The sequence below is a fragment of the Pantoea anthophila genome (assembly GCF_006494375.1).
Classification (GTDB): Bacteria; Pseudomonadota; Gammaproteobacteria; order Enterobacterales; family Enterobacteriaceae; genus Pantoea; species Pantoea anthophila.
The window spans coordinates 461,374-518,122 of record NZ_VHIZ01000056.1 but is presented as its reverse complement, the minus strand read 5'-3'; the positions used below and the strand labels follow the sequence as shown (position 1 = coordinate 518,122).

The 56,749-nt window shown below is 56.6% G+C and carries 54 protein-coding genes, 1 pseudogene and 1 other annotated feature (2 of these 56 running past the window's edge); of the genes and pseudogenes, 28 read left to right on the top strand and 27 right to left on the bottom strand.

Annotation, left to right across the window (positions count from 1 at the left end; translation table 11 throughout):
- The 5 genes from oppA to oppF form a co-directional block, all read left to right on the top strand.
- Positions 1-1,599, top strand: partial view of an oligopeptide ABC transporter substrate-binding protein OppA gene (oppA, locus tag FJW00_RS19735; protein ID WP_058958172.1) — the 3' portion only. 42 nt of this gene lie to the left of the window's left edge; the window shows 1,599 of its 1,641 coding nt (coding positions 43-1,641); its start codon lies off the left edge, out of view; its stop codon occupies positions 1,597-1,599.
- Positions 1,600-1,692: 93 nt separating this feature from the next.
- Complete coding sequence (gene oppB, locus FJW00_RS19730; RefSeq protein ID WP_009089910.1) at positions 1,693-2,613, top strand: oligopeptide ABC transporter permease OppB; 921 nt, start codon at positions 1,693-1,695, stop codon at positions 2,611-2,613.
- Between the two features lie 14 nt (positions 2,614-2,627).
- Positions 2,628-3,536, top strand: coding sequence for an oligopeptide ABC transporter permease OppC (gene oppC / locus FJW00_RS19725; protein ID WP_140925471.1), 909 nt, complete (start codon positions 2,628-2,630; stop codon positions 3,534-3,536).
- Between the two features lie 11 nt (positions 3,537-3,547).
- A complete protein-coding gene (locus FJW00_RS19720) occupies positions 3,548-4,561 on the top strand; it encodes an ABC transporter ATP-binding protein (protein ID WP_009089912.1) in 1,014 nt (337 codons plus the stop codon).
- On the top strand, positions 4,558-5,559 hold the full coding sequence (gene oppF, locus FJW00_RS19715) for a murein tripeptide/oligopeptide ABC transporter ATP binding protein OppF (RefSeq protein ID WP_009089913.1): 1,002 nt from the start codon (positions 4,558-4,560) through the stop codon (positions 5,557-5,559). The genes FJW00_RS19720 and oppF overlap by 4 nt, the downstream gene beginning before the upstream one ends.
- Positions 5,560-5,643: 84 nt before the next feature.
- Here oppF and FJW00_RS19710 read toward each other — a convergent pair whose 3' ends face one another.
- Together FJW00_RS19710 and cls are read right to left on the bottom strand one after the other, a co-directional pair.
- Positions 5,644-5,967, bottom strand: coding sequence for an HI1450 family dsDNA-mimic protein (locus FJW00_RS19710; RefSeq protein ID WP_009089915.1), 324 nt, complete (start codon positions 5,965-5,967; stop codon positions 5,644-5,646).
- A 45-nt stretch (positions 5,968-6,012) separates the two neighbouring features.
- Positions 6,013-7,473, bottom strand: coding sequence for a cardiolipin synthase (cls, locus tag FJW00_RS19705; RefSeq protein WP_009089916.1), 1,461 nt, complete (start codon positions 7,471-7,473; stop codon positions 6,013-6,015).
- A 158-nt stretch (positions 7,474-7,631) separates the two neighbouring features.
- Here cls and FJW00_RS19700 point away from each other — a divergent pair, with 158 nt between their 5' ends.
- Positions 7,632-7,805, top strand: coding sequence for a YciY family protein (locus tag FJW00_RS19700; protein ID WP_140925470.1), 174 nt, complete (start codon positions 7,632-7,634; stop codon positions 7,803-7,805).
- 78 nt (positions 7,806-7,883) lie between these two features.
- On the opposite strand, the gene FJW00_RS19695 is transcribed toward FJW00_RS19700, so the two are convergent.
- On the bottom strand, positions 7,884-8,201 hold the full coding sequence (locus FJW00_RS19695) for a hypothetical protein (RefSeq protein ID WP_009089920.1): 318 nt from the start codon (positions 8,199-8,201) through the stop codon (positions 7,884-7,886).
- A gap of 344 nt (positions 8,202-8,545) precedes the next feature.
- Between FJW00_RS19695 and ycgZ the strand changes: the two genes are divergently transcribed.
- Entirely contained in the window at positions 8,546-8,788 is a 243-nt protein-coding gene (ycgZ, locus tag FJW00_RS19690) for a regulatory protein YcgZ (protein ID WP_009089921.1), read from the top strand.
- A gap of 85 nt (positions 8,789-8,873) precedes the next feature.
- Here ycgZ and FJW00_RS19685 read toward each other — a convergent pair whose 3' ends face one another.
- Positions 8,874-9,059: a hypothetical protein gene (locus FJW00_RS19685; protein WP_058958173.1), complete on the bottom strand. Its 186-nt coding sequence runs from the start codon at positions 9,057-9,059 to the stop codon at positions 8,874-8,876.
- Between the two features lie 72 nt (positions 9,060-9,131).
- On the bottom strand, positions 9,132-9,428 hold the full coding sequence (locus tag FJW00_RS19680; RefSeq protein ID WP_009089924.1) for a YciI family protein: 297 nt from the start codon (positions 9,426-9,428) through the stop codon (positions 9,132-9,134).
- A gap of 195 nt (positions 9,429-9,623) precedes the next feature.
- On the opposite strand from FJW00_RS19680, the gene tonB reads away from it, so the two are divergent.
- Positions 9,624-10,385, top strand: coding sequence for a TonB system transport protein TonB (gene tonB / locus FJW00_RS19675; RefSeq protein ID WP_046102054.1), 762 nt, complete (start codon positions 9,624-9,626; stop codon positions 10,383-10,385).
- A gap of 35 nt (positions 10,386-10,420) precedes the next feature.
- On the opposite strand, the gene yciA is transcribed toward tonB, so the two are convergent.
- The 4 genes from yciA to FJW00_RS19655 are packed head-to-tail and all read right to left on the bottom strand — an operon-like array spanning position 10,421 to position 12,672.
- Positions 10,421-10,843: an acyl-CoA thioester hydrolase YciA gene (yciA, locus tag FJW00_RS19670; RefSeq protein WP_009089928.1), complete on the bottom strand. Its 423-nt coding sequence runs from the start codon at positions 10,841-10,843 to the stop codon at positions 10,421-10,423.
- A 59-nt stretch (positions 10,844-10,902) separates the two neighbouring features.
- A complete protein-coding gene (locus FJW00_RS19665) occupies positions 10,903-11,442 on the bottom strand; it encodes a septation protein A (protein WP_046101919.1) in 540 nt (179 codons plus the stop codon).
- Between the two features lie 51 nt (positions 11,443-11,493).
- Positions 11,494-12,228, bottom strand: coding sequence for a YciC family protein (locus tag FJW00_RS19660; RefSeq protein WP_140925469.1), 735 nt, complete (start codon positions 12,226-12,228; stop codon positions 11,494-11,496).
- A gap of 27 nt (positions 12,229-12,255) precedes the next feature.
- On the bottom strand, positions 12,256-12,672 hold the full coding sequence (locus tag FJW00_RS19655) for a YkgJ family cysteine cluster protein (protein WP_140925468.1): 417 nt from the start codon (positions 12,670-12,672) through the stop codon (positions 12,256-12,258).
- Between the two features lie 254 nt (positions 12,673-12,926).
- Here FJW00_RS19655 and ompW point away from each other — a divergent pair, with 254 nt between their 5' ends.
- Positions 12,927-13,559, top strand: coding sequence for an outer membrane protein OmpW (ompW, locus tag FJW00_RS19650; RefSeq protein WP_009089935.1), 633 nt, complete (start codon positions 12,927-12,929; stop codon positions 13,557-13,559).
- A 48-nt stretch (positions 13,560-13,607) separates the two neighbouring features.
- Here the strand turns inward: ompW and FJW00_RS19645 are convergent, their stop codons facing one another.
- The 6 genes and pseudogenes from FJW00_RS19645 to FJW00_RS19615 form a co-directional block, all read right to left on the bottom strand.
- Positions 13,608-13,922, bottom strand: a complete 315-nt coding sequence (locus FJW00_RS19645) for a BON domain-containing protein (protein ID WP_140925467.1) — start codon at positions 13,920-13,922, stop codon at positions 13,608-13,610.
- 149 nt (positions 13,923-14,071) lie between these two features.
- Complete coding sequence (gene trpA, locus FJW00_RS19640) at positions 14,072-14,875, bottom strand: tryptophan synthase subunit alpha (protein ID WP_058958176.1); 804 nt, start codon at positions 14,873-14,875, stop codon at positions 14,072-14,074.
- A complete protein-coding gene (trpB, locus tag FJW00_RS19635; protein WP_140925466.1) occupies positions 14,875-16,065 on the bottom strand; it encodes a tryptophan synthase subunit beta in 1,191 nt (396 codons plus the stop codon). Before trpB ends, trpA begins: the two co-directional genes overlap by 1 nt.
- 46 nt (positions 16,066-16,111) lie before the next feature.
- Positions 16,112-17,473 (bottom strand): bifunctional indole-3-glycerol-phosphate synthase TrpC/phosphoribosylanthranilate isomerase TrpF, encoded by a 1,362-nt coding sequence (gene trpCF, locus FJW00_RS19630; protein ID WP_140925465.1) that lies wholly within the window; start codon positions 17,471-17,473, stop codon positions 16,112-16,114.
- A 2-nt stretch (positions 17,474-17,475) separates the two neighbouring features.
- Positions 17,476-19,070, bottom strand: a pseudogene (gene trpD / locus FJW00_RS22635) (bifunctional anthranilate synthase glutamate amidotransferase component TrpG/anthranilate phosphoribosyltransferase TrpD).
- A complete protein-coding gene (locus FJW00_RS19615; RefSeq protein ID WP_140925464.1) occupies positions 19,070-20,635 on the bottom strand; it encodes an anthranilate synthase component 1 in 1,566 nt (521 codons plus the stop codon). The pseudogene trpD and the gene FJW00_RS19615 overlap by 1 nt, the downstream one beginning before the upstream one ends.
- A 23-nt stretch (positions 20,636-20,658) precedes the next feature.
- Positions 20,659-20,760, bottom strand: a sequence feature (Trp leader region).
- Between the two features lie 153 nt (positions 20,761-20,913).
- On the opposite strand from FJW00_RS19615, the gene rnm reads away from it, so the two are divergent.
- The gene (gene rnm, locus FJW00_RS19610; protein WP_009089950.1) at positions 20,914-21,798 is read left to right on the top strand and encodes an RNase RNM; all 885 of its coding nucleotides are present in this window, start codon (positions 20,914-20,916) and stop codon (positions 21,796-21,798) included.
- Between the two features lie 12 nt (positions 21,799-21,810).
- Positions 21,811-22,431 carry an L-threonylcarbamoyladenylate synthase gene (locus FJW00_RS19605; protein ID WP_009089952.1) on the top strand — a complete coding sequence of 207 codons (621 nt, stop codon included), beginning with the start codon at positions 21,811-21,813 and terminating at the stop codon, positions 22,429-22,431.
- A gap of 10 nt (positions 22,432-22,441) precedes the next feature.
- On the opposite strand, the gene FJW00_RS19600 is transcribed toward FJW00_RS19605, so the two are convergent.
- The gene (locus FJW00_RS19600; RefSeq protein WP_009089953.1) at positions 22,442-23,089 is read right to left on the bottom strand and encodes a hypothetical protein; all 648 of its coding nucleotides are present in this window, start codon (positions 23,087-23,089) and stop codon (positions 22,442-22,444) included.
- Positions 23,090-23,869: 780 nt separating this feature from the next.
- Here FJW00_RS19600 and rluB point away from each other — a divergent pair.
- Positions 23,870-24,760 carry a 23S rRNA pseudouridine(2605) synthase RluB gene (rluB, locus tag FJW00_RS19595; RefSeq protein WP_058958472.1) on the top strand — a complete coding sequence of 297 codons (891 nt, stop codon included), beginning with the start codon at positions 23,870-23,872 and terminating at the stop codon, positions 24,758-24,760.
- A gap of 53 nt (positions 24,761-24,813) precedes the next feature.
- Here rluB and cobO read toward each other — a convergent pair whose 3' ends face one another.
- On the bottom strand, positions 24,814-25,404 hold the full coding sequence (cobO, locus tag FJW00_RS19590; protein ID WP_140925463.1) for a cob(I)yrinic acid a,c-diamide adenosyltransferase: 591 nt from the start codon (positions 25,402-25,404) through the stop codon (positions 24,814-24,816).
- Positions 25,404-26,165: a YciK family oxidoreductase gene (locus FJW00_RS19585; RefSeq protein ID WP_140925462.1), complete on the bottom strand. Its 762-nt coding sequence runs from the start codon at positions 26,163-26,165 to the stop codon at positions 25,404-25,406. The genes cobO and FJW00_RS19585 overlap by 1 nt, the downstream gene beginning before the upstream one ends.
- 173 nt (positions 26,166-26,338) lie before the next feature.
- Here FJW00_RS19585 and sohB point away from each other — a divergent pair, with 173 nt between their 5' ends.
- Entirely contained in the window at positions 26,339-27,385 is a 1,047-nt protein-coding gene (sohB, locus tag FJW00_RS19580) for a protease SohB (RefSeq protein ID WP_140925461.1), read from the top strand.
- A gap of 28 nt (positions 27,386-27,413) precedes the next feature.
- Here the strand turns inward: sohB and FJW00_RS19575 are convergent, their stop codons facing one another.
- Positions 27,414-27,662 carry a YciN family protein gene (locus FJW00_RS19575; protein ID WP_009089962.1) on the bottom strand — a complete coding sequence of 83 codons (249 nt, stop codon included), beginning with the start codon at positions 27,660-27,662 and terminating at the stop codon, positions 27,414-27,416.
- 372 nt (positions 27,663-28,034) lie between these two features.
- Here FJW00_RS19575 and topA point away from each other — a divergent pair, with 372 nt between their 5' ends.
- The 5 genes from topA to acnA all read left to right on the top strand — a co-directional run bounded on the left by topA (position 28,035) and on the right by acnA (position 35,727).
- Positions 28,035-30,632: a type I DNA topoisomerase gene (gene topA, locus FJW00_RS19570; RefSeq protein WP_140925460.1), complete on the top strand. Its 2,598-nt coding sequence runs from the start codon at positions 28,035-28,037 to the stop codon at positions 30,630-30,632.
- 184 nt (positions 30,633-30,816) lie between these two features.
- Positions 30,817-31,791 carry an HTH-type transcriptional regulator CysB gene (gene cysB, locus FJW00_RS19565; protein WP_009089966.1) on the top strand — a complete coding sequence of 325 codons (975 nt, stop codon included), beginning with the start codon at positions 30,817-30,819 and terminating at the stop codon, positions 31,789-31,791.
- A gap of 495 nt (positions 31,792-32,286) precedes the next feature.
- Complete coding sequence (locus FJW00_RS19560) at positions 32,287-32,445, top strand: YmiA family putative membrane protein (protein ID WP_009089968.1); 159 nt, start codon at positions 32,287-32,289, stop codon at positions 32,443-32,445.
- Positions 32,446-32,449: 4 nt separating this feature from the next.
- Positions 32,450-32,629 (top strand): YciX family protein, encoded by a 180-nt coding sequence (locus FJW00_RS22860; protein ID WP_009089970.1) that lies wholly within the window; start codon positions 32,450-32,452, stop codon positions 32,627-32,629.
- Between the two features lie 416 nt (positions 32,630-33,045).
- The gene (acnA, locus tag FJW00_RS19550; RefSeq protein WP_140925459.1) at positions 33,046-35,727 is read left to right on the top strand and encodes an aconitate hydratase AcnA; all 2,682 of its coding nucleotides are present in this window, start codon (positions 33,046-33,048) and stop codon (positions 35,725-35,727) included.
- Positions 35,728-35,970: 243 nt separating this feature from the next.
- On the opposite strand, the gene ribA is transcribed toward acnA, so the two are convergent.
- Complete coding sequence (gene ribA, locus FJW00_RS19545; protein WP_033783243.1) at positions 35,971-36,564, bottom strand: GTP cyclohydrolase II; 594 nt, start codon at positions 36,562-36,564, stop codon at positions 35,971-35,973.
- A gap of 226 nt (positions 36,565-36,790) precedes the next feature.
- On the opposite strand from ribA, the gene pgpB reads away from it, so the two are divergent.
- The 5 genes from pgpB to yciH all read left to right on the top strand — a co-directional run bounded on the left by pgpB (position 36,791) and on the right by yciH (position 40,408).
- On the top strand, positions 36,791-37,549 hold the full coding sequence (gene pgpB, locus FJW00_RS19540; RefSeq protein WP_009089974.1) for a phosphatidylglycerophosphatase B: 759 nt from the start codon (positions 36,791-36,793) through the stop codon (positions 37,547-37,549).
- 134 nt (positions 37,550-37,683) lie between these two features.
- Positions 37,684-37,992, top strand: a complete 309-nt coding sequence (locus FJW00_RS19535; RefSeq protein ID WP_140925458.1) for a LapA family protein — start codon at positions 37,684-37,686, stop codon at positions 37,990-37,992.
- A gap of 6 nt (positions 37,993-37,998) precedes the next feature.
- Positions 37,999-39,168 carry a lipopolysaccharide assembly protein LapB gene (gene lapB / locus FJW00_RS19530; RefSeq protein ID WP_046101908.1) on the top strand — a complete coding sequence of 390 codons (1,170 nt, stop codon included), beginning with the start codon at positions 37,999-38,001 and terminating at the stop codon, positions 39,166-39,168.
- A gap of 197 nt (positions 39,169-39,365) precedes the next feature.
- The gene (gene pyrF, locus FJW00_RS19525; RefSeq protein WP_181405394.1) at positions 39,366-40,085 is read left to right on the top strand and encodes an orotidine-5'-phosphate decarboxylase; all 720 of its coding nucleotides are present in this window, start codon (positions 39,366-39,368) and stop codon (positions 40,083-40,085) included.
- Positions 40,085-40,408 (top strand): stress response translation initiation inhibitor YciH, encoded by a 324-nt coding sequence (yciH, locus tag FJW00_RS19520; protein ID WP_140925457.1) that lies wholly within the window; start codon positions 40,085-40,087, stop codon positions 40,406-40,408. The genes pyrF and yciH overlap by 1 nt, the downstream gene beginning before the upstream one ends.
- A gap of 77 nt (positions 40,409-40,485) precedes the next feature.
- On the opposite strand, the gene osmB is transcribed toward yciH, so the two are convergent.
- Positions 40,486-40,701, bottom strand: a complete 216-nt coding sequence (gene osmB / locus FJW00_RS19515) for an osmotically-inducible lipoprotein OsmB (protein ID WP_003853848.1) — start codon at positions 40,699-40,701, stop codon at positions 40,486-40,488.
- Between the two features lie 347 nt (positions 40,702-41,048).
- Between osmB and araD the strand changes: the two genes are divergently transcribed.
- Positions 41,049-41,747, top strand: coding sequence for an L-ribulose-5-phosphate 4-epimerase (araD, locus tag FJW00_RS19510; RefSeq protein WP_140925456.1), 699 nt, complete (start codon positions 41,049-41,051; stop codon positions 41,745-41,747).
- A gap of 356 nt (positions 41,748-42,103) precedes the next feature.
- Positions 42,104-42,970, top strand: a complete 867-nt coding sequence (locus FJW00_RS19505) for a crotonase/enoyl-CoA hydratase family protein (protein ID WP_009089985.1) — start codon at positions 42,104-42,106, stop codon at positions 42,968-42,970.
- Positions 42,971-42,982: 12 nt separating this feature from the next.
- Here FJW00_RS19505 and pdeR read toward each other — a convergent pair whose 3' ends face one another.
- The 5 genes from pdeR to FJW00_RS19480 form a co-directional block, all read right to left on the bottom strand.
- Positions 42,983-44,968 carry a cyclic di-GMP phosphodiesterase gene (gene pdeR, locus FJW00_RS19500; RefSeq protein WP_009089987.1) on the bottom strand — a complete coding sequence of 662 codons (1,986 nt, stop codon included), beginning with the start codon at positions 44,966-44,968 and terminating at the stop codon, positions 42,983-42,985.
- A gap of 159 nt (positions 44,969-45,127) precedes the next feature.
- Positions 45,128-45,418 carry a YbdD/YjiX family protein gene (locus FJW00_RS19495; protein ID WP_140925455.1) on the bottom strand — a complete coding sequence of 97 codons (291 nt, stop codon included), beginning with the start codon at positions 45,416-45,418 and terminating at the stop codon, positions 45,128-45,130.
- Positions 45,411-47,480, bottom strand: a complete 2,070-nt coding sequence (locus FJW00_RS19490; RefSeq protein ID WP_111207592.1) for a carbon starvation CstA family protein — start codon at positions 47,478-47,480, stop codon at positions 45,411-45,413. The genes FJW00_RS19495 and FJW00_RS19490 overlap by 8 nt, the downstream gene beginning before the upstream one ends.
- A gap of 199 nt (positions 47,481-47,679) precedes the next feature.
- On the bottom strand, positions 47,680-49,614 hold the full coding sequence (locus tag FJW00_RS19485; RefSeq protein WP_140925454.1) for an exoribonuclease II: 1,935 nt from the start codon (positions 49,612-49,614) through the stop codon (positions 47,680-47,682).
- Between the two features lie 110 nt (positions 49,615-49,724).
- Positions 49,725-52,028: an FdhF/YdeP family oxidoreductase gene (locus tag FJW00_RS19480; RefSeq protein ID WP_140925453.1), complete on the bottom strand. Its 2,304-nt coding sequence runs from the start codon at positions 52,026-52,028 to the stop codon at positions 49,725-49,727.
- Positions 52,029-52,289: 261 nt separating this feature from the next.
- On the opposite strand from FJW00_RS19480, the gene FJW00_RS19475 reads away from it, so the two are divergent.
- The 3 genes from FJW00_RS19475 (at position 52,290) to FJW00_RS19465 (ending at position 56,472) form a co-directional block, all read left to right on the top strand.
- Entirely contained in the window at positions 52,290-53,876 is a 1,587-nt protein-coding gene (locus FJW00_RS19475) for a PTS transporter subunit EIIC (protein ID WP_058957880.1), read from the top strand.
- A gap of 161 nt (positions 53,877-54,037) precedes the next feature.
- A complete protein-coding gene (locus tag FJW00_RS19470) occupies positions 54,038-55,582 on the top strand; it encodes a methyl-accepting chemotaxis protein (RefSeq protein ID WP_140925452.1) in 1,545 nt (514 codons plus the stop codon).
- A 167-nt stretch (positions 55,583-55,749) separates the two neighbouring features.
- Positions 55,750-56,472 (top strand): YoaK family protein, encoded by a 723-nt coding sequence (locus FJW00_RS19465; RefSeq protein WP_111207622.1) that lies wholly within the window; start codon positions 55,750-55,752, stop codon positions 56,470-56,472.
- 80 nt (positions 56,473-56,552) lie between these two features.
- Here FJW00_RS19465 and FJW00_RS19460 read toward each other — a convergent pair whose 3' ends face one another.
- Positions 56,553-56,749 carry the 3' portion of a hypothetical protein gene (locus FJW00_RS19460; RefSeq protein ID WP_140925451.1) on the bottom strand. Its footprint extends 28 nt past the window's final position, so 197 of the gene's 225 nt are visible here — the last part of the coding sequence; its start codon lies off the right edge, out of view; its stop codon occupies positions 56,553-56,555.

The window sequence follows — 56,749 nt, the reverse complement described above, 5'->3', positions numbered from 1 at the left end:
TTCGCCGCAATAAGTGCCCTGGCAGGGAATGCGGCTTTCGCGGCGACCGTGCCTGCAGGCGTTGAGCTGGCAGCCAAACAGGAACTCGTTCGCGGCAATGGCGATGAAGTGCAGTCGCTCGACCCGCACAAAATCGAGGGCGTGCCGGAAGATAACGTGGCGCGCGATCTCTATGAAGGTCTGCTGGTCAATGACAGCAACGGCAAACCGATCCCGGGCGTGGCGGAAAGCTATGAAAATAAAGATTTCAAAGTGTGGACTTTCCACCTGCGTAAAAATGCCAAATGGTCTAACGGCGAGCCGGTAACCGCGCAGGACTTCGTCTACAGTTGGGAGCGTCTGGTTGACCCGAAAACGGCTTCACCCTACGCCAGCTATCCTCAGTATGGTCATATCCTGAACGTTGATGACATCATCGCAGGTAAAAAGCCCATTACCGATCTGGGCGTGAAAGCGATTGATGACCACACGCTGGAAGTGACCCTGAGTGAGCCGGTTCCCTATTTTGATAAGCTGCTGATCAACTCCGTGATGTCACCGGTTTATAAACCGGCGATTGAGAAGTTCGGCGAACAGTGGACTCAGCCGCAAAACTGGGTCGGCAACGGTGCCTTTAAGCTCGACGCACACGTCATCAACGAACGTATCACGCTGGTGCGTAACCCGAACTACTGGGACAACGAGCACACCGTGCTGAACAAGGTTACCTACCTGCCAATCAGTTCTGAAGTCAGTGACGTCAACCGTTACTTCTCCGAGAACGGCAGCGACATGACCTATAACAACCTGCCGATCGAGCTGTTCAAAAAGCTGCAGCGTGAAAACGGCAAAGAGCTGCATGTCGATCCTTATCTCTGCACCTACTACTACGAAATCAATAACCAGAAAGCGCCATTTACCGATCCGCGCGTTCGTGCCGCCCTGAAGCTGGGTCTGGACCGTGACATCATGGTGAATAAAGTGCTGGCCCAGGGTCAGAAGCCGGCCTACAGCTTCACACCGCCAGCCACCGACGGTATGGAAATCCTGCCGCCAGACTGGTTCAAGTGGTCACAGGATAAACGTAACGCCGAAGCGAAAAAACTGCTGGCTGAAGCGGGCTACACCGCGGATAAACCGCTGACCTTCAACCTGCTCTACAACACCTCCGATCTGCACAAGAAGCTGGCGATTGCCGCCTCGTCGATCTGGAAGAAAAACATCGGTGTGAATATCAAGCTGGAAAACCAGGAGTGGAAAACCTTCCTGGACACCCGTCATCAGGGTAACTTCGATGTGGCGCGTGCGGCCTGGTGTGCGGACTACAACGAACCGACGTCCTTCCTGAACATCATGCTCTCTAACAGCAGCAGTAACACCTCGCACTATAAGAGCGATGCGTTTGACAAAGTGGTGCGTGACGCGATCAAAGCGCCGGATGCCAAAGGCCGTGCAGCGGACTATCAGCAGGCCGAGCAGATCCTGGATAAAGACAGCACCATCGTACCGGTTTACTACTACGTGAATACGCGTCTGGTGAAACCTTACGTTGGTGGGTATACCGGTAAAGATCCGCTGGATAAAACGCTGTCTAAAGACTTCTACATCATTAAACACTAATAGCGTTCAGGCTATCAGCAGTGGCGGCGCTTCTCGCGCCGCCTTTTTACTATTTTTTATATGTTGTGAAGCAACAGCCTGGTAGGTACGGCAATGTTAAAATTCATCCTGCGTCGCTTGCTTGAAGCGATTCCGACGCTGTTCGTCCTGATTACCATCTCCTTCTTTATGATGCGACTGGCACCCGGCAGCCCCTTTACCGGCGAGCGCACCCTGGCACCGGAAGTGATGGCCAACATTGAGGCGAAATATCACCTCAACGATCCTATCGGTAAGCAATATGTCGATTACCTGGTCCAGCTGGCCCACGGCGATTTCGGCCCATCCTTTAAATACAAAGATTATTCGGTTAACTATCTGGTCGCGCACGCGTTCCCGGTCTCGGCAAAACTGGGTCTGGCCGCGTTCCTGCTGGCGATCGTGCTCGGCGTCACGGCCGGGGTCATCGCCGCGCTGAAACAGAACACTCTGTGGGACTTCGCAGTAATGGGGGTGGCGATGACCGGCGTGGTGATACCCAGCTTTGTGGTCGCGCCGCTGCTGGTCCTGCTGTTCGCGATCAGCCTGAAATGGCTGCCGGGCGGGGGCTGGAATGGCGGGCAGTGGAACTACATGCTGCTGCCGATGGTGGCACTCTCACTGGCCTACATTGCCAGCATTGCCCGTATCACCCGAGGATCGATGATTGAAGTGATGCACTCCAACTTTATCCGCACGGCTCGCGCCAAAGGCTTACCGCTGCGCCGCATTGTGCTGCGTCATGCGCTGAAACCGGCTCTGCTGCCGGTCATCTCCTATATGGGACCCGCCTTTGTCGGCATCATCACCGGTTCGATGGTGATCGAATCGATCTACGGTCTGCCGGGCATCGGTCAGCTGTTTGTTAACGGCGCACTGAACCGCGACTACTCGCTGGTGATGAGCCTGACGATTCTGGTCGGTCTGCTGACCATCCTGTTTAACGCGATTGTTGACGTGCTCTATGCCGTCATCGATCCCAAAATTCGTTACTGATTGCGGAGTTCGCCATGATGTTAAGTAAGAAAAACAGCGAAGCTCTTGATGCGTTCAGTGAGAAGCTTGAAGTAGAAGGGCGCAGTCTCTGGCAGGACGCGCGTCGTCGTTTTATCCATAACCGGGCAGCCCTGATCAGCCTGCTGGTGCTGCTGGTCATTACGCTGTTTGTGATTATCGCGCCGATGGTGGCACAGTTCACCTACGACGATACCGACTGGGCGATGATGTCTTCACCGCCGGATACCACTTCCGGTCACTGGTTCGGCACCGACTCGTCGGGGCGTGACCTGCTGGTGCGTGTGGCCATTGGCGGCCGGATCTCCCTGATGGTCGGCGTCGCCTCCGCCCTGATCGCCGTGGTGGTCGGTACCCTGTATGGATCCATTGCCGGTTACCTGGGCGGCAAAATCGACTCGGCCATGATGCGTGTTCTGGAAATCCTCAACTCCTTCCCGTTCATGTTCTTCGTGATCCTGCTGGTGACCTTCTTTGGTCGTAACATCCTGCTGATCTTTGCCGCCATCGGCATGGTGTCGTGGCTGGATATGGCGCGTATTGTGCGCGGCCAGACGCTGAGCCTGAAGCGCAAAGAGTTTATCGAAGCCGCCCATGTGGGTGGGGTATCGACCTGGAAAATTGTGGTGCGCCATATCGTGCCCAACGTGCTGGGGGTGGTGGTGGTTTACGCCTCACTGCTGGTGCCCAGTATGATCCTGTTTGAATCCTTCCTGAGCTTCCTGGGTCTGGGCACGCAGGAACCCCTGAGCAGCTGGGGCGCACTGCTGAGCGACGGAGCCAACTCTATGGAAGTGTCGCCGTGGCTGTTGCTGTTCCCGGCGGGCTTCCTGGTGGTCACGCTGTTCTGTTTCAACTTTATCGGCGATGGCCTGCGTGATGCCCTCGACCCGAAAGATCGTTAAGGAGTTTCCCGATGACTATTCATGAATTTCAGCCAGCGATGGCGGCCCGCGCGGGAAGCGAACAGCTACTTACGGTCAAAGATTTACGCGTCACCTTTGGCACGCACGATGGTGATGTCACCGCGGTGAACAATCTGAACTTCTCGCTGCGCGCAGGGGAGACGCTGGGCATTGTCGGTGAGTCCGGTTCCGGCAAGTCACAGACCGCCTTTGCCCTGATGGGGCTGCTGGCGAAAAACGGGCGCATTGGCGGTTCTGCGCTGTTCAACGGCAAAGAGATCCTGAATCTGCCGGAAAGCCAGCTTAACCGGCTGCGCGCTGAGCAGATCGCGATGATTTTCCAGGACCCGATGACCTCGCTCAATCCCTATATGCGGGTCGGCGAGCAGCTGATGGAAGTGCTGAAACTGCACAAGGGGATGAGCAGCGCACAGGCTTTCGAAGAGTCGGTGAGAATGCTGGATGCGGTGAAGATGCCGGAAGCGCGCAAGCGAATGAAAATGTATCCGCATGAGTTCTCCGGTGGGATGCGCCAGCGCGTGATGATCGCCATGGCGCTTCTATGCCGTCCAAAGCTGCTGATTGCCGATGAACCGACCACGGCGCTGGATGTGACGGTGCAGGCGCAGATCATGACGCTGCTCAATGATCTCAAGCGCGAGTTCAACACTGCCATCATCATGATCACCCACGATCTCGGCGTGGTGGCGGGGATCTGCGACAAAGTGCTGGTGATGTACGCCGGACGCACCATGGAGTATGGCCGCGCCCGCGATGTCTTTTACCAGCCCGCCCATCCTTATTCGATCGGCCTGCTCAATGCCGTACCACGCCTGGATGCCGAGGGCGAAAGCCTCACGACCATTCCGGGGAATCCACCCAATCTGCTGCGTCTGCCGCAGGGCTGTCCGTTCCAGCCGCGCTGCCCGCACGCGATGGATATCTGCACCCAGTCGCCGCCGCTGGAGCCGTTTGGCGATGGCCGTCTGCGTGCCTGCTTTAAGCCGGTGGAGGAGTTAGTATGAGCACCGTAGCTGAAAAGAAAGTGTTACTGGAAATCGCCGACCTGAAGGTGCATTTCGACATCAAAGATGGCAAGCAGTGGTTCTGGCAGCCTTCAAAAACCCTGAAAGCGGTGGACGGGGTCAGCCTGCGTCTCTATGAAGGGGAAACCCTGGGCGTGGTGGGCGAGTCCGGCTGCGGCAAATCGACGCTGGCACGCGCCATTATCGGGCTGGTCAAAGCCACAGAAGGGCGTGTCGCCTGGTTAGGCCGCGATCTGCTCGGTCAGAGCGAAGAGGAGTGGCGCAAGGCGCGCAGCGACATTCAGATGATCTTCCAGGACCCGCTGGCCTCTCTGAATCCGCGTATGACTATCGGCGATATCATCGCCGAGCCGCTGCGCACCTATCATCCGAAGATGGCGCGTCAGGAAGTGAAAGACCGCGTCAAAAATATGATGATGAAGGTGGGCCTGCTGCCGAACCTGATTAACCGCTATCCGCATGAGTTTTCGGGCGGCCAGTGCCAGCGTATCGGCATCGCCCGTGCGCTGATTCTGGAGCCAAAGCTCATTATCTGTGATGAGCCGGTTTCGGCGCTCGACGTGTCGATTCAGGCGCAGGTAGTGAATCTGCTGCAGCAGCTGCAGCGTGAAATGGGACTGTCACTGATCTTCATCGCGCACGATCTGGCCGTGGTGAAACATATCTCTGATCGCGTACTGGTAATGTATCTGGGACATGCGGTGGAGCTGGGCACCTACAGCGAGGTCTATGGCAATCCGCAGCACCCTTACACCCGGGCGCTGATGTCTGCCGTGCCGATTCCCGATCCCGATCTGGAGAAGAACAAGCAGATTCAGCTACTGGAAGGGGAGCTGCCGTCGCCGATCAATCCGCCGTCAGGCTGTGTGTTCCGCACCCGCTGTCCGATTGCCGGACCGGAGTGTGCGAAAACCCGTCCGCTGCTGGAAGGCAGCTTCCACCATGCGGTCTCCTGTCTCAAGGTCGACCCGCTCTGAAGCAAAATGCCGGGCAATTGCCCGGCGTTTTCTGTTGTGGGATGCTGCGCGACGACGACATTCACGTCACCGCGCATCGGCGGTCTATTCACGCCACAGGATATGACACAGCTTGTGATCTTTTTCACGGCACAGCAGCACGCGCGCAAAGACGTCGGTGATCGGCTCACCGTCCGCTTCACCCAGCCCAATCACTACCTCGGCGAAAAAGTCAGGGTTCAGATCGAAATCAACATGATCTTTCCAGTCTTCAGACGGGTCGAACAGCTCTGCGCCACCGCGCTCCTCAAACTGCAGATTGAAGAGAATGATGTCTGCCGGATCGAGATTGTCACCTGCCAGTTCGAGAAAAATATCGTAGGCCTGTTCCAGCGTTTCATCTTCGGTAAGGCGATTATTTAAATCCATAGTCTGTCCTGTCTGCCTGCGGCCATTTACACAATCTGGCTCGTTTTACAGTAAAGGGCTGAAGAAGTAAAACAGTCGTTCAACAATGCGCTGCCACCAGGCACGTTTTGCCCAGCGCTTACCCTCCAGCAGGCGCGACCGCGCGATATAGTCATCCTGTACGCAGGCCAGGTCACTGCCGAAGCCCGCATCATCCACCACCAGCGTCACCTCGAAATTAAGCCATAAACTGCGCATATCGAGATTCACGGTGCCGACCAGGCTCAGCTGTCCGTCCACCAGCACGCTCTTGGTATGCAGCAGGCCATCTTCAAACTGGTAAATCTTCACGCCCGCCTCCAGCAATTCACTGAAGAAGGCGCGGCTGGCCCAGCCGACCAGCAGCGAGTCATTGTGACGCGGCAGGATCAGGCTGACGCTGACGCCACGCTGCGCCGCCGTGCAGATCGCATGCAGCAGGTCGTCGCTGGGCACAAAGTAGGGGGTCGTCATGATCAGCTGCTCACGTGCCGAATAGACGGCGGTCAGCAGGGCCTGATGGATCATATCTTCCGGAAAACCGGGACCGGAGGCGATCACCTGCACGGTATGGCCGCTCTCCTGTTCAAACGGCATGATGTTGCGATCGGGCGGGGGCGGCAGAATGCGCTTACCGGTTTCGATTTCCCAGTCGCAGCTGAAAACGATCCCCATCGCGGTCGCGACCGGGCCTTCCATACGCGCCATCAGATCAATCCACTGACCCACACCGGCACTCTGTTTAAAGAAGCGGGGGTCGACCAGATTCATACTGCCGGTGTAGGCGATATAGTTATCAATAAGCACGATTTTACGATGCTGGCGCAGATCCATCCGCCGCAGAAAGACGCGCAGCAGGCTCACCTGTAACGCTTCCACTACGTCAATGCCGGCGTTGCGCATCATGCCCGCCCAGGGGCTGCGGAAAAAGTTTACGCTGCCCGCTGAGTCCAGCAGCAGACGGCAGTGGACGCCACGGCGCGACGCCGCCATCAGCGATTCGGCAACTTCATCAGCCAGACCACCGGGGTGCCAGATATAAAACACCATCTCGATATTATGGCGGGCCAGCTGGATGTCACGAATCAGTGCCTGCATCACATCATCGGCGCTGGTTAACAGTTGCAGCTGGTTTCCCTTTACCCCGGCAATGCCCTGACGATGGTAGCAAAGCTCAAATAACGAGCGCGCGACGTCGCTGTGTTCCGTCGCGAAAATCTCGCGGCACTGCTTCAGATCGTTCAGCCAGCGGGCCGTTGACGGCCACATGGTGCGGGCGCGCTCCGCGCGACGTTTACCCAGGTGCAGTTCGCCAAAGGAGAGATAAGCGATAATGCCGACCAGCGGCAGAATATAGATAACCAGCAGCCAGGCCATCGCCGACGTGACAGCCCGGCGTTTTATCAGGATGCGCAGTGTGACACCGGCAATCAGCAGCCAGTAACCAAACAGCAGCAACCAGCTGATCAGCGTATAAAAAGTGGTCATAAAGTGGACATCCCGTTCGCGCTTCCGTCTGGCAAGTTTACGTGCAGATGACGGCTAACGAAACCTTTATCCCTGACGAGAATAATGAGAGAACAGATTGGGTATTGTCGCAGAGATCTCTATAATGCGGCGGCGTAGACGATGGCAGAGAGGAAGTGATGAAACGAAGCAGAAATGAAGTGGCACGCTGGAGAATGTTACGACAGGTTCACCGTCGCCGTTCACGCTGGCTGGAAGGGCAGTCACGCCGTTATAAACGCATCCATTGTATCCGCCACAAGCTGGCGCAGCAGCAGCGCCGATCGATTCTGTTCATCACGCAGATGGTTTAATCCCGCACCTCTTCAGCCCGCCCTGTAAGCCGATACCCTGTGAGGCAGCAGGCGGGCTGCGCATTGGCCGGGGCACTCTCAGGCTTCAAAAAAGCCCTGCTCGGCCAGTAACCGGCGTGCCTGAGCCTGCTCCTGAGGCGACGCTCCCCGATCGTTGACCTCGAGCATCAGACAGGGCATTGCGCTGCCCAGCGCCGCTGGCCGGCGATAACCTTCCCGATCGTACCATTCGTAACTCCACCGGCCTGATTTGCGCTGATAGTAGATCGTCAGCCAGGCAGAGCAGTTCGCCGGATAACCACTTAATACTTCTATTTTAGGATCGGCCAGCGCGGCAAGCCGGGATAAAAGCGTGTCAGCCAGAGTGAGAACCGGAACAGGATAGGTTTTATTCATAGTGAGCTCGCGACAGTGCGGTGCATCCATTCAGAGGTGTAAATCACGAATAGTAAATGTAGACAGAGGTAACAGATAAATCCTCTCGCCGGTCAAAAAAAGCCGTAAGTTAAAAGGATCAGGCGGAAAAGGGGCGGGTCTGAGGAGGCTGACAGGGGATGTGTACAAAGCGAGAAGAAACTTGTACAACTTTACATTGTTTTAAGTCTATGTATTAAATGAACTTAATGAAAAATGTCGCGCTTTGGGTGATTTTTCGCGCTAAATACCTGTACAGGAGGGGCGTTTTTGTATAACTTTACCGCATCGCTTAGTAACTTTAACGACGCCTTTAAGGGACAATCATGCAGACTAACGTACATATTCCCGCTTCAGTTTCAGACATTACCGCCTATCTGCACAGTGCTGCACAGCCTTCACAGCAGGCGATCCTGGGGTCGGTTGTCACGGAAATTATTCGTTCCGGTCGCAGCCTGAACCGCAAAGCGATCTGCTCAAAACTGATTAGCCGCCTGCAGCATGTTACCAGCCCGGAAGAAGAACAGCACTATCACGCGCTGATTGGTCTGATTCTGGATCGCGGCTGATATAAAGATAACAGAGTATGAAGAACAGGACAGTCATTCAGCTGTCCTGTTCTTTAATGCCTTTTACCCTGTCGGCCGTTTATGGTCAGCCGGGATGAAGCGGCTTCGTCATCATCAGCGTGACATTTACCAGCTGCAACGCTGCTGCCAGCACAATCAGCATCACGATCGTCTGTTTCTTTCTGCGCCAGCCCTGCGTCCGCCAGAGATAAATAGCCCTGCCAAGCAGTAAAGCGATGACCAGCAGCAGCGCCAGAATAACAATCTGCATATTCCCTCTCTCTACGAAAAAAAAATGGCTTCTGCGCCAGGCACAGAAGCCATTTTTAATACTCAGATGCAATCAGAAGACGCGTTTGAACGGCTTAACCGCGACCTGACTGTAGACGCCCGCCGCAATATAGGGATCATCCTGCGCCCAGGATTGCGCCGCTTCCAGCGACGGGAACTCCGCAATGACGGTGGAACCGGTAAAGCCCGCCACGCCGGGATCGTTACTGTCCACGGCAGGCATCGGGCCAGCGATAATCAGGCGTCCCTCTTCGTGAAGCAGTTTGAGCCGTGCCAGATGGGCAGGGCGCACGGCGTTACGCTTTTCCAGTGAATCTGCAGTATCTTCTGCATAAATGACGTAAAGCACTCAGGAACTCCCATTAACCAGAATTTTGCACACGTTAAGGGATTGCCCTTCAGAGTGCAAACGAAAACTCCGGCGGCTGGAAGGCGCAGCATAAAGGGCTAAATGCGCTTTTCTGATGGCGTGAGGGCGGGAGTTATTGAAACTGATTGCTATTTGCATTTAAAATCGCTGCTTCATTCAATCACTGCGACTGTTATGACCACGCTGACTATGCCCTTACCCAAACGCACGCCACTCTCCATGTTGCTGTCTGTTGTTCTGCATGGGGCCGTCATTGCCGGAATTCTGTATGCGTCATTCCAGCAGGTGACGGAAGTGCCAAAGGCCTCTCAGCCCATCAGCGTCACCATGGTTGCCCCGGAAGTTCAGCCCGAGCCTGCTCCGGCTGTTGTGCAGCCGCCTGCACCAGAGCCTGAGCCGCAGCCAGAACCTCAGCCAGAACCGGAACCTCAGCCGGCGCCGGAACCGCCGAAAGCGGAACCGGTGCCGATACCAAAACCTGAGCCGAAGCCCAAACCAAAACCCAAACCTAAAACCGAGCACAAGCGGGAGAAACCTGTACGCGACGTGAAGCCGCGTCAGGAGAGTAAACCGCAGGATAATCCGTTCCGGCAGGAGGCGCCGGCGACCCAGACCCGCCCAGCCACTGCGCCAAAAGCGACTCCGTCACCGACAGCATCGGTATCAACCGGCCCGAAAGCGCTGAGCGTCAGTAAGCCAGGCTATCCTCAGCGCGCTTATGCGCTGCGGGTTGAAGGGCGCGTGCGGGTGAAGTTTGACGTGGACAGTGACGGTCGGGTAGAGAACATTCAGATCCTCTCTGCGGAACCGCGCAATATGTTTGAGCGCGACGTAAAGCAGGCGATGAAAAAGTGGCGTTACCAGAGCGGTCGCCCGGGTCAGGGACTCACAATGAATATCGTCTTTAAGCTTAAAGGCGGGGCCAGCATAGAGTAAGAGGCCGGGTCAGGCGGAGATGCCTGACCCGTTTTTTATTCGCCGGGCTGCTGATTGGCGCGGCCGGCTGGCAGCGGACGGGAATTGCCCGCACTGTCCACGGCCACATAGATAAAGACCGCTTCGGTGGCACAATAAGTCTGTCCAATCGGCTCAGACGACACTTTCTTGATCCACACCTCGACGTTAATGGTCATCGAACTGTTGCCGGTCCGGATACAGCGCGCATGACAGCTCACGACATCCCCTACCGCCACCGGCTTCAGAAATGACATGCCGTCGACGCGTACCGTTACCACGCGGCCTTCCGCGATCTCTTTAGCCAGAATCGCGCCGCCCATATCCATCTGTGACATCAGCCAGCCACCAAAGATATCGCCGTTAGCGTTGGTGTCTGCCGGCATGGCGAGCGTACGCAGCACCATTTCACCTTGCGGTAATTTATGTTTTTCGCCCATTGCTTCCCGTTCTTATGCAGATGAATGCTGAAAAAAAGCCCGGCGAACCGGGCGGATGATTATTTTTGTTCCTGCTGCGGCATCTGTCGCCAGATATAGAGCCCGCTAAGCAGGGTAAACAGTAAGGTCAGACCGGTGAGACCAAACACTTTAAAGTTAACCCAAAACGCCTGGGATAACCAAAAGGCGACGTAGATGTTCACCAGGCCGCAAATCAGAAAGAAGAGTGCCCAGGCAACGTTCAGACGACGCCAGACCGCGTCCGGCAGCTGAAGCTCTTTACCCAGCATGCTCTGGATCAGCGGCTGCTTCATAAACCACTGGCTGTAGAGCAGGGCGAGCGCGAACAGGCTGTAGATGACCGTCACTTTCCACTTAATAAACTCATCGTTGTGGAACACCAGCGTCAGGGTGCCAAAGACCGCGACCAGCACAAAGGTGAAAATGGTCATCTTTTCCAGTCTGCGATAGAGCACCCAGCTGACGACCAGCGCCAGACCGGTCGCGACAATCAGTGCGCCCGAGGCGACAAAGATGTCATAGAGCTTATAGAAGATGAAAAAGACTACCAGGGGGAGAAAGTCGAGTAACTGCTTCATAGTGATTCCCGTCAGGGTTGCATGCCAGTGCGCCCGCAGGCGCACCGTCCGTCAACGTAACAGCATATAGAGCCGATAGAGATAGATGATCAACAGGGCTGAAACCAGATTGCCGGCCGCGGTAAAAATGACCGACGAAACATTCAGCGGCAGCACGGTCAGCGAAGCGAAAAAGAGCATCACGACCACTTTCGCCAGCAGCCAGAGCAGGATGGCGGGGGCGATCAGCTTCACGTTCTTCCAGGCCATGCGCATGCTGGCGCGCATGGCGGCAAACACGCCCATCTTCTCACTGGCAAGCATCACCGGCGCCAGTGACAGCAGGATCGTCAGCAGAATACCGGGGACCACCAGCACCATAAAGCCAAGCTGGGCCACCAGCGTCATCAGAAAGGTCAGCAGCAGCAGTCTGGGCAGCAGCGGCGCAGAAGACCCGATAGCCCGCAAAGCGCTGACCCGCTGACCGGAAGAGACCATCGGAATCAGGCAGAGCATGCCGCCCAGCAGCAGCGTGTTACCCAACAGCGCAGCGAAGGTGCTGGCAGCCGAAGCCCGCAGCAGAACCTGCTGCTGTTCCGGCGACATGCTCTGCACTATCTCAAACAACGATCTGGCACTGTCGTCACCCTGCTGCAGAATGGCCATCTCATCGACACCAGGCGTCAGCACATGCACCAGCATGACAGTGATAAAAGCGGTCAGCAGCGACAGCAGCAGCAGGGTAGCCAGCTGATGTCGCGCAAAATTTCCAGTGTCACGGTATAACGAGCTTGCCGTGATAGACATGTACACTCCTTGGAGGAACCGGGTTAATTAATCCGGCGATTGTACATGTTCTGGCAGCTCACGGGCACCCGCTGTGGCATAACTTTCTGTCACGACAGGTAAAGATGGCGAAAAAAGCGGGGGAAGGCCATAGCGGGCGCGGGCCCGATCGCAGGCTTCGTTATGAATGCCGCCTTCTCCTGACAGCGAGAACTCCCGACAGGGAGTGGGACGCTGCTCATAGATACCGCATGAAACGCATCCGCCGATCTCTCCCTGCAGGGCGACACAGCGCGGGGTGCGATCGTTGGTGCCCCGCATGTTACGCATGAGCAGGCTGAGCGGCTCGGTCAGGTCGGTCGGCACCAGACCGCCCGCATCGTCGGCTTCCGCCCAGTAAAATGAGACGCGAAAATGGGCGCAGCAGGCGCCACAGCTGATACAAGGATTTAATGTGTCACTCATTTGATCACCCGCCCCTCCCGAGGCATCGAACCAAAATCAACCAGGAAGAGAAGCAAAATAGGGCCGCCGGAATTTTTCAGCAAGGGGAATTTGCGGGTGCCGAAGCGTGCCGAAATTGATCTAAATCAATTCATTGTTTTTTAAGCAATTTATCTGAAGCGTTCAGAGTGCAATTTCCTGTAAATCGCGTTAAATAACTGCCAGCAAAAAAATGATAACCCCCCGCGACATCAACATTAAGCAAAGGAGTGATAATGAAACTGGCAAAATGCGCGATGCTGCTGGCGCTGGCTTTACCCCAGCTGGCGATGGCCCACGAAGCAGGCGACTTCTTTATGCGTGCCGGCAGTGCAACCGTACGCCCCACCGAAGGCTCCGATAATGTGTTAGGCATGGGGGAGTTCAGCGCCTCCAACGACACGCAGCTCGGCCTGACCTTTACCTATATGGCAACGGACAATATCGGGGTGGAACTTCTCGCCGCCACGCCGTTCCGTCACAAAGTGGGTCTTGGCCCGACCGGTACGCTGGCTACCGTGCGCCAGTTACCGCCGACGCTGATGGCGCAGTACTACTTCTTCGACAGCAAAAGCAAAGCCCGTCCCTACGTGGGCGTGGGCGTCAACTACACCACCTTCTATGATGCCGATTTCAACCAGACCGGTCGCGATGCAGGCCTGACCGATCTCAGCGTCAAGGATTCGTGGGGCGTGGCGGGTCAGGTCGGCCTGGATTATCAGATCAACCGCGACTGGATGCTGAATGCGTCGGTGTGGTACATGGATATCGACACGGAAGTGAAGTTTAAAGCGGGAGGCGAGCAGCAGAACATCAATATGCGCATCGATCCGTGGGTCTTCTTCTTCGGGGCAGGTTACCGCTTCTGATGAGAAAAAGGCCGCTGATTCAGCGGCCTTTTTTGTGTCTGTGTAACGTTATTTAATCTGCATGTTGTTCACGACAGATTTCACGCCCGGTACGCTGCGCGTCACCTGAACAGCACGATTAGCCATTTGTGGCGATGACACAAAACCGCTCAGCTGAACTTTACCCTTAAAGGTTTCTACGTTGATTTCAGTCGATTTCAGCGAGTCATCCTTCAGCAGTTCACCTTTCACTTTCGTGGTTACAACGGTGTCATCGATGTAGCCACCGGTTCCCTCTTTGGTTGCGGTTGGCGCACAGGCGCTCAGTGTCAGCGCAACCACACCCGCCAGTAAAGCACCTGTCAGCAGTTTAACGAATTTCATTGCTTTCTCTCCCTGTCACAAAATGGATGCGACGTTACCGTAACGGCGCTTTGTCATTGTGGTGCAGATTCTGAAAAAAGGGCAAATGGCGGAATGAAAAAAAAGGAAACAAATCATGCCTTATCGCGTGATAAGGCATGCTGACAGGATTAACGACTGGCGGCTTTCAGGCGACTGACAAAGTTCTTCAGTTCGCTCAGCATCACGTCCGGTTCAGCGTGATGCTTCTCAATGATCCTGACAATGGCGGAACCGGAGATGGCTCCGGCGGCACCGGCGGCAATCGCTTCCTTCACCTGCTCAGGTTCTGAGATACCAAAGCCCTGCAGTGGCGGAGCCGCATGGTATTCGCGCAGCTTGTCGATCAGGTGCTGTAGCGGCAGGCTGGCACGGTTTTCAGCCCCGGTCACCCCGGCACGTGACAACAGGTAGGTGTAGCCCCGGCCGTGCGACGCGATCTCACGCAGCAGCGTATCGCTGGCATTAGGTGGACAGATAAAGATAGGGGCCACGCCGTGACGCATCGCCGCCTGGCGGAACGGCGCCGACTCTTCAACCGGCACATCGGCGACCAGAACCGAATCGACACCGGCTTCGGCACAGCGTGCATAGAACGCATCCACGCCGTTGGTGAAGACCAGGTTGGCATACATCAGCAGGCCAATCGGCAGGTCAGGATATTTACGGCGGATTGTCGCCAGCATTTCAAAGCACTGGCTGGTGGTGGTGCCTGCGGCGAACGCACGTAAGGTCGCATTCTGAATGGTCGGGCCATCCGCCAGCGGGTCGGAGAAAGGAATGCCCAGCTCCAGCGCGTCCGCACCGCCTTCAACCAGCGCGTCAATCACGCGCAGGGAGAGCTCAGGTGAGGGGTCGCCCAGCGTGACGAACGGGACGAAAGCGCCTTCGTTGCTGGCTGACAGGCGCGAAAACAGTTGATTATAACGTTCCATCAGATTTCTCCCTGCGCAGTCAGAATGTCGTGAACGGTGAAAATATCTTTATCGCCGCGGCCGGAAAGGTTAACCACAAGCAGCTGCTCTTTCTCCGGCTCCTCCTGAATCATCTTCAGGGCGTGCGCCAGGGCGTGAGAGGATTCCAGCGCCGGAATAATCCCTTCCGCCCGGCAGAGCTGTTTGAAGGCAGCCAGCGCTTCGTTATCGGTAACCGAGACGTAATCCGCCCGACCCGTGCTGTTCAGGTGCGCATGCTGAGGCCCGACCGACGGGAAGTCGAGACCGGCAGAGATGGAGTAGGACTCTTCAATCTGGCCGTCTTCCGTCTGCATCATCGGCGCTTTCATGCCGAAGTAGATACCGACGCGACCATGCTTCAGCGGTGCGCCATGCTCGCCGGTTTCGATGCCGTGACCCGCAGGCTCAACGCCGATCAGCTTCACGCTGGTTTCTTCGATAAAGTCAGCAAACATGCCGATAGCGTTGGAGCCCCCGCCCACGCAGGCGAGAATTGCGTCGGGCAGGCGATCCTCTCTTTCCAGAATCTGTTTTTTCGTCTCTTCGCCGATCATGCGCTGGAACTCACGCACGATAGTCGGGAAGGGGTGCGGACCCGCGGCGGTGCCGAGCATGTAGTGCGCCGTTTCATAGCTGCCAGACCAGTCGCGAAGCGCCTCGTTACAGGCATCTTTCAGCGTGGCAGAGCCGCTGTGAACCGGGATCACCTCTGCGCCCATCAGTCGCATACGGAAGACGTTAGGCGACTGACGCTCCACATCTTTCGCGCCCATGTAGATACGGCATTTCATGCCCAGCAGCGCACAGGCCAGCGCCGAAGCCACACCATGCTGACCGGCGCCGGTCTCGGCGATAATTTCATTTTTACCCATGCGCTTAGCCAGCAGTGCCTGACCCAGCACCTGGTTAGTTTTGTGCGCACCGCCGTGCAGCAGATCTTCACGCTTAAGGTAGAGGCGCGTTTTTGTGCCTTTGGTCAGGTTTTTGCACAGCGTCAGCGCGGTCGGACGACCCGCATAGTTCTTCAGCAGTTCGGTAAACTCTTCCTGGAAGGCAGGATCTTTCTGCGCGTCAACAAACGCCTCTTCGAGCTGGCGCAGGGCAGGCATCAGGATCTGCGGAACATACATTCCGCCAAATTCGCCAAAGTAGGGATTCAGTAACGTCATCTTTTCTCTTCCTTTCTCAGGCCCGCTGTCGGGCAGGCCAGGCAAATCAGTACGCGCGCAGTGTCTGGAACACGGCGGCAATTTTACGGGCATCTTTGATGCCGGGCGCGCTTTCCACGCCAGAGTTGAAGTCAAGCCCGGCACAGCCCAGCTGCGCGGCTTCAACACAGTTGTCCGCACCGAGGCCACCGGCCAGCAGTACATTATTCAGCGTCTGACCCTGCAACAGGGACCAGTCGAAACGCTGACCGGTACCACCGTTACCATTGTCAAACACATAACGGTCAACGTGTGGCCAGTCGCGCGCCGGGAGATGGCCTTCGATGCGCAGTGCCTTCCAGATCTGCACGGTGCCAGGCAGGGCGGCGCGCAGTTCAGCGACAAACGCCGGCGTTTCATCGCCATGCAGCTGAACCGCAGAGAGAGAAAGGGCGCTGACCTGCGTGACAATGTCACTCACGCTGGCGTTGCGGAACACGCCAACGTAACGCAGCGGCGCCGCGGCGATCACGCTCTGCGCCGTGGCGGTATCAATCTGACGCGGCGATCCTTCTGCAAAGATCAGACCACCAAAGAGTGCACCCGCTTCATAGGCGGCACGCGCATCTTCGGCACGGGTCAGTCCGCACACTTTGTTGCTGCCCAGGGTAACCCGACGCACCGCGGCTGTCAGGTCTGTCTCTTCCATCAGGGAGGAGCCGATCAGGAAACCATTGGCGAAGTGGCTCAGCTCGCGAATGTCCGCATAGCTGTTGATACCCGATTCACTGATCACCGTCACGCCATGCGACAGGCGAGGCGCCAGCTGGCGGGTGCGGTTAAGATCGATAGAGAGGTCGCGCAGATCGCGGTTGTTGATGCCCACCACTTTCGCCTGCAGGGCGATAGCCCGCTCCAGCTCCTCTTCATTACTGACCTCAGTCAGAATGCCCATCTTCAGGCTGTGTGCCACCGCGGCCAGCTGACGATACTGCTCATCATCCAGAACCGACAGCATCAGCAGAATCGCATCCGCCTGATAGTAACGCGCCAGATAGATCTGGTAAGGATCGATAATAAAATCTTTGCACAGCACCGGCTGCGTGATGGCTGCGCTGACAATCGGCAGGAAAGCGAAGTCACCCTGAAAATATTTTTCATCGGTCAGCACAGAGACCGCTGACGCATAGTGGCGGTAGACCCCGGCAATCGCGGCCGGATCGAAGTCCTCGCGAATCACGCCTTTCGACGGAGAGGCCTTTTTACACTCCAGGATAAACGCGGTTCTGGCCCCCTGCAGCGCGTCGTAAAAATGACGGCTGGAAGGCTCAATGCTGTTCTGAAAGGTGGAGAGAGGCTGCTGCTGCTGACGGGCTTCAACCCAGATCGCTTTGTCCTGAACAATTTTTTCTAACACGGTGCCTTTCATGATTACCCTCTTGCTGCCAGTGCGACAACGCGCTCATAAGCCTGTCCGCTGCGGATGGCGTTAAGCGCCTGCTGTGCGTTTTCACGCAGGTCTTCCTGACCAAATACTTTAAGCAACATCGCCACGTTAACGGCGACAGCTTCCTCATGAGCCTGCTGGCCATTACCCTGGAGTAAAGCTGTCAGAATGTCACGGTTTTCTTCCGGGGTGCCGCCTGCCAGCGCCTCTTTCGGGTGGAAGCCAAAGCCAAAGTCTTCGGGTGAGAGCTGATAACGGGTGATTTCCCCCTCGCGCAGCTCGGCGACGTGTGTCACATCGTGCAGGGCCACCTCATCCATGCCGCCGCCGTGGACCACGGCTGCACGCTGGTAGCCCAGCACTTTCAGGGTCTGAGCAATCGGCATCACCAGTTCCGGGCTGTAAACACCAATCACCGCCAGCGGGGGACGCGCCGGGTTGATCAGCGGACCCAGCACATTGAACAGCGTGCGGGTCTTCAGCTGCTGACGTACCGGCATCGCGTGGCGGAATCCGGTGTGATACTGCGGCGCAAACAGAAAGCAGACGTTAAGATCGTCCAGCGCCTTGCGCGCCCGGTCAGCAGGCATATCCAGATTGATGCCAAAGGCCGCCAGCAGGTCGGAGGAGCCCGATTTGCTGGAGACGCTGCGGTTGCCGTGCTTCGCCACCTTCAGACCGCAGGTCGCCGCGACCAGGGCGCTGGCAGTGGAGATATTGATGCTGTTGCTGCCGTCGCCGCCGGTGCCCACGATGTCGGCAAAGGTATAATCCGGACGCGGGAAGGGGCGGGCATCTTCCAGCAGCGCGGTCGCCGCCCCGGCAATCTCTTCCGGCGTTTCGCCCCGCACCTTCATGGCGATTAAGGCGGCGGCGAGCTGCGTCGGTTCCAGCTGGCCGGTGATAATGGCGCTGAACAGCTGATGACTCTCAGCCTGATTCAGCGTCTGCGCCTGGTAAAGTTTTTCCAGTGTCTGTTGCATAGTCATTCTCCCTGTTACTTCGCCAGCGCCCAGGCCAGCGTCTGCTCAAGCAGACGCGCACCCTGAGAAGTCAGAATGGATTCAGGATGGAACTGGAACCCGCACACCCGGTCGGTCTCATGACGCACCGCCATCACCATCCCGTTGAAACTGGCGTTGACCGTCAGCTCATCCGGCGTGTTGCTGCCCACCAGTGAGTGGTAGCGCGCCACCGGCAGCGGATTGCTCAGGCCGGCAAACATTGCCTCACCGTCGTGGTCAATAGAGGAGGCTTTGCCGTGCAGGATCTCACCGGCCTGACCCACGTGGCCGCCGTAGGCTTCAACGATCGCCTGATGCCCCAGGCAGATGCCGATAATCGGCAACCGTCCCCGCAGTACCCGCAGTAACTCCGGCATACAACCGGCATCTTTTGGCGCGCCGGGGCCGGGCGAGAGCATCAGCACCGGGTCTTCCATCCGCTGCAGCTGCTCAATTAAGAGCTCCGCAGGCAGGTTGTTTCGATAGATCACCACGTTGTGACCAAACGTCCGCAGCTGATCAACCAGGTTATAGGTAAATGAATCGATGTTATCGAGCAGCAGAATATCGGCCATCAGAAGATCTCCTTGCAGTGATGGGCAGTCGCGATAGCGCGCAGAACGGCGCGGGCTTTGTTGCGGCTCTCATCCGCTTCAGCCTGCGGATTGGAGTCCAGCACCACACCGGCACCCGCCTGGACGGTGGCCACGCCTTCTTCAACGTAGGCCGAACGGATCACGATGCAGGTATCGAGATCGCCGTGAGCCGTGAAGTAGCCCACCGCACCGCCGTAGCTGCCGCGGCGGGTGCGTTCCGCCCCGGCTATCAGCTGCATGGCACGCACCTTCGGCGCACCGCTCAGGGTGCCCATGTTCATACAGGCGCGATAGGCATGCAGCACGTCAAGGTCGTTACGCAGCGTGCCCACAACGCGGGAGACCAGATGCATGACGAAGGAGTAACGGTCTACTTTGGTCAGGTCTGCCACGTAACGGCTGCCCGGCACGCAGATACGCGCCAGATCGTTGCGCGCCAGATCCACCAGCATCAGGTGTTCCGCCAGCTCTTTATGGTCGGTTCGCATCTCCAGCTCAATACGGCTGTCGAGATCGCGATCCAGCGAGCCATCCGCATGGCGGCCACGCGGGCGGGTACCGGCAATCGGGTAGATCTCAATCTGACGCGAGATGGCGTCATACTTCAGTGAACTCTCCGGCGAGGCACCAAACAGCGAGAAATCCTGATCCTGCATAAAGAACATGTAGGGGCTGGGATTGCTGTTCTTCAGCGTGTCATACGCCGCCAGCGGCGAAGGGCATGGCAGCGAGAAACGGCGTGAAGGGACGACCTGGAAAATTTCGCCGATGCGAATCGCCTGCTGCATGCTGCGCACCACGTCGCAATACTCTTCATCACTCTGGCTGGTGGTCAGCGTCATCTGCTCCACCTTTTGTACCGGCAGTACAGGTGCGGGCTGAAGCATCTGGCCATGCAGCTGCTCAATGCGGCGCTGCAGGCGCTGGAATTCGCTGGTGGACGGACAGAACAGGCTGGCCTGCAGACGTGCGCTGCGGCTCTGGTGATCGATCACCAGTAAGGTCTCGGCCAGGTAGAAGCAGTAGTCGGGGCAGCGCTGCTGATTATCCAGCGCTGGCAGGGTTTCAAAACCGGCAACCAGATCATAAGCAAACAGACCGCCCAGCAGCACCGCTTCCCGTTCGTCGGCAGGGGCGTTAACCAGTTGCGGAATCAGACGCAGCGCGTCAAACACCGACAGGGCCTTGAGGCGGGAATCTTCGTCCTGCTGCTGATCGCTGCTCTGTGGGAAGGTCAGAACACGGCCATCGGGACGCACCTGATTCATCACTGACGCGGGCAGGGCTTCATCCAGCAGCGGCAGCAGGGCGCGGCCATTTTCTGACAACGCCTGCACGGTGACTTCGCTGCCCAGTGCGCTGACGCGCAGCGCACTGTCGACGATCAGCAGGCTTTTCAGGTTGCGTTTGCTGTCGATATCAGCGGATTCGAGCAGCAGGGTTGCCGGACGTGCGCCGCACAGCTGGTGAAACACTGCGGCCGGATCTTCGCGGTAGGGCGCGGTGCCGGTAATCAACTTCACTGTAGGTTTCGCATTTGGCATGATGATTTCTCTGAATTTCGCTCAAAAAAAAGCCCGCTCGGTGGCGGGCTCAGGTATCTGCACAGCGTTTACGCAAAATGTGCACGACCGTGTCGCCCGGTTTCGGGAACATCGCGCCAGCCATGTAAATGCGTAATTGTAATCGCCATGATGAAATACCCGTTACGTGTGAACTTGTGTACTAGTTAACGGGTTCGGGGCGGAAATGTCAATACACTTTTTCACTGAGCGTTAAAATCGTTATCATGCTGGCCGGTTTAGTTTCAGCAGGAGTTCTCTTGAGCGATATCGCCCGTTTCCCGGTTTATGATCTACACAGCCACACGCGCGCCTCCGATGGTTTACTGACGCCCGCCGTGCTGGTGCAGCGCGCGGTAGAGATGCGGGTTGGCGTTCTGGCGATCACCGATCACGACAGCGTGGACGGGGTGAGCGAGGCGCAGCAGACCGCCCGTGACCAGGATCTGCCGATAAAAGTGCTGGCCGGTGCTGAGATTTCTACCCTGTGGGAGAATCATGAGATCCATATCGTGGGGCTGAACATCGATATCCATCATCCGGCGATGGTGACCTTTCTGGCGGGGCAACTGGCCTGCCGGCAGCGGCGCGCGGAAGAGATCGGTGAGCGGCTGGCGAAGGCACGTATTCCCGACGCACTGGCGGGGGCGACCCGACTGGCCGGGGGCGGCATCATTACCCGCGGACACTTTGCCCGCTTCCTGATAGAGCAGGGCAAAGCCGGTGACATGGCCCAGGTTTTCAAAAATTACCTGGCGCGAGGCAAAACCGGCTACGTGCCGCCACAATGGTGTACAATTAAACAAGCCATTGATGCGATTCATCATTCTGGTGGTTGCGCCGTGCTGGCTCATCCGGGCCGGTATGGTTTATCGGCGAAGTGGCTGAAACGGCTGATCGCCCACTTCCGTGAAGCGGGGGGCGATGCCATGGAAGTGGCACAGTGCCAGCAGCCACCTAATGAGCGCACGCAACTGGCGCAGTACGCCAGAGAGAATGACCTGGCCGCATCGCAAGGTTCAGATTTTCATCAACCCTGCCCGTGGATTGAGCTGGGCCGCAAACTCTGGCTGCCCGGCGACGTTGAGCCGGTCTGGGAACGCTTTCCGGACCTCGCTCCCGCAGTGGCAATCACGGAAAGGTGACACGAGGTTTCTATGAGTCAACTGTTTCATATTCATCCGGATAATCCGCAGCCGCGCCTGATCAACCAGGCGGTCGACTACCTGAACAAAGGCAGCGTTATCGTCTATCCCACCGATTCCGGCTATGCGCTGGGATGCCGGCTGGAAGAGAAGGGCGCGATGGAGCGTATCTGCCGTATCCGTCAGCTTGATGGACACCACAATTTCACCCTGATGTGCCGCGACCTCTCCGAGCTGTCGGTCTATTCTCAGGTGGGAAACTCGGCCTTTCGCCTGCTGAAAAACAACACGCCAGGTAACTACACCTTTATTCTCAAAGCGACCAAAGAAGTGCCGCGCCGTCTGATGAACGAAAAGCGTAAGACCATCGGTCTGCGTGTGCCGTCCAATCCGGTGGCGCTGGCGCTGCTGGAAGCCCTGAATCAGCCGATGATGTCGACCTCGTTGATCCTGCCGGGCAACGATTTTACGGAATCCGATCCGGAGGAGATTCAGCACACCATTGGCAAGCTGGTCGATCTGATCATCGACGGCGGAACGCTGGGGCAGCAGCCGACCACGGTGGTCGATCTGACCACCGATACGCCGGAAATTGTGCGTGAAGGTGTGGGCGATACCCGCCCGTTCCTGTAATCAATCCGGCTCAGACACCGCGCGTCGGTGTCGGGGCCAGATTTGACTGCAACCAGCTTTTAAACTGGCCGTAGGGAATATAAAGTGAAACGTCTTTCAGGATCACTTTCCCGTTACGGCCATTTTTAATGGCATCGGAATAACCGACAATCACGCCGCTCAGCGTTTCATCGCGGTTATAAACACCGCCGCCCGACATTCCCTGAACCACGCCTGCATTAGAGGCCATCGCAATGCAGGGACTTTTATTCCATTTATTCCGAATAGCCGTGCGGGCTAAATTCACCCCCGTCGACTCTACCGGCATCGCGGAAATAAAGCTGTATCCGTACATTTTAACGGGATCGCCAATATCACCACTGCGGAATTTTGCCAGGGTGGTGGCATCATTCTTGTGATAAATAATCGCAAGGTCGCAATAGGGATGATAAGACTTCACGCGCTGCACGGCGGTTTTGGCGACGTGCGCTGCGGTAAGGCTATATTCAGGCGTCAGTGGGATGCTGGTGCCCAGTGTGCCGAAACCGAGGATCGTCGGGATGCCGGTCACGCTCATATCTACGTGCTGCATCGCCGTACGACTGTACTCAGTGTGGCCCACGGAACACCCGCTCAGCACCAGTGCAGCCAGCACCGGGCACAGAAACAGGTTTCTCATGATGGCATTCTTTATTCCGGCATGTCGGAAAATCCCTGGTGAAGACTTATGACATGCAAGCAAGGTTCATCAGTGAACCGTATTAACGCAACAATTCCGGATGCGCCGGTTTATTGGATTATCTGAAAACACGATTTTTATTAACGAATAACAAAGGGCCGTACCGTTATGATGCAGGACCATGAAATTTCAGGTGCTGCTTTTTTATTGTGCTGCTGAGAGAAAGTGTATCAGCTTAATAGTGTCAGACAATTTATTAAAGCTAATAAGAATTAAAAAAACCTGATAATAGGGTTTTAACAGAATCTGCATTAGGAATAATCTTACCCGGGCCGTTTATTCAGCTTATCAGGCTAACTAAAGATAATCTTACGGTTTTTTATGCTGCCTTTGAGAGAGGAGCCAGAGGATTAGATTCGCAGATAAATCTCTGGAAGTTTAAGATAGTGTTAAGTTTTTGATCGTTACGGCCTCTTTTCATTGCCCCGCCAGTGTTTAAAAAATTTAATTTTCTTCAGCTATAAAGTTTTCGCCCACGCCGTTTTATTCAGTATATTTCCTTAACTGAGTCTGCTGTTATTTTAATCAGGCATGTAAATAATGAGGAATATTATTATCCGGTCTCTATGTTTTTTCAGCGGCTATTTGCAGAAGCACAAAGGGCGTTACATCGGGGTTAAATGCCTGTATAATGAGCCGAAGTTAATAGGTTAACCTGTTGATAAAGAAAGAATTATCACCCTGCCATGACGCCTGGGAAGGCGACAAAGAGGAAGCTCAATGAGCGAAAAGTTACAGAAAGTCTTAGCGCGTGCCGGTCATGGCTCGCGTCGTGAAATCGAATCAATGATTGCCGCTGGCCGTGTCAGCGTCGACGGAAAGATCGCCACCCTGGGCGACCGTGTCGAAAGCAGCAAATCCCTGAAAATCCGTATTGATGGCCATCTGGTTTCGATTGCTGAATCAGCAACCGAAGTCTGCCGCGTGCTGGCCTATTACAAACCAGAAGGTGAACTCTGTACCCGCAGCGATCCTGAAGGGCGCCCGACGGTCTTCGATCGCCTGCCGCGTCTGCGCGGTTCACGCTGGATTGCCGTCGGCCGTCTGGATGTGAACACCTGTGGTCTGATGCTGTTCACCACGGACGGCGAGCTGGCGAACCGTCTGATGCATCCCAGCCGTGAAGTGGAACGTGAATATGCGGTGCGCGTCTTTGGCCAGGTGGATGATGATAAAATTCGTCAGCTGAGCAAGGGCGTTCAGCTGGAGGATGGCCCGGCTGCGTTCAAAACCCTGCGTTTTGGCGGCGGAGAAGGGATCAACCAGTGGTATAACGTGACCCTGACCGAAGGACGTAACCGTGAAGTGCGTCGGTTATGGGAAGCGGTTGGTGTCCAGGTCAGCCGTCTGATGCGCGTTCGCTATGGCGATATTACCTTACCGAAAGGCCTGCCGCGCGGCGGCTGGACGGAGCTGGATCTGCCGGCGGTAAACTATCTGCGTAACCTGGTAGAGATGGATGATGAGACGGTGACCAAACTGGTCGTTGAGAAAGATCGTCGTCGCACCAAAGCAAACCAGATCCGTCGTGCGGTAAAACGCCACAGCAAAGTCAGCTCGACCCCTCGTACGCCGCGCCGCAATCCGGGCAGCAAACGCAATTCCGGTTAATTACGCCGGCAGGATAAAAAAACGCAGCCTCCGGGCTGCGTTTTCTTTTTCTGTCACCAGTCGATACCCTGCTGGGCCTGGATACCGGCATCAAAGGCGTGCTTAACCGGGCGCATCTCCGTCACGGTATCGGCCATCTCAGTCAGGGTGCGGTGACAGCCGCGTCCGGTAATAATGACGCTCTGCTGCGCCGGGCGCTGCTGCAGCGCGGCGATCAGCGCCTCCAGCGGCAGATAACCCATGCTCACCATATAGGTAATTTCGTCCAGTACCACCAGATCGATCTGCGCATCGGCCAGCATCCGCTGGGCATGCTGCCAGACTGCCAGACAGGCGGTGGTGTCCGTCTCACGGTTTTGCGTCTCCCAGGTAAAGCCGGTGGCCATAACCTGAAATTCCACCCCGTGCTGCTCCAGCAGGTTTCGCTCGCCGTTCGGCCAGTCACCCTTGATGAACTGGACCACCGCCACGCGCTTGCCATGTCCGGTGGCGCGCAGTGCCGTGCCGAAGGCCGCAGTTGTTTTGCCTTTGCCGTTGCCAGTAAACACCATCAGAATGCCGCGAACCGCTGTCGCGGCGGCGATGCGCGCATCCACCTGCTCTTTCAGGCGCTGCTGACGCTGCTGATGACGATCGTCAGCCATTATTCCGCGGCTCCGGGTTTTCTGCCCGGCTGCGCATCGAAGCTCATCCCCGTCTTGCGGCGGCTGTCATCGCCCATCAGATAGAGGTAGAGCGGCATCAGATCGGCAGGCGTTTTCAGTTTATTTGCATCTTCCTGCGGGAAGGCACTGGCGCGCATTTTGGTTCGCGTGCCGCCCGGATTGATACAGTTCACCCGCAGCGACTGGCTCTTATACTCATCCGCCAGCACCTGCATCATTCCTTCCGTTGCAAATTTAGAGACCGCATAAGCGCCCCAGCCTGCACGACCGGTGCGACCCACGCTGGAGGTGGTAAATACCAGCGAACCCGCCTCTGACTTCAGCAGCAGCGGCAACAGGGCCTGAGTCAGGAAGAAAGTCGCATCCAGATTGACATCCATCACCTGACGCCAGATCTGCGGATCGAGTTCAGCCAGCGGCACGATTTCACCGAGCAGACCGGCATTATGCAGCACGCCGTCGAGACGCGGAAACTGTTGCGCCAGCTGGTCGGCAACCTGCTGGCAGCGTTCTGGTGTGGCCTCGGCCAGGTCCAGCACCACCTGGTGAGCAGGGCGTTTATTGAGTTGATTGATTGACGTTCTGACCTGTTCGAGTTTTTCCGGGTTGCGGCCCATCAGGATCACTTCTGCGCCATAGCGGGCATAGGTCAGCGCCGCTTCCTGGCCGATGCCATCTGACGCGCCCGTGACCAGAATAATACGATGATTGAGCAGGTCACTTTTCGGTTGATAATGCACAGCGGGGTCCTCCGGCGAAAACAGCATGATTCCGCTTTATGCCTGAATTTACGAATGGGTGCAATCGCCAGCCCGCGCATTCTGTGCCAGCTGCTGGCATTTCAGGCGACGAGGCAGGGTAAAACGGCTAAACTGGCGAACTGTTTTTGATTCTTTTTTACTAAGGCGACCTGATGGATTTTATTTCAACGTATGGACTCTTTTTAGCGAAAGCGGTGACGCTGGTGGTTGCGGTCGCGGCGATTGTCATGATTGTGATGAATGCGGCACTGCGTAAACGCTCGCAAAGTGGTCAGCTGCGCCTGACCCATCTGGGTGATGACTATCAACAGATGAAAGAAGATCTGCAGCTGGCAAAAATGAAACCGCAGGCGCAGAAGGTCTGGCTGAAAAACCATAAAAAGAGCGAAAAGCTGAAAGCCAAAGCGGAAAAGCAGGCGGCGAAGCAGGGCGCGCGGGTGGGCGAGAAGCCGACGCTTTATGTGCTTGATTTTAAAGGTAGCATGGATGCCAGTGAGGTCACGTCGCTGCGTGAAGAGATTTCAGCCGTGCTGGCGGTGCAGCAACCGGGCGATGAAGTGCTACTGCGTCTGGAAAGCCCTGGCGGTGTGGTGCATGGCTATGGTCTGGCCGCGTCACAGCTGCAGCGTCTGCGCGACCACGGGCTGCGCATCACCGCGGCCGTGGACAAAGTGGCAGCCAGCGGCGGATATATGATGGCCTGTGTGGCCGATCGCATTGTGGCGGCCCCGTTCTCCATTATTGGTTCAATCGGTGTGGTGGCCCAGATCCCTAACTTCAACCGTCTGCTGAAGCGCAATGACATCGATATCGAGCTGCACACGGCCGGTCAGTACAAGCGAACGCTGACGCTGTTTGGCGAGAACAGCGAAGAAGGGCGGGAGAAATTCCAGCAGGATCTCGACGAAACGCACCTGCTGTTCAAGCAGTTTGTGCATCAGATGCGCCCGTCGCTGGATATTGATAAGGTCGCGACCGGTGAACACTGGTATGGCCGCCAGGCGCTGGATCTGGGGCTGATTGATGAGATCGGCACCAGCGATGATTTAATCATCCGCCAGATGGATCAGTTCAACGTGCTGGGGGTGCACTTCGCCCGCCGTCGTAAAATGATGGATCGCTTTACTCAAAGCGCGGGCTCGGTGGCAGAGCGTCTGCTGCTGAAACTCTGGCAGCGCGGCGAAAAGCCGCTGCTGTGATGCGAAACCCGGCCTGTGCCGGGTTTTTTTATTCCAGGTGATAGTGCGGCGACAGGACCACCGCGAGATGTTTGAAGACGTTAAACACCGCTGTGGTTTTAGCCGTCGGCAATCCCTGATCGTCGAGAAAAAACGGGCCGCGAAAAACCAGCACATCACCCTGCTGACTGACGTCATCCGCCTGCATGCCCGCTAAATAATCATCATGTTCTTTAATCAGGGCGTTGGCCTTTTCCAGCAACGCCTGGCGGGAAATAGCCTGGGTCGGTGTCTGCATTTATTTGCTCCTTTTTTGACAGCACTCGAATCCTTTCTATATTACTGACGAGTCTGCTGGCATGACAACCCGCCCTGACCGATGAAAACCTGGCGTAACGACGGGCTGAATGCTAATTAAGTTGCGTAACAGATTTTATCAGGTAGAGTGTGGGCGATTCCGATTTCAGGGATTTTGCACCAGGATGTGCGAAGAGTTCAGATGGAAAAATCATGCTTTATCATGCAGTTGCATTTAGCCGGATCATCTGTTCTGAGATTGACCCCTCCGCCTTGAAATGTTAGACAGGCGCAGCAATATTGAACCCGATGGGTTTTTGGGCATCCAATCCTCTCCCGTTAAGCAGGATGTTTTCATTAGGTAAAGGTAAATATGGGTAAAGCACTCGTTATTGTTGAGTCCCCGGCAAAGGCCAAAACAATCAATAAATATCTGGGCAATGACTACGTGGTGAAATCCAGCGTGGGTCATATCCGGGATCTGCCGACCAGTGGTTCAACCGCAAAGAAAAGTGCTGACGCCTCGACAGATAAGAAAGTCAAAAAAGTTAAAAAAGATGAGAAAGCCGCCCTCGTCAGCCGCATGGGTGTTGACCCCTATCATGGCTGGGAAGCGGATTATCAGATCCTGCCCGGCAAAGAGAAGGTGGTGGCAGAACTGAAGGCGCTGGCCGCCAATGCTGACCACATCTATCTCGCAACCGACCTTGACCGCGAAGGGGAAGCCATTGCCTGGCACCTGCGGGAAGTGATCGGAGGCGATGACTCACGCTTCAGCCGCGTGGTGTTCAACGAAATTACCAAAAATGCGATTCGTCAGGCGTTTGAAAAGCCGGGCGAACTCAATATCGACCGGGTCAATGCTCAGCAGGCGCGCCGCTTTATGGACCGCGTGGTGGGCTACATGGTGTCACCGCTGCTGTGGAAAAAGATCGCCCGTGGCCTCTCAGCCGGTCGTGTGCAGTCAGTGGCCGTTCGCCTGGTAGTGGAACGTGAACGTGAAATTAAAGCCTTTGTTCCCGAAGAGTACTGGGAAGTTAATGCCGCGCTGACCACGCCAAACGGCGATGAGCTGTCGATGGATGTGACACACCGAGGCGACAAGGTGTTCCGCCCGGTCAACCGTGACGAAACTTACGCCGCAGTGGCGCTGCTGGAAAAAGCGCGCTTTGAAATTGTGGATCGTGAAGATAAGCCGACCAGCAGTAAGCCGGGTGCGCCCTATATCACCTCGACGCTACAGCAGGCGGCCAGCACCCGTCTGGGCTTTGGCGTTAAAAAGACCATGATGATGGCGCAGCGCCTCTATGAAGCGGGTCACATCACTTACATGCGTACCGATTCGACCAACCTGAGTCAGGATGCGGTGGCCATGGCGCGGGGCTACATCGAAAACAACTTCGGTAAAAAATATCTGCCAGACAGCCCCGTCACTTACGCCAGCAAAGAGAACTCTCAGGAAGCGCACGAAGCGATTCGTCCTTCCGATGTGGAAGTCGTGGCGGAAAAACTGAAGGATATGGAAGCGGATGCGCAGAAGCTCTATCAGCTGATCTGGCGTCAGTTTGTCGCCTGCCAGATGACCCCGGCCAAATATGATTCCAGCACCATCACGGCCGCCGCCGGTGAGTTTAAACTCAAAGCGAAAGGCCGTATTCTGCGCTTCGACGGCTGGACTAAAGTGATGCCTGCGCTGCGTAAGAACGATGAAGATCGCACGCTGCCTGCGGTCAGTGTGGGGGATAGCCTCGACCTGCAACAGTTGCTGCCGGGTCAGCACTTCACCAAGCCACCGGCACGCTTCAGCGAAGCCTCGCTGGTGCGTGAGCTGGAGAAGCGCGGTATCGGCCGTCCGTCGACCTACGCCGCCATTACTTCGACCATTCAGGATCGTGGCTATGTCCGGGTAGAAAACCGCCGTTTCTATGCGGAAAAAATGGGTGAAATCGTCACCGATCGTCTGGAAGAGAACTTCCGCGAGCTGATGAACTACGATTTCACCGCGCGCATGGAGGACAGCCTGGACCAGGTCGCCAATAACCAGGCGAAATGGAAAGCGGTGCTGGACCACTTCTTCAGCGACTTTACCGAGCAGCTTGAAAAGGCTGAAAAACATCCTGAAGAGGGCGGCATGCAGCCCAATCAGATGGTGCTGACCTCGATTGACTGTCCGACCTGTAGTCGTCCGATGGGGATCCGCACCGCCAGTACCGGTGTCTTCCTGGGCTGTTCCGGCTATGCGCTGCCCCCGAAAGAGCGCTGCAAGCAGACCATCAACCTGATTCCGGAAAACGAAGTTCTGAACATTCTGGAAGGGGACGATGCCGAAACCAACGCCCTGCGTGCCCGTCGTCGCTGCCAGAAGTGCGGCACAGCGATGGACAGCTACCTGATCGACAATGAACGCAAACTGCACGTCTGTGGTAATAACCCGGAGTGTGATGGGTACGAAATCGAGAAAGGCGAGTTCCGCATTAAGGGTTATGACGGCCCGGTCGTAGAGTGCGAGAAGTGCGGTTCGGAGATGCATCTGAAGATGGGACGCTTTGGCAAGTACATGGCGTGTACCAACGAAGAGTGCAAAAACACCCGCAAAATTCTGCGCAGTGGGGAAGTGGCGCCACCGAAAGAAGATCCGGTGCCGCTGCCTGAGCTGGCGTGTGAGAAGTCAGATGCCTACTTCGTGTTGCGCGACGGGGCGGCGGGCGTCTTCCTGGCAGCCAATACGTTCCCGAAATCGCGCGAAACCCGTGCGCCGCTGGTGGAAGAGCTGCTGCGCTTCAAAGATCGTCTGCCTGAGAAGCTGAAATATCTGGCAGATGCGCCGGTCGCCGATCCGGAAGGGAATAAAACGCTGGTGCGGTTCAGCCGCAAGACTAAGCAGCAGTATGTCTCCTCAGAAAAAGAGGGTAAAGCCACCGGCTGGTCAGCCTTCTTTATTGATGGCCAATGGCAGGAAGCGAAAAAGTAATCTTATCAGGCCAGCGTTCGCTGGCCTTTTTCTGAGCCTTATATCAATCCGTTCTATTCTCACACTTAAACTGATATAGTTGTTATAGCATTTCCGACCTTTCCTGATGCATAGCCTTTCTTCACCCTTGCGACTGTCGGTCAAGCGGGGATGCGACTCTGTAACTTACCAGGACAAAACAGATATGAAATTACAGCAGTTGCGCTATATCGTCGAAGTCGTGAACCATAACCTCAACGTCTCTTCGACGGCGGAAGGTCTCTATACCTCGCAGCCCGGCATCAGTAAGCAGGTCCGGATGCTGGAAGATGAACTGGGTGTGCAGATTTTTGCCCGGAGCGGGAAACATCTCACGCAGGTCACGCCAGCCGGGGAAGAGATCATTCGTATTGCGCGTGAAGTGCTCTCCAAAGTGGATGCCATTAAATCGGTTGCCGGTGAGCACACCTGGCCCGATAAAGGCTCGCTCTATGTGGCGACCACCCATACCCAGGCGCGCTACGCGCTGCCCGGCGTGATCAAAGGCTTTATCGAACGCTATCCACGCGTCTCTTTGCATATGCATCAGGGATCGCCGACCCAGATTGCCGAAGCCGTTTCCAAAGGCAATGCCGATTTTGCCATTGCCACCGAAGCGCTGCATCTCTATGACGATCTCATCATGCTGCCGTGCTACCACTGGAATCGGGCGATTGTGGTTACCGCCGATCACCCGCTGGCCGGAAAAGGGCAGGTGACCATTGAAGAGCTGGCGGAGTATCCGCTGGTGACTTACACCTTTGGCTTTACCGGGCGGTCAGAACTGGATACCGCATTCAATCGCGCCGGGTTAACACCTCGCATCGTCTTCACCGCCACCGACGCAGACGTCATCAAAACCTATGTTCGTCTGGGGCTGGGTGTCGGCGTGATCGCCAGTATGGCGGTCGACCCGGTGTCCGATCCCGATCTGATTCGCATTGAAGCCGCGGATATCTTTACCAACAGCACCACCAAAATAGGCTTTCGTCGCAGCACCTTCCTGCGCAGCTATATGTATGATTTTATCCAGCGTTTTGCCCCGCACCTGACGCGTGACGTGGTGGATACCGCCGTTGCGCTTCGCTCTAATGAAGACATTGAAGCGATGTTTAAAGATATCAAGCTGCCGTTTAAATAGGGTTTACCCCCTGCGCGACAACATAAGGCTGCCTGGTGCAGCCTTTTTTGTTGCCAGCCTTTAGCGCCAGATGAGACTGAAAGTTTTTATGATTTTTTTGTAAATGAAACATTGATCACATGTTTTCCGGTTCGGCTTTCTTAAATGCGAATCACAACACATTTTTAACTATGTCACTTTGCGACATGCCAGGATTATTCCCATACTCCAGTTAACCGCCTATGTTGGAAGCCAGTAAACATCAGGCTCTGGGGTTTGCTCTTTAGTTTTAAATGGATCTGAAATGGAATTAACTCAAATTGATTAGTGCTTCATTTAATTAAAGAGTGGTTCCGCTGTTAATGATTTCTGGCGTTATTTAAGACTATTGATTAATACCGTTAATCGTTTTACTCAATAAAAATAACTGGATTTTTGGCCTTAACGCGTTTAGGATTCCTCCTAAATCTTAATCGTTGTTATCAATCATTTTGTTGAGAGTGATTATCAGAAACTATGAATACACGACTGACTGTAGAACCGGGTTTCCCGGTAAAAAGCACCAAGGTTGAGCGTACTGGTAACACCCGTCGCAAAGCCTGGTTAACCGTATTCGCTGCCTCTGCGCTGTTCTGGGTGGTTGTCGCGTTAATGATTTGGCGTATCTGGGGCTAAAGCCATGTGGGCAAACACACTCAGCCATAAACGTTCTCTGACGGCGCGTCAGACCAAGCCGGTCAGCTGCAAAGCGAAAGAGCCGCTTGCAAAGGACGAGAAAGTGTCTATCCCCGAGTCATGGGATTTGAGTGATAACCAGCGACTTTTTATTGAGTCGTTTCTGCAGCCTGAAACTAAATAACGTTGTCTGACTCTCTTTAGTCACCGCTCTTTTATTACCGGACATTCCGGCGGGCTTTTATAAATGCCCCTTTCCACATCCAGTACGACCCAAGGGTGTCGCCAGAGTAAGGTGACCGCAAAAAACTTTTACGCCCGATTCCGGCGAAGGAGTGAACCAAATGAATATGATTAAAATGTCCTGGCTTAGCGCGTATGCGTTCTCCTTTGCGTTCTGGTCTGCGGCGGTGTGGATAACGCTTTAATCTGAATTACCTCCCCTTTTTATGATGCCTCGTGATTTTCACGGGGCATTTTCGTTTATGGGCGATTGTAGCAATTTGTGTTGTAATCAAAACGTTAACGAATTTGTGGACTATCTTTAACATAAACCTTTGTCTCTCTAAGGTTTAAAGACCATGAATGAAAGGAGGAGCTATGTCGTCTACCCTACGCGAGCAGAGTCAGGAAATACTGCAGGTCGACAGCAAAAAATATCATATCTTCAGTCTTCCCCGCGCTGCTCAACACCTCGGCAATATCGATAACCTGCCGAAATCGCTCAAAGTTCTGCTGGAAAACCTGCTGCGCTGGCAGGATGGCGACTCCGTCACCGCGGAGGATATCCAGGCGCTGGTTGACTGGCAAAAAGAGGCGCATGCCGATCGCGAAATTGCCTACCGGCCAGCCCGTGTTCTGATGCAGGATTTTACCGGCGTGCCGGCCGTCGTTGACCTGGCCGCCATGCGCGAAGCGGTGAACCGGCTGGGCGGCGACGTCGCGAAGGTGAACCCCTTGTCGCCGGTCGATCTGGTGATTGACCACTCCGTGACGGTTGACCATTTTGGCGACGATGATGCGTTTGAAGAGAACGTCCGGCTGGAGATGGAGCGTAACCATGAACGCTACGTCTTTCTCCGCTGGGGGCAAAAAGCGTTCGATAAATTCCGCGTCGTGCCGCCGGGCACCGGTATCTGTCACCAGGTGAACCTGGAGTATCTCGGCAAGGCAATCTGGCATGAAACCCTGAACGGTGAAGAGTATGCCTGGCCCGATACGCTGGTCGGTACGGATTCCCACACCACCATGATCAACGCGCTGGGCGTGCTGGGATGGGGAGTAGGGGGGATTGAAGCTGAAGCGGCCATGCTCGGTCAGCCGGTTTCTATGCTGATCCCGGATGTGGTTGGCTTTAAGCTGACCGGCAAACTGCGTGCCGGCATCACGGCAACCGACCTGGTTCTGACCGTGACCCAGATGCTGCGTAAGCATGGTGTGGTCGGCAAATTTGTTGAGTTCTATGGCGATGGCCTGGCCGATCTGCCCCTGGCTGACCGCGCCACCATTGCCAATATGGCACCCGAGTATGGTGCAACCTGCGGATTCTTCCCGGTGGATGATGTCACCCTGAGCTATATGACGCTGACGGGGCGTGATGCTGAGCAGGTCGCGCTGGTGGAGGCCTATGCCAAAGCGCAGGGCCTGTGGCGTCATGCCGGGGATGAGCCGCGCTTTACCAGCTCTCTGGCGCTGGATATGAATGACGTGGAGTCCAGCCTCGCCGGACCCAAACGTCCGCAGGATCGGGTGTCGCTGGGAGATGTGCCTGCCGCGTTTGATGCCAGCAACGAGCTGGAAGTGAACCAGGCGCAGAAACCCCATAAAAATGTCACCTATACCGACAGTGATAGCGGGCTGACACATACTCTCTCCGACGGTGCCGTGGTAATCAGTGCAATCACCTCCTGTACCAACACCTCTAACCCCAGCGTGCTGATGGCGGCCGGTTTACTGGCGAAAAAAGCGGTTGAGCGTGGCCTGAAACGTCAGCCATGGGTCAAAGCCTCCCTGGCTCCCGGTTCTAAAGTGGTGTCAGACTATCTGGCCGTGGCGCAGCTGACCCCGTGGCTGGATAAGCTGGGCTTCAACCTGGTCGGCTATGGCTGCACCACCTGTATTGGTAACTCCGGGCCGCTGAAAGATGAAATCGAGTCCGCTATCAAAGCGGGCGATCTTACCGTCGGGGCTGTCCTCTCCGGTAACCGCAACTTTGAAGGCCGTATTCATCCGCTGATCAAAACCAACTGGCTGGCGTCACCGCCGCTGGTGGTGGCGTATGCACTGGCGGGTAATATGAAGATCAACCTGCAGACGGAACCGCTGGGCAAGGATCAGCAGGGCCAGCCGGTCTACCTGAAAGATATCTGGCCGACTCCGGAAGAGATTGCCACGGCGGTGCAGCAGGTCACCAGCGATATGTTCCATAAAGAGTACGCTGAAGTCTTCGACGGCACGCCGGAGTGGCAACAGATCAAAGTCAGCGAGGCGGCGACTTACGACTGGGACGAAGGGTCAACCTATATCCGGCTGTCGCCTTTCTTTGATGATATGGAGAAAGAGCCGAAGCCGGTGCAGGATATCCGCGGCGCGCGGATCCTTGCCGTGCTGGGTGATTCCGTCACCACTGACCATATCTCCCCAGCGGGCAGCATCAAAGCGGAGAGTCCGGCCGGACGCTATCTGCTCTCTCACGGCGTGGAGCGCACCGACTTTAACTCCTATGGTTCGCGGCGCGGTAATCATGAGGTAATGATGCGCGGTACCTTTGCCAATATCCGTATCCGCAACGAGATGGTGCCGGGTGTGGAGGGCGGTTATACCCGACACTATCCGAGTGGCGAACAGCTGGCCATCTATGATGCGGCGATGAAGTATCAGGCGGACGGTGTCCCGCTGGCCGTGATCGCCGGCAAAGAGTATGGCTCCGGTTCAAGCCGCGACTGGGCGGCAAAAGGGCCGCGTCTGCAGGGGGTCAGGGTCGTCATTGCTGAATCGTTTGAACGTATTCATCGTTCAAACCTGATTGGTATGGGTATCCTGCCACTGGAATTCCCGCAGGGCGTGACCCGCAAAAGCCTGGGACTGACGGGCGAAGAGCGCATCGACGTGGAAAATCTGCAGGCCCTGACGCCAGGCTGCAGCGTTAAAGTGACACTGACCCGCGCCGATGGCAGCAAGGAAGAGCTGGATACCCGCTGTCGCATCGACACCGGTAATGAGCTGACCTATTACCGCAACGACGGTATCCTGCACTATGTGATTCGCAACATGCTGAACTGAGTGACAAAAAAGCCGGGGAAACCCGGCTTTAATTTGCTGAAAAGCAATTTCCAGTCTGCTGTAAGACCGGAGCTGCACAGGTAAGACGGTCAGATCGGAAAGTCGCTTAAGCCATCCATGGCCGCTCGGCCCGCGCCGTCCCTGGCGCGGGACGCTTTCCTCTTCTGACCGTCTTCCCTGCGCTTTACGTTAGCCATGGCGGTCAGGCTCGCCCGGATGTGGCTTCGTCAGCGCACTCAGTCCTTACGACTTCGGCAGCAGATGTCCCATCTTCTCGGCTTTAGTGTCGAGATAGTGCGCATTCTTCGGGTTACGGCCGACAACCAGCGGCACACGCTCCACGATATTGATCCCGGCTTCGCTGAGGATCTCCACTTTGCGTGGGTTGTTGGTCAGCAGGCGCACTTCATTCACGCCCAGCAGTTTGAACATGTCGGCACACAGGGTAAAGTCGCGCTCATCAGCGGCAAAGCCAAGCTGATGGTTCGCCTCGACAGTATCGTAACCTTTATCCTGCAGCGCATAGGCGCGGATCTTATTCAGCAGACCGATATTACGGCCTTCCTGACGATGATAGAGCAGGACGCCGCGACCCTCTTCTGCGATGGCGTTAAGGGCGGCTTCCAGCTGAAAACCACAGTCGCAACGCAGGCTGAAGAGTGCGTCGCCGGTCAGGCATTCGGAGTGAACGCGCGCCAGTACCGGCTCATTATCGTTAATATCGCCAAAGACCAGGGCAACATGGTCATGTCCGGTTGCCAGTTCTTCAAAACCAACCATCAGGAAATCTCCCCATGGCGTGGGCAGTTTGGCTTCTGCCACCCGTTTAAGCTGCATGTGACTCTCCAGAACCTTCAGAGGATGCACTATCATCATGATAGTGCACAGGCCAGTGTGGCCTGACAAACGTGCAATATTGTGCCACAACCCTGAGTCGGGCTGGTAATCTCTCATACCAATTGCATTGATAAAGCACAATTATCCAATCTGCAACAGGTATGTTATTCTTTTTTAAGCTAAAGTTATGCATGCTTTGTGACCTGACACCGGGATAAGGGAAGAGATGTTTAAGATTTCGCGCCGTACCACCCTGGGAATGCTGCTGCTGCTGATCATGCCCGTTACCGTCTGGCTTAGCGGCTGGCGCTGGCAACCCGGCGAAAGCAACGCCCTGCTGAAAACGCTGTTCTTCATGACCGAAACGGTCACCAGCCCGTGGGGCATTGTCACCAGCGTGCTGCTGAGCGCCTGGATGCTCTGGTGCCTGCGCTTTCGCCTGAAGCCGGCGATCCTGCTGCTGCTGATCATGAACGCCACTATTCTGGCGGGGCAGTACACCAAATCTTTCATCAAAGAGCAGATCCAGGAGCCGCGTCCCTATGTCATCTGGCTGGAACAGCATCACGGACTGGATGAAAAAACCTTTTATGAACTGAAGCGCAAACAGCGTGGTGAGATGGTAACGTCGCTGATCGCCGATGAGACACAGATTCCCGGCTGGCTGAAACGGCACTGGGCCTTTGAAACCGGTTTTGCCTTTCCGTCAGGCCATACGATGTTTGCGGCCAGCTGGGCGCTGCTGGCCTTAGGGCTGCTCTGGCCGCGCCGTCACTATAAAACAGTAGTGGTGATCTTTCTCTGGGCAACGGGCGTCATGGCGAGCCGGATGCTGCTGGGCATGCACTGGCCTCGCGATCTGGCGATGGCCACCGTGATCTCCTGGATACTGGTGACCCTGGCGACCTGGCTGGCCCAGCGCGTCTGCGGCCCGCTCACGCTGCCACCTGAAGAGCAAAAAGAGGTGGCACAGCGGGAGCCCTGATTGTAATTCCCCGCGAAGACCCCATATTATTGATCGGTCTTGCGCAAAAGCGACTCGGCCAATGCTGCTGGGAGCAGCATTTTTGCTGTAGTTTTGGCATAATTCTACCTGACAACCTCACAACAGGACGCACTGTGAAATATTTGCTGATTTTTTTAGTGGTACTGGTCATTTTCATTGTTTCCGTCACCTTAGGCGCGCATAACGACCAGGTCATTACTTTTAACTATCTGCTGGCGCAGGGTGAGTTCAGCATCTCGACCTTACTGGCATCACTGTTTGGCGCAGGGTTTGTCCTCGGCTGGGTCATCTGCGGCCTGTTCTGGTTACGCACCCGCGTCGCACTGGCGAATGCCAACCGTAAAATCAAGCGTATGCAGACGCAGATTGAACAGAGCACCGCGCTGGCGACCACGCCATCCTCTCCGGCCGGCCGGGAATAATCCCCGATGCATGAATTGCTGTTTCTGTTACTGCCGGTTGCGGCTGCGTATGGCTGGTATATGGGCCGCCGCAGCGCGCATCAGGATAAGCAGCAGGAAGCTAACAGGCTCTCGCGTGAATATGTTGCTGGCGTAAACTTCCTGCTTTCTAACCAGCAGGACAAAGCGGTCGACCTCTTTCTGGATATGCTGAAAGAGGACAGCGGCACTGTAGAAGCACACCTCACACTGGGCAATCTGTTCCGGTCGCGTGGCGAGGTAGACCGCGCCATCCGAATCCATCAGGCTTTAATGGAAAGTGCCTCTCTGAGCTACGAGCAGCGCCTGCTTGCCGTGCAGCAACTGGGCCGGGACTACATGGCGGCGGGCCTGTACGACCGCGCCGAAGATATGTTTAAACAGCTCACCGATGAAACCGACTTTCGGGTGGGGGCGTTGCAGCAGCTGCTGTTAATCCATCAGGCCACCAGCGACTGGCAGCAGGCGATTGAAGTGGCAGAGCGGCTGGTTAAGCTCGGCAAAGAGAAACAGAAAGGCGAAATTGCTCACTTCTACTGTGAACTGGCGTTGCAGGCGATGAGCAGCGACGACCTGGATCGTGCCATAAGCCTGCTGAAGAAAGGGGAGGCGGCCGATCGCAACAGCGCCCGCATCTCCATCATGATGGGCCGTATCCTGATGGAAAAAGAGGATTTCGCCCGTGCGGTGGGGCATCTGCAGCGGGTGCTGGATCAGGATAAAGAGCTGGTCAGTGAAACACTGGCGATGCTGGAAACCTGCTACCAGCGACTCAACCAGCCCGAGGCCTGGGCGGCGTTTCTGCAGCGCTGCGTCGATGAGAACACCGGTGCGGCAGCGGAGCTCTATCTCTCCGATATTGTTGAGCAGCAGCAGGGTTCAGAGGCGGCCCAGAACTACATCAGTCGTCAGTTGCAGCGTCATCCCACCATGCGGGTGTTCCATCGCCTGATGGATCTCAACCTGCTTGAAGCCGAAGATGGCCGGGCCAAAGAGAGCCTGATGGTGCTGCGTGACATGGTGGGTGAACAGATTCGCACCAAGCCGCGCTATCGCTGCCAGAAGTGTGGTTTTACCGCTCACGCGCTCTACTGGCACTGCCCATCCTGCCGCACCTGGTCTTCCGTTAAGCCTATCCGGGGACTCGACGGCCAGTAATCCGGCCGACGCAGTCCGGTGTAAATCATCGCATTATAGTTACAACATACTAAAGGGGTAAACTGACGCCGGGAGCAGGCAGCCGTGCATTTATTGCCAGGCAGAGGGGCACGGCGATTGTGATGCTCCGGAGCCGCAGGTAGAATGCTTGCCGTTTGTCTATTGCGCCTGCGGGTGCCTACTGCAGAGGAAATGCCATGCCTTCACCCCACCACGTGACCGCCTCGCCGATTCTGGTAGCGCTGGATTATCATGATCTCGACAGCGCATTGCGTTTTGTCGACCAGATCGACCCCCGCAGTTGCCGCCTGAAGGTGGGCAAAGAGATGTTTACGCTGTTTGGCCCGTCGCTGGTCAGAACCCTGCAGCAGCGCGGCTTTGAGATCTTCCTCGACCTGAAATTTCACGATATTCCTAACACTACCGCGCATGCTGTGGCGGCTGCGGCCGATCTCGGTGTCTGGATGGTCAACGTCCACGCCAGCGGCGGGGCGCGGATGATGAATGCGGCGCGTGAAGCGCTGGTTCCTTATGGCAACGATGCCCCCTTGCTGATTGCGGTCACCGTACTGACCAGCATGGATGCCGATGATCTGAACGGGCTGGGCATCACGCTCTCGCCGGCTGAGCAGGCGGAGCAACTGGCGAAACTGACTCACGCCTGCGGGCTGGATGGCGTCGTCTGCTCTGCGCAGGAAGCCGTTCGCTTTAAAGAGGTGATGGGCAACGACTTCGCGCTGGTCACGCCGGGGATTCGTCCGGCAGGCAGTGAGGCAGGCGATCAGCGCCGCATCATGACGCCTCAGCAGGCGAAGCAGGCAGGCGTGGACTATATGGTTATCGGTCGTCCGATTACCCAGGCGGCCGATCCGGCTGCCGAACTGCAGGCAATTCTGCACTCTCTGGAGATACGCTAATGGCCAATGATAATCCACTGGTTTACTCAACCGACAGCGGCCGAATTGCTCAGCCGCAGCCGAAAGCGGAACGCCCCAAAGGGGATGGCATTGTGCGCATCCAGCGTCAGACCAGCGGCCGTAAAGGCAAAGGGGTTTGCCTGATTAGCGGGATTGACCTGGATGATGCGGCACTGGCACTGCTGGCGGCGGAGCTGAAAAAGAAGTGCGGCTGTGGTGGATCCGTTAAAGAGGGCGTGATCGAGATTCAGGGCGATAAACGCGATCTGCTGAAAAGTCTGCTGGAAGCCAAAGGCATGAAGGTGAAACTGGCGGGCGGCTGATAAAAAATCGGGCTACAGATGTAGCCCGATTGTAACGCAGATGCTTAGCGTAGCCGATTATAGTTTTAATAAGGTCCTTAGTGGACCTGATGACCGATAATACCACCCACAGCGGCGCCGCCGACTGTTCCGAGTGCGCTACCATTGGTCAGAACTGAACCCCCAATTGCGCCCGCACCCGCGCCAATCGCGGTGTTACGGTCACGTTTGGACCAGTTAGAGCAGCCGCTCAGTGCGACGGCTAAGGTGGTCGCCAGTACAACGGCAGTGATTCGTTTCATTGTTGTTGTCATACACTTCTCCTTTGATGTGCTCACAGAGGCAACACTCTTAGTATAGCTCCGATATTGACTCAGCCCGCTTGTGCCGCATCATTGCCGCGTCCGTGACGGCATCGAAATGTGATCACCATGGACAAACCGTTTGTAGCGGATGAGTAGCCATGCTGTCCCAACAGGTCCATGCATTGCCGGAGAGAATTTTAATCGTTCTGCGGAAATTCCGAAGATAGAAAATTCTTAAATCACGGCACATTTTTGCATTCACAGCCATTCCTTCTGCGTTTATAGCTAATCGCTCCATAACCCTTTGGCGGCCAACTCCGCAAAATTCAGGGACGATTGTCAGCAGGAGAAGAGGCATGCTGGAACACCTTAAACAACAGGTTCTGGAAGCGAATCTGGATCTACCCAAATACAACCTGGTGACCTTCACCTGGGGCAATGTCAGCGCGATCGACCGCGAACAGGGCCTGCTGGTGATTAAACCCTCCGGCGTGCGCTACGAGGTCATGAAGCGCGACGACATGGTCGTGGTCGATCTCACGACGGGTGAGGTGGTGGAGGGCGACAAGCGTCCCTCATCTGACACCGCGACGCACCGGGCGCTCTATCTCGCCTGGCCGGAGGTGGGGGGCATCGTCCATACCCATTCACGGCATGCGACGATCTGGGCGCAGGCAGGACGACCGATTCCCGCCTGGGGAACCACCCATGCCGATGATTTCTACGGAGAGATCCCCTGTACCCGCTCCATGCGCAGCGAAGAGATTCAGCACAATTATGAGTGGAACACCGGAGAGGTGATTATTGAAACCTTTGCGCAGCGTGGCCTGTCTCCCTCCGCGATTCCGGCGGTGCTGGTCAACTCGCATGGCCCGTTTGCCTGGGGGAAGGATGCCCACGCGGCTGTCCACAGCGCCGTCGTGCTGGAGGAGGTGGCCTACATGGGCTTATTCAGCCAGCAGCTGACGGCAAACCTGCCGCCCATCCAGCAACCGCTGCTTGACCTTCACTACCTGCGAAAGCACGGCGAAAATGCCTGGTACGGGCAGAAATAATCATCAGGGCGCTTCGGCGTCCTTTTTTTACCCGCTTTACGCAGGGTGGCACGTTCTCTGTTCTGTTTTATTCTGACTTTTCAACAGCCGAAACCTGCAGCCACCCCCTTTTAAGACGATTGCCGGATGACTGTACGCCGGTCCGCTTTATCTATTCAGTGCGCGTTAAGCATCGGCCTGGTGCTGCCTGACCGCATGGTGACAATGTGTAACGTGCCTAATCTATTTCTGACGAGCCTGTCAGGGATCACTCTGGATTTTGTGTTGTAAATCAATCTCTCATTTGGTCTGGCCTCACTCTGCATTACGCTGATGTCGCGTATTAAACGCATCAAATATAAACAGAGGATGAGACAATGACAGTAATTAACCAACCCACTTGCAGATTATTTACCGAAGCCGGCAACACCACGCAGTTAGTCGCCTATTACGAAGAAGGGCGTCGGACGATGTGGATGATGCTGCGTGCGCAGCCGCGCCCGAGTTTCAACCATGAACTGATTGAGGAGATCATGAATCTGAGCTACGCCGCACAGCGTTCTGGTCTGCCCATCGATTTCTGGGTCACCGGGTCACTGGTGCCGCAGATGTTCAACGCCGGTGGCGATCTGCGCTTTTTCGTCGAGTGCATCCGCAATAACCGCCGTGAGGCGCTGCGGGCCTATGCCCGTGCCTGCGTGGACTGCATCCACTCGGCGGCGCGCGGATTTGATACGGGAGCGGTAACGCTGGCGATGATCGAGGGAAGTGCCCTGGGCGGTGGATTCGAAGCGGCGCTGGCGCATCACTTCATTCTGGCGCAAAACAATGCGCGGATGGGGTTCCCGGAAATCGCCTTTAACCTGTTCCCTGGCATGGGCGGTTACTCGCTGGTGGCCCGTCGTTCCGGCATGAAGCTGGCCGAGGAGTTAATCTGTGAAGGGGAGTCCCACAGTGCAGAGTGGTATGAAACGCGCGGTCTGGTGGACAAAGTCTTCCAGCCGGGCGACAGCTACCGTGCCACCCGCACCTTTATCGATACTTTACGGCCGAAGCTGAATGGCGTGCGGGCGATGCTGAAAGCGCGTCAGCGCGTGCTGCAGTTGTCACGCGCCGAGCTGATGGATATCACCGAGGATTGGGTCGATTACGCCTTTACGCTCGAACCTAAAGACATTGCTTACATGGAACGCCTGGTTCAGTTACAAAACCGCCACAGCGCATCACTGCGTAAAGCGGGATAACCGGACTCAGCGTTAAACGCGGGCAGGATGCTTAGCCAGCCAATGCCCAAATTGCTCCGCGGGCATTGGTTTTGCGTAGTAGTAACCCTGACGCCCATCCACACCACTTTTGAGAACAAACGACTCTTCATCCGGGGTTTCAATGCCTTCCGCGATGACCTGCAAATCGAGCGCTTTGGCAACGGCGACGATGGCGCGCACCAGCGACTGGGAAACCGGCTGCGTACTAATATTGCGGATAAAGCTCTGATCGAGCTTGATGGCATTAATCGGCACACGGGCCAGCTGCGACAGCGAGGAGTAACCGGTGCCGAAGTCATCAAGATGAATCTTCGCGCCCAGATCCTGAAACTGCTTCATCAGCTTCAGCGCTTCGGTCTCATTCTCAATCAGGCAGCTTTCAGTCAGCTCAATGTCGATGGGGCAGTCGGTAAGCCCCGCCTCATGCAGCGCCTGTTTCAGGTCGGTGTAGATGCTTTGATCGATCAGCTGGCGGGCTGAGACGTTCACGGCGACGCGCAGAAAAATGCCCTCCTGGCGCCAGGCAATGATCTGCTTCAGCACGTTGAGCATCACCCAGCGGCCCAGCGGCACAATCAGTCCCGACTCTTCGGCATAGGGAATGAAATCGGCCGGCGAGACCAGGCCCCGTTCCGGTGAGTTCCAGCGAACCAGGGCTTCCGCACTTCGGACTTCGCCATCGCTGTCGATTTTGGGCTGGTAGTAGACCAGCAAGTGGTCGAGTTCCAGCGCCTTGCGCAGATTGGTGTCCAGCCAGAGGTATTCAAAAACCCGCTGGTTCATCTCGGCGGCAAAAACGCAGAATTTGCCGCGACCGTTCTCTTTGGCGTGATACATCGCGGTATCCGCATTACGAATCAGGCTTTCACGATCTTCGCCATGCAGCGGCGCGAACGCGATGCCGATTGAGCAGCCGCTGTAGACCTCGATCAGGCCGATACGGAACGGCTGACGCAGCCGCTCCAGAATGCGTGAGGCCATCGCCTCCAGCGCGGCCTGGCTGGTGTGCTCGGCCAGCACCACAAACTCGTCACCGCCCAGCCGGCCCAGCGTCTGATCTTTGCCCAGACAGCTCAGGATCGCCAGCGACACCGCCTGCAGGAGCTGGTCGCCAAACATATGGCCGTAGGCGTCATTCACTTTCTTAAAATTATCGAGATCCAGGTAAACCACACCGGTCTCATCTCCCCCGGAACGCTCCAGCGCCAGGCTAATCTGTTGATGGATGGCGTTGCGATTAGGCAAACCGGTCACCGTATCGGTGTTAGCCAGTACCCGGAGCCGTTCCTGAGCCCGACGCTCCTCGGTGATGTCGGTCCCGGAACAGATGAGGAAAATTTCATTTTTGCCACTGCCGCTGTGAACAAACTTATTACGAAACAGAAAGAGTCGCTGGCCTTTGCGGGTTTTGACCCAGCGTTCGACCTCATAGGAGTTGCCGTCGCGAAAGAAGCCCGCGATGTTACGGCGCGACTGGGACGCTTCCTGTTTGGTCATAAAGAGCTGGAAGACGTTGCGGCCAATCACCTCATGCTCATTCAGGCCGGTATATTCTTCACTGAGACGGTTAAAACGCTGAATATTGCCGCGCTGGTCGAGGATCACAATCACCGAATTGGCTTCAGAAACCACCTGTTCGGCGAAAGAGAGTCCCAGCGTTAAATCGCGTGCAACCGCCGAGGTGTCGCCCCAGGCGGAGGCGGTGCCAGCCCAGGATGCCTGATTCACTTTACGCCCGACAAAATGCATCGGCACATCAATGCCTTGTAAGGTCATGGTCAGGTTAATGCTTGACGTGATGACGGGCATCGCGCGAATCATCGCGGCCTGGCCGGGGGTCAGCGGCAGGGCGATATTGGTCTGTGACGACTCATCTTCAGCAAAATGTAGCGCATCGCTGTCCGCGGTCAGACGCCAATGAGGGCTGGTTGTACCAAACAGGGTGTACAACAAGGTTTGCCCTTGTTCATCGGTCATGGAAACTTCCTCCGGGAAGTGCTCTGCAGGCGTTATCTCATTATTTTAGCAACAGTATTCATCATCTGACGCCAGCACAAGATGCAAACCAAATATATTTTTCCATCCAGATAAGAATGGCACAAAAAAGCCCCGGCGGTGCGGGGCATTAAGCCATGATCAGCAGGGACATTTCCCCAGTTTTCCCGCCTGACTTGGGAAGCGCGCATCCAGACAGTAACGGTGGAAATCGCGCTCGTTCATCGTCGGCTGGCCAGGATGATGCTGCCGCATATGCTGCAGATATGTTTGATAATCCTGTACCCCGACCATTAAGCGAAAGCACTGCTGCAGGCCGCGCCAGAAGCCGCGCCAGCTGAACGCGACAGGAGCAGAGGCCGTAAGGGGATGACAGCCGATAATCTGCCATTTCCCCTGCGGCCGCTGGAACTGATGAATCGCATCAGACATGGCGCACCTCCTTGTTACGCAGCGCCACCGATGACTCGTGGGTGGTTGGCGTGTCACTGCGCAGCGCCTTGCGGATAACAAAGAACGCGGCGATCAGCATCGTCACGGCCACCAGCATAAAAAAGGCACACAGCGCCGCGTTGATCTGATTGCTGAACACGATGGTCTGCATGTCCGCCACGCTTTTTGCCGGGGCAATGATCACGCCATCCTCCACGCCTTTGCGGAACTTGCTGGCCTGCGCCAGGAAGCCGATAGCGGGTTTCTCATGAAAGATTTTCTGCCAGCCTGCAGTCATGGAGGTGATAAACAGCCAGACGGTGGGCAGGATGGTGACCCAGGCGTAGCGCTGCTTTTTCATTTTGAACAGCACGACGGTGCCGAGGATCAACGCCATCGACGCCAGCATCTGATTACCGATACCGAACAGAGGCCAGAGCGTATTAATGCCGCCCAGTGGATCCACCACGCCCTGATAAACAAAGAACCCCCAGCCCGCAACGGCGACGGTGGTGCCCGCCATATTGCCCAGCCAGGAACGGTTGTTCGCCATGGAAGGCACCACGGTGCCCACGAGATCCTGCACCATAAAACGGCAGGCGCGGGTGCCGGCATCGACCGCAGTCAGGATAAACAGCGCTTCAAACAGGATGGCGAAGTGGTACCAGAACGCCATCATCGCCCGGCTGTTAAAGATTTCGGTGATGATATGGGCCATCCCCACGGCGAAGGTTGGCGCTCCGCCGGCGCGCGACAGAATCGAGCCTTCGCCCACGTCACGGGCGATGCCGCTCAGCATTTCAGGCGTTACTACAAAGCCCCAGCCGTTAATCACCTGTGAGGCGCTCTCCACGGTGGTACCAATCAGCGCCGCTGGCGAGTTCATGGCAAAGTAGACGCCGGGGTCCAGCACCGAGGCGCAGATCAGCGCCATAATGGCCACAAAAGATTCCATCAGCATCGCGCCGTAGCCAATAAAGCGGATATGGCTTTCGCGCTCCACCAGTTTAGGCGTGGTGCCGCTGGACACCAGCGCATGGAAGCCTGAGATCGCGCCACAGGCGATGGTGATAAACAGGAAGGGGAACATCGCCCCGGAGAAGACCGGACCGGTACCGTCGATAAAGCGGGTCACCGCCGGCATTTTCATCTCCGGCATGGCAAAGACAATGCCCACCGCCAGACCGACAATCACGCCGATTTTGAGAAAGGTCGAGAGGTAGTCACGCGGTGCCAGCAGCAGCCAGACCGGCAGCACTGAGGCGATAAAGCCGTAGATGACCAGCACCCAGGTCAGCGTGGTGCCTTTCAGGGTGAAGAAGGGGCCCCAGTAGGGGTGTTGCGCCACATCGCCGCCATAGATAATCGCCGCCATCATCAGCACAAAGCCAATCAGCGATACCTCCGCGATTTTACCCGGACGGATAAAGCGCATGTAGAGACCCATAAACAGCGCGATAGGAATGGTCGCGGCTATCGTAAACAGCCCCCACGGGCTGTTAGCCAGCGCCTTTACCACCACCAGCGCCAGCGCCGACAGGATAATGATCATCACGCCCAGCGCGCCGAGCATGGTCACCACACCGGCAAACGCGCCGAGCTCCTGACGGGCCATCTCACCCAGCGAACGACCATCCCGGCGGGTTGAGATAAACAGGATCAGGAAATCCTGAACCGCGCCCGCCAGCATTACCCCCACAAGGATCCAGATAGTACCGGGCAGAAAGCCCATCTGCGCCGCCAGAATCGGCCCGACCAGGGGACCGGCACCGGCAATCGCCGCAAAGTGATGACCGAACAGCACCCATTTATTGGTCGGGACATAATCCAGCCCGTCGCTCAGCCGCTCGGCCGGGGTCATCCGGCGGTCGTCCAGCTCGAAGATATTACGGGCAATAAACAGGCTGTAGAAACGATACGCAATGCTGTAACAGGCGACAGCGGCTATCACCAGCCAGACTGCGTTGACGTGTTCGCCGCGGCTGAGGGCCAGCATGGCAAAAGCGCCTGCGCCGATTAACGCCACCACTAACCAGATCGCGCTGGTTTTGACGTTTTTCATGACTAACTCCTTGTAGGGATCGAGAGGAAGGCGATCGAAAACAACGAGTTAAACTTAATGTAATGGAATGTAAGTGAAAGTTAATCAGTGGAGAAGTGTGAAGCGGGGTACAAATATAACCTGTTTGCAACCTGAACGGGGGCGGGAACGGGCGGGATAACCGGAGTTATCCCGCCAGATGGCATAAGTCAGCTGGAACTCAGACGGCGGGACGCGCCACGACGCTGCGGGTTTCCATGCGGACTTCGGCGATGGTGACATCAATCACGTCAGTCACACGGTAAACCACCTCGCCTTTAATCTGAACGCTGCCATTCTCCTGGCTGCAGACCATCTCATCACGCACCGCGTGAATGAACGGAGCAGGGATAAAGGCCACCGCGCCATACTCCAGCAGACGAACGCGCATACCGCCGCGTGACACGTCGATAATCTCGGCGCTGAAGCGACGATCGGTGCCGGCAAACGGCGCAAGATAACGGGCGTAGAGCCAGTCACCCACATCACGCTCGGCCATGCGGTTCAGACGACGGCGCTCGCTCATCGTGACCGTCACGGCATCGTCCGGACGGGCGATCGTCTCACCACGGATAATCGCTTTCAGCAGGCGATGGTTGATCATGTCGCCAAACTTACGGATGGGTGAGGTCCAGGTGGCGTACGCCTCCAGTCCCAGCCCGAAGTGCGGGCCCGGCTCGGTGCTGATCTCGGCAAAGGTCTGGAAGCGACGGATGCGGCTGTCGAGGAACGGCGTCGGCTGGGCATCGAGTTCACGACGCAGCACGCGGAAGCCTTCCAGGGTAGTAATCGCCTGAGCATCCACGGTAATGCCATGATTCGCCAGCACTGCGGCGGCCTGTTCAGCATTGGTGGCATCGAAACCGGCATGGACGTTGTAAATACCAAAGCCGAGACGGTCACGCAGCACCTTCGCCGCACAGATGTTTGCCAGGATCATCGCCTCTTCAACGATGCGGTTAGCGATGCGACGCGGTTCCGCGACGATCTCCAGCACTTCACCTTTTTCTCCCAGCAGGAAGCGGTAGTCAGGGCGATCTTTGAACACCAGCGCGTGGGTCTGACGCCACTCGCTGCGCGCCTGGCAGAGGCGATGGAGCAGACGAATCTGTTCTGCAATCGCGTCACTCTCCGGCTGCCAGCTGCCGCTGTTTTCCAGCCAGTCAGAAACGTCATCATAAGCCAGCTTGGCTTTGGACTCGATCCAGGCCGCAAAGAAGGTGACATCATCCGCCAGGCTGCCATCGGCGGCCACGGTGACGCGGCAGGCCAGCGCCGGACGGCGGACATTCGGACGCAGCGAGCAGACATCATCAGAGAGTTCGCGCGGCAGCATCGGGATGTTAAAGCCCGGCAGGTAGTTGGTGAAGGCGCGCTTCGCTGCCAGCTTATCCAGCTGACTGCCTTCCGCGACATAAGCGGTCGGGTCGGCGATAGCGATGGTCAGGGAGAGCGAGCCATCCGCCTGCGCTTCCACATAAAGCGCATCATCCATATCCTGGGTGCTGGCGCTGTCAATGGTGACAAAATTGAGCGCGGTCAGATCTTCGCGCGTCAGATTCTCATCCATCATCTCGCCAAAGCTGACATCCGGCGCGTCACGCTCAAGGTTGTGACGCGACAGCGTCACCCACCACGGCGCCAGATGGTCATCCGCTTTGACGATAAAGTCGGTGATTTCGGCGTAAAAACCGCGGTCGCCTTTCAGAGGATGACGACGCATTTCAGCGACAGCCCAGTCGCCATTCTCAAACTCATGGCTGACATCGCGCGCCGGGCGGCACGGGATAGCCTCTTTCAGCAGGGGATGGTCCGGCACGATCGACAGGCGATCGTCTTTCTTCTGTACCCGGCCGACAAAACGGCTCAGGAACGGCTCAACCAGGGTTTCCGGTTCAGCACTTTCGCGGTCTTTATCGGTGTGGATCACGGCGACGATACGATCGCCATGCATCACTTTCTTCATCTGCGGAGGCGGAATGAAGTAACTTTTCTGCGCATCGACTTCCAGAAAGCCGAAGCCTTTTTCGGTGCCTTTTACCACGCCTTCTGCACGTGGTGTCTGTGAATGGAGCTTCTCTTTCAGCTGCGCGAGCAGCGGGTTATCCTGGAACATAATTTTTACGTTTCGTGGCCTGAATGCGGCTGACAGTTTTACGCGAATCGACGCCGCGCGGCAAGGCAAAAAGCCGGACGAACCGGCTTTTCAGAGGGGCTGACAGGGGATCAGGCGATGCGCTGATCGGCCTGTGCCAGGGAGAGTTCCAGCTTCACGGGCACCGATTTGGAGGTCGGTGTACCGCTGCCATCACCAAAGCTGTTCAGCGGCACCAGCGGGTTGGTTTCCGGATAGTAGGCCGCCAGATTTCCGCGCGGAATATTATAAGGAACCAGTTTGAAACCGCTGACGCGACGGATGATGCCATCATTCCACAGCGTTTCGATATCGACATTCTGGCCTTCGGTAAAGCCCAGATCCGCCATATCGTCCGGATTGATAAACACCACTTCGCGCTGACCAAACACGCCACGATAACGGTCATCGAGGCCGTAGATGGTGGTGTTGTACTGGTCGTGTGAACGCAGGGTCTGCAGGGTGAACGGCACCGCCTGATCCAGCGCCGGGAACAGTGAGTCCGGCAGCATCGACGCATTAAATTCCGCTTTCTGGCTCGGCGTATTGAAGCGTAACTCTGCAGCGGCATTGCCCAGGTAGAACCCGCCAGGGATATCGCATTTCGCGTTAAAGTCGGCAAAGCCCGGAATGGTCGCGGCGATATGATCGCGGATCAGGTTGTAGTCACCCGCCAGGTCGCGCCACTTCACTTTGTCATCACCCAGCACCGCCTGCGCGATCCCGGCGACGATGGCCGTTTCAGAGCGCTGCGTCTCCGCCAGCGGAATGCCGATCCCTTCGGAGGCGTGCACCATGCTGAACGAGTCTTCGACGGTAATAAACTGATTGCCGGTTGCCTGGCGGTCACGTTCCGTGCGGCCCAGCGTCGGCAGAATCAGCCCTTCATGACCCGGCACCAGGTGGCTGCGGTTCAGCTTGGTGCTGATGTGTACGGTCAGACCACAGCGCGATAACGCCTCTTCCGTGCGCGGTGAATCGGGCGCCGCCGCGGCCAGGTTGCCACCCAGCGCAATCAGCACTTTGACTTCATCACGCAGCATGGCATTCAGCGCTTCAACGGTGTTGTGGCCCGCGGCACGCGGTGGCTCGAAACCGAAATGGTTGCCCAGCGCATCCAGGAACGCCTGCGTCGGTTTCTCATCAATGCCCATCGTCCGGTTGCCCTGCACGTTACTGTGACCGCGCACCGGGCAGAGACCTGCGCCTTTTTTGCCCAGCTGGCCAAACAGCAGCTGCAGGTTGGTGATTTCACGCACCGTGTCTACCGAATGCTTGTGCTGGGTGATCCCCATCGCCCAGGTGCAGATCACCCGGTCAGCGCTCTGATAGATGGCCGCTGCTTCACGGATTTGCGCCTGCGTCAGGCCCGACTGCGCCACAATCTGCATCCAGCTGGTGTTGTCTACGGCGTCGAGGTAGGCCTCAATGCCGTTGGTTTTGGCATTGATAAAGGTCTGATCGAACAGGCCGCTTTCACCTGCCGCCAGACGGGCACGGTGGGTTTCCAGCAGGGATTTCACCATGCCGCGCACGGCAGCCATATCTCCGCCCAGATTCGGCTGGTAGTAGGAGGAGCTGATGGTGCCGGCTTTAGAGGTCACCACTTCCAGCGGTTTCTGTGGATCGGCAAAGCGCTCCAGACCGCGTTCGCGCAGGGTGTTAAAGGTCACGATTTTTGCGCCGTGGTCGGCAGCGTGACGCAGGCTGTGCAGCATGCGCGGATGGTTGGTGCCGGGGTTCTGACCAAAGACAAAAATCGCATCCGCATGGTCAAAATCGTCCAGACGAATGGTGCCTTTCCCGACGCCAATGCTGCGCTTCAGCCCGGTGCCGCTGGCTTCGTGACACATATTGGAGCAGTCAGGAAAGTTATTGGTGCCTACCAGGCGACCAAACAGCTGATAGAGCCAGGAGGCTTCATTGCTGGCGCGACCGGAGGTGTAAAGCTCCATCTGATCCGGATTGTCCATCGCCTTAATGTGCTGCGCGATCAGCGCAAAGGCGTCGTCCCAGCTGATTGGCTCATAGTGGTCAGTTTCGGCGTTGTAGCGCAGCGGATGCGTCAGACGACCCTGATATTCCAGGAAGTAGTCACTCTGGGTGTAGAGGGTGGTTACGCTATGCCGGGCGAAAAAGTCGGTATCAACCACACGACGTGTCGCTTCCCAGGTCACCGCTTTGGCGCCGTTTTCGCAGAAGCTGAAGGTACTTTTATTGTCATCGCCCCAGGCGCAGCCCGGACAGTCAAAACCGCGGGCTTTGTTCATGCGCATCAGGTTGCGCATATTTTTCAGTGCCGCTTTGCTGTCAAGAACGAAACGCGTGGTGGCTTCCAGTGAACCCCAGCCGCCCGCAGCCGCGCGGTAGGGTTTGATTTGGCGTTTAAATTTCATATTGAGTGCAGGCTTTTTATAGTAGGAATAATTGTTTGATGATTGTTATCAGGTTATAGCCTGATGGTGAAGGGGAGTGTGCAATTATCGTCATACCTTGTCTAATTGATTGACATAATGGTGCGATAGCTGGCGTTTATCGTGCATCGGCCAGAAGTGTGAAGCTGGTCAGATTTTACCCAGTTTTAACGCGCTGATAACGGGAGTTCTCTCTATAACGGGCTAATACTTGCTATTTATCATCAGAGAGGGCGCGACACCATGAAACAGCTGACCAGCCAGATCCACGCGTTCGGCAAAGCGCTAATGATGCCAATCTCGGTGATCGCCGCCGCAGGGATCTTTCTCGGGCTGGCGGCGGCGATGCAGAACCCGGCGGTGACCGGTGAGGCGTTCGTCCAGATGGCGGTGCCGCAGGTCATCATCGGCTTTATCCGCAAGATCGCCGGTGCGCTGTTTACAAACCTGCCGCTCTTCTTTGCCGTGGCGAGTGCTATCGGGCTGGCAAAAGCGGAGAAGCCCACCGCCGCGTTTGCTGCGGTGATTGGCTACATCGTGATGAATGTCGGCATCAGCGCTACCCTGGCGGCCAAAGGGATCACGGCCGCCACCACCACACCGGCCGCTCTGCAGCAGGCGGGGATGGATCAGACGACGGCGATGATGACCTCGGCGGAATATATCAGCATGCTGGGGGTCTTTACCTACAACATGAGCGTGCTGGGTGGGGTGATTGCCGGGCTGATAACGGTCGCGCTGCACAACCGCTTTTACACCCAGCAACTGCCTACTGCGATCAGCTTTTTTGGCGGGCGGCGTTTTGTGCCGATCGTCACCGTCGTCTGCCTGCCGCTGGTGGGGGTGCTGCTGGCGCTGGTCTGGCCGACCATCGGCCAGGGGATCGCCTGGATCGGCGCGATGATCGGCAAAAGTGGTCAGTATGGCGCGTTCCTGCTGGGGGCATTTGAACGCATTCTGATCCCCACCGGCCTGCACCATATCCTCAACGAAACCGTTCGCTTCACCCCGATCGGCGGTATGGCGGTGGTGGATGGCCAGACCATTGTCGGTGCGCTCAACATCTTCAACGCGTCTCTGACCCACCCGGGGTCGATCCCGGATGCGACGCTGCGCACCGCCACGCAGTTTCTGGCGCAGGGTAAAATTCCGGTCATGATGTTTGGCCTGCCCGCCGCTGCCCTGGCGATCTATCACACCGCACGGCCAGAGCATAAACAGCGGGTCAAAGCGCTGGTGATGGCGGGCGCGCTGACCTCATTCACGACCGGTATTACGGAACCGCTCGAGTTCTGCTTTATTTTTGTCTCGCCGGTACTCTATCTCCTGCACGCCTTCCTGACCGGTCTCTCCTTCATGCTGATGTCGATGCTGCACCTGATGATTGGCAATGTGCAGGGCGGCATCATCGACCTGGTGGTGTTCGGCATGCTGGGCGGGGCGAAAACGCACTGGTGGTGGACACTGGCGCTGGGGGCCGTCTATGCGCCGCTCTACTACTACGCTTTCCGGCTGGTGATCACCCGGATGCATGTCGAAACGCCGGGCCGGGAATCGGAAGAGGAGAAACCGCAGCAGGTCGCGGCGGATGAGCGCACCCAGGTGATTATCAGCGGGCTGGGTGGGCAGGCCAATATCGAGGATGTCGATTGCTGCTTTACCCGACTGCGGGTCCGGGTCAGAGAGATGAATCAGGTGGTGGATCAGACGCTGATGAGCACCGGTGCCAACGGCGTCAATCGCGTCAGCGAGCATGATGTTCAGGTGATTTACGGGCCTCAGGTTGAGAAAGTCGCCAGTGAGGTAAAGCGGGCGCTCGGCGTGGCTTAGCGACAGCCTGTTTCGGGTCATCAGCGGGCGGTCTGCCGGAAAGGGGGAGAAAGGCTGCACGCTGCCGCTCCGCTTATTGTAACTAAAAAAAGTTCAGCCCTAATGGGCTGCTTTTTTTTGCCGATATAGCCACTCATCCTCCCAATTTCCGGAACGTAGCGATGTCGTTAAAAAAGTCCTCCCTGATTATTTTTTCTTTCCTGCTGGCGCTGTTTCTTACCAGCGTGGCAATCAGTACCTGGCTGCTTGTTCAGAGCAATCACTCCCTGAATGCGGTTAACAAAGAGATCCGCGTTGTGCTGTCGGTGATCGACCCTATCAACCACAGCCGTACGCTGCGTGTCCGCCTGATGGAGTACATGAAGTCGATTGAGGGCAGTGAGGCGAATAACCCGGCCACGCTGGACAGCGTTCGCACCGTTGCCGGTAAGGCGGATGCGGCGTTTGAAGCCTATATGAACGCGCCGCGTCTGCCGGGCGAAGAGGCTGAAGCGGAAGCCTATCGTCAGGCCTATCAGGCCTATCGCCAGCGGGGCCTGCAGCCGTTAATTGAGGCAGCAGAAGCGCACGACCAGCTGCGATTCAAAAACCAGATTGCCACCGTGGTGCGTCTGGATCGCCAGTATGAAATCATTCTGGATCGGGTGCTGGCGCAGCATGAAACTTACGCCAGAAAACTCAACAGTGATGCGCAGAGTCATTTCACCACCGGCATTACCCTGCTGGGACTGTTTGGCGTGCTCTTTTTTGCCATCATCATCGCGATCTACATCTTCATGAAGCGCTACGTGCTCTCTCCGCTGAACGATGCGCAGGAACACTGCAGGCTGATTGCGGCGGGCGTGCTGGACAGCAGCGTCCCGGTCAGGGCGAACTCCCGCAGTGAAATTCAGCTGCTGATGGGCTCGCTGGAGCAGATGCGCAGCGCGCTGACCTCTATCATTCTGCAGGTTCGTGACTCGACCCGCTCCGTCTCCACCGCGTCACAGGAAATTGCTGCGGGCAACATCGATCTCGCCTCACGCACCGAGCAGCAGGCTGCCGCGCTGACCGAGACCGCCGCCAGCATGGAGCAGCTGGGCGCAACGGTGAAACAGAACACCGAAAACGTCTTTGAAGCCTGCCGCCTGACCAGTGAAGCGGTGAAAAATGCCGAAAGCGGTGAGAAAGTGTCGCAGGAAGTGGTGGTTTCAATGGGGCTGATTAACGCCAGCTCGAAGAAGATTGAAGAGATCACGACCGTTATCGACAGCATCGCTTTCCAGACCAATATTCTGGCGCTGAACGCAGCGGTGGAAGCGGCCCGTGCCGGGGAGCAGGGTCGCGGTTTTGCGGTGGTGGCGGGCGAAGTCCGGAACCTGGCGCAGCGCAGCGCCACGGCCGCTAAAGAGATTGAGAGCCTGATTGCCGAATCGGTCGCCATCATTCACGCCGGTTCTGATCAGGTCAGCCGCACGGGTGAGGCGATGAGCGCGATTATCTCCTCAGTGAGCCAGGTTAACCTGCTGATGGAGCATATCTCTACCGCTTCAGATGAACAGAGTCGCGGTATCGGTCAGATTGAACAGGCCGTGACCGAGATGGACAGCGTGACGCAGCAGAACTCGGCGCTGGTGCAGGAGTCTGCAGCAGCCTCCGCCTCGCTGGAAGAGCAGGTGCAGTACCTGACGCAGTCGGTATCCACGTTCCGTCTCGCCAGCCATTAACCGGCGGTTCCGCGCGGCGCCAGTGCCGCGCGAAACCTGCTGCCGGTAAGGCATGTTATCCGGGCAGATTGCCCTGAGGTCAGTGCGCCGGGAGAGTTTGATTCAGCGCCTTGTCGCCGGCCGGGAATCGGCGGATGATAAGGCTTTCCTCTGAATATGTGGTGGTCATGCTAATCAGTACAGAAAGTGCCCGCAGCCACAGCGCCGACACCCGTCTGGCCTGTACGCTGGCGGCCGCTGCGGGGGCGCTGAACACCGCCGCCTTTGAGATTGTCGGTTTCTTTTCTGCCAACATGACCGGCAATGTCTCGCTGCTCTCCGATCATCTGGCAAAAGCGAATCCGGGAACCGGCCTCTTTTTTCTCGCCATCGTCATCCTCTTCATCGCCGGGTCGGCGCTCTCCACCCTGGTTATCAATTCCGGTCGCCGCAGAAACATCCGCACTATTTATGCCTTTGTCATCCTGGCTGAAGGCGCTGCGCTGATGGTACTGGGGGTGATTGAAAATCACTTTCCGCCGCTGTCGCCTGGCGTGGTGTTAATCCTGAGCCTCAGTTTTCTGATGGGGCTGCAGAATGCGGTGGTCACACGGATTTCGGACGCCCGCGTCCGTACTACCCATGTCTCCGGCACGGCGACCGATATCGGGATTGAGCTGGCGATGCTGTTTGAGGTGCTGCGGCGTAAAATCTCCCCGAAAGAGGCACCGCTCTACCTGAGCCGGCTGCGGCTGCATGTGCTGACGCTGCTCGCATTCCTGGCGGGCGGCATAGCCGGAATAGGGCTCTACAGGCTGCTCAGCTACGACTTTCTGCTGCTGGTGGGGTTCGGCCTGATCTGCCTGGCGCTGAACGCCATTTTCCGGCGGCCGGTAAAGACGGCAAGCTGATGGCCCGGCAGTTGCTGAGTAAAATCTGATAAGCCGGGGCCGCTCACCTTAGAAAACTCATCGGCCCCATGTTGTGAACCTCAAGCCTGCTTATTAAAGTCCAGCCATTCCTCCCAACAATGTTCCGGGTCGATATCCTGATACCCACGACGCTCAGCCACAGCTAAAACTCCTTCAGCATCCGTGACAATAGCCGTGGCATTATCACGAATAGCCAACACCTCCTCTTTAGTCAAAGGAGAGCCTTTCTCCTCGGCTTTAGAGACAAGCAGGCTGA

Coding starts and splice junctions, on each gene's coding strand:
- tonB (WP_046102054.1), top strand. CDS start 9,624: ATGACCACGCTGACTATGCCCTTACCCAAACGCACGCCACTCTCCATG.
- trpA (WP_058958176.1), bottom strand. CDS start 14,875: ATGGAACGTTATAATCAACTGTTTTCGCGCCTGTCAGCCAGCAACGAA.
- FJW00_RS19605 (WP_009089952.1), top strand. CDS start 21,811: ATGAGTCAACTGTTTCATATTCATCCGGATAATCCGCAGCCGCGCCTG.
- trpCF (WP_140925465.1), bottom strand. CDS start 17,473: ATGAAAGGCACCGTGTTAGAAAAAATTGTTCAGGACAAAGCGATCTGG.
- topA (WP_140925460.1), top strand. CDS start 28,035: ATGGGTAAAGCACTCGTTATTGTTGAGTCCCCGGCAAAGGCCAAAACA.
- cysB (WP_009089966.1), top strand. CDS start 30,817: ATGAAATTACAGCAGTTGCGCTATATCGTCGAAGTCGTGAACCATAAC.
- FJW00_RS19660 (WP_140925469.1), bottom strand. CDS start 12,228: ATGTCTATCACGGCAAGCTCGTTATACCGTGACACTGGAAATTTTGCG.
- oppF (WP_009089913.1), top strand. CDS start 4,558: ATGAGCACCGTAGCTGAAAAGAAAGTGTTACTGGAAATCGCCGACCTG.
- FJW00_RS19475 (WP_058957880.1), top strand. CDS start 52,290: ATGAAACAGCTGACCAGCCAGATCCACGCGTTCGGCAAAGCGCTAATG.
- FJW00_RS22860 (WP_009089970.1), top strand. CDS start 32,450: ATGTGGGCAAACACACTCAGCCATAAACGTTCTCTGACGGCGCGTCAG.
- FJW00_RS19700 (WP_140925470.1), top strand. CDS start 7,632: ATGAAACGAAGCAGAAATGAAGTGGCACGCTGGAGAATGTTACGACAG.
- FJW00_RS19600 (WP_009089953.1), bottom strand. CDS start 23,089: ATGAGAAACCTGTTTCTGTGCCCGGTGCTGGCTGCACTGGTGCTGAGC.
- FJW00_RS19495 (WP_140925455.1), bottom strand. CDS start 45,418: ATGTCTGATGCGATTCATCAGTTCCAGCGGCCGCAGGGGAAATGGCAG.
- FJW00_RS19655 (WP_140925468.1), bottom strand. CDS start 12,672: ATGAGTGACACATTAAATCCTTGTATCAGCTGTGGCGCCTGCTGCGCC.
- araD (WP_140925456.1), top strand. CDS start 41,049: ATGCTGGAACACCTTAAACAACAGGTTCTGGAAGCGAATCTGGATCTA.
- FJW00_RS19695 (WP_009089920.1), bottom strand. CDS start 8,201: ATGAATAAAACCTATCCTGTTCCGGTTCTCACTCTGGCTGACACGCTT.
- FJW00_RS19720 (WP_009089912.1), top strand. CDS start 3,548: ATGACTATTCATGAATTTCAGCCAGCGATGGCGGCCCGCGCGGGAAGC.
- ribA (WP_033783243.1), bottom strand. CDS start 36,564: ATGCAGCTTAAACGGGTGGCAGAAGCCAAACTGCCCACGCCATGGGGA.
- cls (WP_009089916.1), bottom strand. CDS start 7,473: ATGACCACTTTTTATACGCTGATCAGCTGGTTGCTGCTGTTTGGTTAC.
- pgpB (WP_009089974.1), top strand. CDS start 36,791: ATGTTTAAGATTTCGCGCCGTACCACCCTGGGAATGCTGCTGCTGCTG.
- FJW00_RS19480 (WP_140925453.1), bottom strand. CDS start 52,028: ATGAAATTTAAACGCCAAATCAAACCCTACCGCGCGGCTGCGGGCGGC.
- oppC (WP_140925471.1), top strand. CDS start 2,628: ATGATGTTAAGTAAGAAAAACAGCGAAGCTCTTGATGCGTTCAGTGAG.
- FJW00_RS19560 (WP_009089968.1), top strand. CDS start 32,287: ATGAATACACGACTGACTGTAGAACCGGGTTTCCCGGTAAAAAGCACC.
- sohB (WP_140925461.1), top strand. CDS start 26,339: ATGGATTTTATTTCAACGTATGGACTCTTTTTAGCGAAAGCGGTGACG.
- rluB (WP_058958472.1), top strand. CDS start 23,870: ATGAGCGAAAAGTTACAGAAAGTCTTAGCGCGTGCCGGTCATGGCTCG.
- pdeR (WP_009089987.1), bottom strand. CDS start 44,968: ATGACCGATGAACAAGGGCAAACCTTGTTGTACACCCTGTTTGGTACA.
- FJW00_RS19710 (WP_009089915.1), bottom strand. CDS start 5,967: ATGGATTTAAATAATCGCCTTACCGAAGATGAAACGCTGGAACAGGCC.
- FJW00_RS19490 (WP_111207592.1), bottom strand. CDS start 47,480: ATGAAAAACGTCAAAACCAGCGCGATCTGGTTAGTGGTGGCGTTAATC.
- acnA (WP_140925459.1), top strand. CDS start 33,046: ATGTCGTCTACCCTACGCGAGCAGAGTCAGGAAATACTGCAGGTCGAC.
- yciA (WP_009089928.1), bottom strand. CDS start 10,843: ATGGGCGAAAAACATAAATTACCGCAAGGTGAAATGGTGCTGCGTACG.
- cobO (WP_140925463.1), bottom strand. CDS start 25,404: ATGGCTGACGATCGTCATCAGCAGCGTCAGCAGCGCCTGAAAGAGCAG.
- ycgZ (WP_009089921.1), top strand. CDS start 8,546: ATGCAGACTAACGTACATATTCCCGCTTCAGTTTCAGACATTACCGCC.
- FJW00_RS19505 (WP_009089985.1), top strand. CDS start 42,104: ATGACAGTAATTAACCAACCCACTTGCAGATTATTTACCGAAGCCGGC.
- osmB (WP_003853848.1), bottom strand. CDS start 40,701: ATGACAACAACAATGAAACGAATCACTGCCGTTGTACTGGCGACCACC.
- FJW00_RS19470 (WP_140925452.1), top strand. CDS start 54,038: ATGTCGTTAAAAAAGTCCTCCCTGATTATTTTTTCTTTCCTGCTGGCG.
- FJW00_RS19645 (WP_140925467.1), bottom strand. CDS start 13,922: ATGAAATTCGTTAAACTGCTGACAGGTGCTTTACTGGCGGGTGTGGTT.
- trpB (WP_140925466.1), bottom strand. CDS start 16,065: ATGACGTTACTGAATCCCTACTTTGGCGAATTTGGCGGAATGTATGTT.
- ompW (WP_009089935.1), top strand. CDS start 12,927: ATGAAACTGGCAAAATGCGCGATGCTGCTGGCGCTGGCTTTACCCCAG.
- FJW00_RS19615 (WP_140925464.1), bottom strand. CDS start 20,635: ATGCCAAATGCGAAACCTACAGTGAAGTTGATTACCGGCACCGCGCCC.
- FJW00_RS19465 (WP_111207622.1), top strand. CDS start 55,750: ATGCTAATCAGTACAGAAAGTGCCCGCAGCCACAGCGCCGACACCCGT.
- oppB (WP_009089910.1), top strand. CDS start 1,693: ATGTTAAAATTCATCCTGCGTCGCTTGCTTGAAGCGATTCCGACGCTG.
- FJW00_RS19665 (WP_046101919.1), bottom strand. CDS start 11,442: ATGAAGCAGTTACTCGACTTTCTCCCCCTGGTAGTCTTTTTCATCTTC.
- pyrF (WP_181405394.1), top strand. CDS start 39,366: ATGCCTTCACCCCACCACGTGACCGCCTCGCCGATTCTGGTAGCGCTG.
- lapB (WP_046101908.1), top strand. CDS start 37,999: ATGCATGAATTGCTGTTTCTGTTACTGCCGGTTGCGGCTGCGTATGGC.
- FJW00_RS19685 (WP_058958173.1), bottom strand. CDS start 9,059: ATGCAGATTGTTATTCTGGCGCTGCTGCTGGTCATCGCTTTACTGCTT.
- FJW00_RS19485 (WP_140925454.1), bottom strand. CDS start 49,614: ATGTTCCAGGATAACCCGCTGCTCGCGCAGCTGAAAGAGAAGCTCCAT.
- yciH (WP_140925457.1), top strand. CDS start 40,085: ATGGCCAATGATAATCCACTGGTTTACTCAACCGACAGCGGCCGAATT.
- FJW00_RS19575 (WP_009089962.1), bottom strand. CDS start 27,662: ATGCAGACACCGACCCAGGCTATTTCCCGCCAGGCGTTGCTGGAAAAG.